Annotated in this window: 54 protein-coding genes (2 of these 54 cut by a window edge); 35 read left to right on the top strand and 19 right to left on the bottom strand. The window is 62.1% G+C overall.

What is annotated here, in order from left to right; translation table 11 throughout:
* Together Q0859_RS11450 and Q0859_RS11445 are read left to right on the top strand one after the other, a co-directional pair.
* Positions 1-931: the 3' portion of an AsmA family protein gene (locus Q0859_RS11450; protein ID WP_299151226.1), read on the top strand. 1,085 nt of this gene lie to the left of the window's left edge; the window shows 931 of its 2,016 coding nt (coding positions 1,086-2,016); its start codon lies beyond the left edge, outside the window; the stop codon is at positions 929-931.
* Positions 932-1,183: 252 nt separating this feature from the next.
* Positions 1,184-2,041, top strand: coding sequence for a delta-class carbonic anhydrase (locus Q0859_RS11445; protein WP_299151219.1), 858 nt, complete (start codon positions 1,184-1,186; stop codon positions 2,039-2,041).
* Positions 2,042-2,117: 76 nt separating this feature from the next.
* Here Q0859_RS11445 and Q0859_RS11440 read toward each other — a convergent pair whose 3' ends face one another.
* The 6 genes from Q0859_RS11440 to Q0859_RS11415 form a co-directional block, all read right to left on the bottom strand.
* Positions 2,118-3,614: a phosphomannomutase/phosphoglucomutase gene (locus tag Q0859_RS11440; protein WP_299151215.1), complete on the bottom strand. Its 1,497-nt coding sequence runs from the start codon at positions 3,612-3,614 to the stop codon at positions 2,118-2,120.
* Positions 3,615-3,625: 11 nt separating this feature from the next.
* Entirely contained in the window at positions 3,626-4,459 is an 834-nt protein-coding gene (kdsA, locus tag Q0859_RS11435) for a 3-deoxy-8-phosphooctulonate synthase (RefSeq protein ID WP_299151212.1), read from the bottom strand.
* Between the two features lies 1 nt (position 4,460).
* Positions 4,461-6,167, bottom strand: coding sequence for a capsule biosynthesis protein (locus Q0859_RS11430; protein ID WP_299151210.1), 1,707 nt, complete (start codon positions 6,165-6,167; stop codon positions 4,461-4,463).
* Positions 6,145-6,804 carry an ATP-binding cassette domain-containing protein gene (locus tag Q0859_RS11425; protein ID WP_299151209.1) on the bottom strand — a complete coding sequence of 220 codons (660 nt, stop codon included), beginning with the start codon at positions 6,802-6,804 and terminating at the stop codon, positions 6,145-6,147. The genes Q0859_RS11430 and Q0859_RS11425 overlap by 23 nt, the downstream gene beginning before the upstream one ends.
* A 276-nt stretch (positions 6,805-7,080) precedes the next feature.
* A complete protein-coding gene (locus Q0859_RS11420; protein ID WP_299151207.1) occupies positions 7,081-8,109 on the bottom strand; it encodes a permease in 1,029 nt (342 codons plus the stop codon).
* A complete protein-coding gene (locus Q0859_RS11415; protein WP_299151205.1) occupies positions 8,102-8,446 on the bottom strand; it encodes a metalloregulator ArsR/SmtB family transcription factor in 345 nt (114 codons plus the stop codon). The genes Q0859_RS11420 and Q0859_RS11415 overlap by 8 nt, the downstream gene beginning before the upstream one ends.
* Positions 8,447-8,544: 98 nt before the next feature.
* Here Q0859_RS11415 and Q0859_RS11410 point away from each other — a divergent pair, with 98 nt between their 5' ends.
* The 5 genes from Q0859_RS11410 to Q0859_RS11390 all read left to right on the top strand — a co-directional run bounded on the left by Q0859_RS11410 (position 8,545) and on the right by Q0859_RS11390 (position 11,933).
* Complete coding sequence (locus Q0859_RS11410) at positions 8,545-9,126, top strand: uracil-DNA glycosylase family protein (RefSeq protein ID WP_299151202.1); 582 nt, start codon at positions 8,545-8,547, stop codon at positions 9,124-9,126.
* Positions 9,123-9,911, top strand: a complete 789-nt coding sequence (locus Q0859_RS11405; RefSeq protein WP_299151200.1) for an SseB family protein — start codon at positions 9,123-9,125, stop codon at positions 9,909-9,911. Before Q0859_RS11410 ends, Q0859_RS11405 begins: the two co-directional genes overlap by 4 nt.
* Positions 9,912-10,064: 153 nt before the next feature.
* Positions 10,065-10,589, top strand: coding sequence for a YHS domain-containing (seleno)protein (locus tag Q0859_RS11400; protein ID WP_299151198.1), 525 nt, complete (start codon positions 10,065-10,067; stop codon positions 10,587-10,589).
* Position 10,590: 1 nt separating this feature from the next.
* The gene (locus tag Q0859_RS11395) at positions 10,591-11,091 is read left to right on the top strand and encodes a rhodanese-like domain-containing protein (protein ID WP_299151196.1); all 501 of its coding nucleotides are present in this window, start codon (positions 10,591-10,593) and stop codon (positions 11,089-11,091) included.
* Positions 11,088-11,933: an alpha/beta fold hydrolase gene (locus tag Q0859_RS11390; protein WP_299151194.1), complete on the top strand. Its 846-nt coding sequence runs from the start codon at positions 11,088-11,090 to the stop codon at positions 11,931-11,933. Before Q0859_RS11395 ends, Q0859_RS11390 begins: the two co-directional genes overlap by 4 nt.
* A 7-nt stretch (positions 11,934-11,940) precedes the next feature.
* On the opposite strand, the gene mdoH is transcribed toward Q0859_RS11390, so the two are convergent.
* From mdoH to Q0859_RS11360, 6 genes are all read right to left on the bottom strand, one after another.
* Positions 11,941-13,767 (bottom strand): glucans biosynthesis glucosyltransferase MdoH, encoded by a 1,827-nt coding sequence (gene mdoH / locus Q0859_RS11385; protein ID WP_299151192.1) that lies wholly within the window; start codon positions 13,765-13,767, stop codon positions 11,941-11,943.
* Positions 13,768-13,781: 14 nt separating this feature from the next.
* The gene (locus tag Q0859_RS11380; RefSeq protein ID WP_299151188.1) at positions 13,782-15,311 is read right to left on the bottom strand and encodes a glucan biosynthesis protein G; all 1,530 of its coding nucleotides are present in this window, start codon (positions 15,309-15,311) and stop codon (positions 13,782-13,784) included.
* Entirely contained in the window at positions 15,311-16,564 is a 1,254-nt protein-coding gene (locus Q0859_RS11375) for an OpgC domain-containing protein (protein WP_299151186.1), read from the bottom strand. The genes Q0859_RS11380 and Q0859_RS11375 overlap by 1 nt, the downstream gene beginning before the upstream one ends.
* Positions 16,565-16,613: 49 nt before the next feature.
* Positions 16,614-17,960, bottom strand: coding sequence for a tetratricopeptide repeat protein (locus Q0859_RS11370; RefSeq protein ID WP_299151184.1), 1,347 nt, complete (start codon positions 17,958-17,960; stop codon positions 16,614-16,616).
* Positions 17,961-18,143: 183 nt separating this feature from the next.
* Positions 18,144-19,349, bottom strand: a complete 1,206-nt coding sequence (locus Q0859_RS11365; protein WP_299151182.1) for a CoA transferase — start codon at positions 19,347-19,349, stop codon at positions 18,144-18,146.
* The gene (locus Q0859_RS11360) at positions 19,333-20,982 is read right to left on the bottom strand and encodes a thiamine pyrophosphate-binding protein (protein WP_299151180.1); all 1,650 of its coding nucleotides are present in this window, start codon (positions 20,980-20,982) and stop codon (positions 19,333-19,335) included. Before Q0859_RS11360 ends, Q0859_RS11365 begins: the two co-directional genes overlap by 17 nt.
* Before the next feature lie 139 nt (positions 20,983-21,121).
* On the opposite strand from Q0859_RS11360, the gene Q0859_RS11355 reads away from it, so the two are divergent.
* Positions 21,122-23,503: a copper-translocating P-type ATPase gene (locus Q0859_RS11355; protein WP_299151178.1), complete on the top strand. Its 2,382-nt coding sequence runs from the start codon at positions 21,122-21,124 to the stop codon at positions 23,501-23,503.
* A 108-nt stretch (positions 23,504-23,611) separates the two neighbouring features.
* Here Q0859_RS11355 and Q0859_RS11350 read toward each other — a convergent pair whose 3' ends face one another.
* Positions 23,612-24,178 carry a GcrA family cell cycle regulator gene (locus tag Q0859_RS11350; RefSeq protein WP_299151175.1) on the bottom strand — a complete coding sequence of 189 codons (567 nt, stop codon included), beginning with the start codon at positions 24,176-24,178 and terminating at the stop codon, positions 23,612-23,614.
* Between the two features lie 89 nt (positions 24,179-24,267).
* Positions 24,268-25,173, bottom strand: coding sequence for a DMT family transporter (locus Q0859_RS11345; protein ID WP_299151173.1), 906 nt, complete (start codon positions 25,171-25,173; stop codon positions 24,268-24,270).
* Positions 25,174-25,428: 255 nt separating this feature from the next.
* On the opposite strand from Q0859_RS11345, the gene Q0859_RS11340 reads away from it, so the two are divergent.
* The 4 genes from Q0859_RS11340 (at position 25,429) to gndA (ending at position 30,078) form a co-directional block, all read left to right on the top strand.
* Positions 25,429-26,601, top strand: a complete 1,173-nt coding sequence (locus Q0859_RS11340) for an aspartate aminotransferase family protein (protein WP_299151170.1) — start codon at positions 25,429-25,431, stop codon at positions 26,599-26,601.
* Positions 26,602-26,716: 115 nt separating this feature from the next.
* Complete coding sequence (gene argF / locus Q0859_RS11335; protein WP_299151167.1) at positions 26,717-27,622, top strand: ornithine carbamoyltransferase; 906 nt, start codon at positions 26,717-26,719, stop codon at positions 27,620-27,622.
* Position 27,623: 1 nt separating this feature from the next.
* Complete coding sequence (locus Q0859_RS11330; RefSeq protein WP_299151165.1) at positions 27,624-28,616, top strand: 2-dehydropantoate 2-reductase; 993 nt, start codon at positions 27,624-27,626, stop codon at positions 28,614-28,616.
* A gap of 64 nt (positions 28,617-28,680) precedes the next feature.
* The gene (gndA, locus tag Q0859_RS11325) at positions 28,681-30,078 is read left to right on the top strand and encodes an NADP-dependent phosphogluconate dehydrogenase (RefSeq protein ID WP_299151163.1); all 1,398 of its coding nucleotides are present in this window, start codon (positions 28,681-28,683) and stop codon (positions 30,076-30,078) included.
* 102 nt (positions 30,079-30,180) lie between these two features.
* On the opposite strand, the gene hrpB is transcribed toward gndA, so the two are convergent.
* The gene (hrpB, locus tag Q0859_RS11320; protein WP_299151160.1) at positions 30,181-32,592 is read right to left on the bottom strand and encodes an ATP-dependent helicase HrpB; all 2,412 of its coding nucleotides are present in this window, start codon (positions 32,590-32,592) and stop codon (positions 30,181-30,183) included.
* A gap of 91 nt (positions 32,593-32,683) precedes the next feature.
* Here hrpB and meaB point away from each other — a divergent pair, with 91 nt between their 5' ends.
* From meaB to Q0859_RS11290, 6 genes are all read left to right on the top strand, one after another.
* A complete protein-coding gene (gene meaB / locus Q0859_RS11315; RefSeq protein ID WP_299151158.1) occupies positions 32,684-33,658 on the top strand; it encodes a methylmalonyl Co-A mutase-associated GTPase MeaB in 975 nt (324 codons plus the stop codon).
* Positions 33,659-33,735: 77 nt separating this feature from the next.
* Positions 33,736-33,939 carry a hypothetical protein gene (locus tag Q0859_RS11310; RefSeq protein ID WP_299151157.1) on the top strand — a complete coding sequence of 68 codons (204 nt, stop codon included), beginning with the start codon at positions 33,736-33,738 and terminating at the stop codon, positions 33,937-33,939.
* A gap of 135 nt (positions 33,940-34,074) precedes the next feature.
* Positions 34,075-34,347 carry a hypothetical protein gene (locus Q0859_RS11305; protein ID WP_299151154.1) on the top strand — a complete coding sequence of 91 codons (273 nt, stop codon included), beginning with the start codon at positions 34,075-34,077 and terminating at the stop codon, positions 34,345-34,347.
* 120 nt (positions 34,348-34,467) lie between these two features.
* Entirely contained in the window at positions 34,468-34,758 is a 291-nt protein-coding gene (gene rpmB, locus Q0859_RS11300; RefSeq protein WP_299151152.1) for a 50S ribosomal protein L28, read from the top strand.
* A gap of 117 nt (positions 34,759-34,875) precedes the next feature.
* Positions 34,876-35,217 (top strand): hypothetical protein, encoded by a 342-nt coding sequence (locus Q0859_RS11295; protein WP_299151149.1) that lies wholly within the window; start codon positions 34,876-34,878, stop codon positions 35,215-35,217.
* A 52-nt stretch (positions 35,218-35,269) separates the two neighbouring features.
* A complete protein-coding gene (locus tag Q0859_RS11290) occupies positions 35,270-35,761 on the top strand; it encodes a copper chaperone PCu(A)C (protein WP_299151146.1) in 492 nt (163 codons plus the stop codon).
* Between the two features lie 84 nt (positions 35,762-35,845).
* Here the strand turns inward: Q0859_RS11290 and Q0859_RS11285 are convergent, their stop codons facing one another.
* The 3 genes from Q0859_RS11285 to Q0859_RS11275 all read right to left on the bottom strand — a co-directional run bounded on the left by Q0859_RS11285 (position 35,846) and on the right by Q0859_RS11275 (position 38,014).
* Entirely contained in the window at positions 35,846-36,412 is a 567-nt protein-coding gene (locus Q0859_RS11285; protein ID WP_299151143.1) for a flavodoxin family protein, read from the bottom strand.
* A gap of 254 nt (positions 36,413-36,666) precedes the next feature.
* Entirely contained in the window at positions 36,667-37,029 is a 363-nt protein-coding gene (locus Q0859_RS11280; RefSeq protein ID WP_299151140.1) for a hypothetical protein, read from the bottom strand.
* Between the two features lie 97 nt (positions 37,030-37,126).
* The gene (locus tag Q0859_RS11275) at positions 37,127-38,014 is read right to left on the bottom strand and encodes a LysR substrate-binding domain-containing protein (protein ID WP_299151138.1); all 888 of its coding nucleotides are present in this window, start codon (positions 38,012-38,014) and stop codon (positions 37,127-37,129) included.
* Between the two features lie 100 nt (positions 38,015-38,114).
* Between Q0859_RS11275 and Q0859_RS11270 the strand changes: the two genes are divergently transcribed.
* The gene (locus Q0859_RS11270; protein WP_299151135.1) at positions 38,115-39,338 is read left to right on the top strand and encodes an acyl-CoA dehydrogenase; all 1,224 of its coding nucleotides are present in this window, start codon (positions 38,115-38,117) and stop codon (positions 39,336-39,338) included.
* Between the two features lie 138 nt (positions 39,339-39,476).
* Positions 39,477-41,627: a thiamine pyrophosphate-dependent enzyme gene (locus tag Q0859_RS11265; RefSeq protein ID WP_299151133.1), complete on the top strand. Its 2,151-nt coding sequence runs from the start codon at positions 39,477-39,479 to the stop codon at positions 41,625-41,627.
* On the opposite strand, the gene Q0859_RS11260 is transcribed toward Q0859_RS11265, so the two are convergent.
* Positions 41,610-42,596 (bottom strand): ester cyclase, encoded by a 987-nt coding sequence (locus tag Q0859_RS11260; protein WP_299151130.1) that lies wholly within the window; start codon positions 42,594-42,596, stop codon positions 41,610-41,612. The genes Q0859_RS11265 and Q0859_RS11260 overlap by 18 nt on opposite strands.
* A gap of 99 nt (positions 42,597-42,695) precedes the next feature.
* On the opposite strand from Q0859_RS11260, the gene Q0859_RS11255 reads away from it, so the two are divergent.
* From Q0859_RS11255 to Q0859_RS11185, 15 genes are all read left to right on the top strand, one after another.
* Entirely contained in the window at positions 42,696-43,742 is a 1,047-nt protein-coding gene (locus Q0859_RS11255; protein WP_299151127.1) for an ABC transporter ATP-binding protein, read from the top strand.
* Between the two features lie 96 nt (positions 43,743-43,838).
* A complete protein-coding gene (locus Q0859_RS11250; protein WP_299151124.1) occupies positions 43,839-45,059 on the top strand; it encodes an extracellular solute-binding protein in 1,221 nt (406 codons plus the stop codon).
* Between the two features lie 60 nt (positions 45,060-45,119).
* Complete coding sequence (locus Q0859_RS11245) at positions 45,120-46,631, top strand: GMC family oxidoreductase N-terminal domain-containing protein (RefSeq protein ID WP_299151121.1); 1,512 nt, start codon at positions 45,120-45,122, stop codon at positions 46,629-46,631.
* On the top strand, positions 46,628-47,656 hold the full coding sequence (locus tag Q0859_RS11240) for a sugar ABC transporter permease (protein ID WP_299151118.1): 1,029 nt from the start codon (positions 46,628-46,630) through the stop codon (positions 47,654-47,656). The genes Q0859_RS11245 and Q0859_RS11240 overlap by 4 nt, the downstream gene beginning before the upstream one ends.
* A complete protein-coding gene (locus tag Q0859_RS11235) occupies positions 47,656-48,807 on the top strand; it encodes a carbohydrate ABC transporter permease (protein WP_299151116.1) in 1,152 nt (383 codons plus the stop codon). The genes Q0859_RS11240 and Q0859_RS11235 overlap by 1 nt, the downstream gene beginning before the upstream one ends.
* A gap of 49 nt (positions 48,808-48,856) precedes the next feature.
* Positions 48,857-49,393, top strand: a complete 537-nt coding sequence (locus Q0859_RS11230) for an ester cyclase (protein ID WP_299151113.1) — start codon at positions 48,857-48,859, stop codon at positions 49,391-49,393.
* Between the two features lie 4 nt (positions 49,394-49,397).
* On the top strand, positions 49,398-50,726 hold the full coding sequence (hisD, locus tag Q0859_RS11225; protein WP_299151111.1) for a histidinol dehydrogenase: 1,329 nt from the start codon (positions 49,398-49,400) through the stop codon (positions 50,724-50,726).
* Between the two features lie 48 nt (positions 50,727-50,774).
* A complete protein-coding gene (locus Q0859_RS11220; RefSeq protein ID WP_299151109.1) occupies positions 50,775-51,785 on the top strand; it encodes an ester cyclase in 1,011 nt (336 codons plus the stop codon).
* Positions 51,782-52,831: an ester cyclase gene (locus Q0859_RS11215; RefSeq protein ID WP_299151107.1), complete on the top strand. Its 1,050-nt coding sequence runs from the start codon at positions 51,782-51,784 to the stop codon at positions 52,829-52,831. Before Q0859_RS11220 ends, Q0859_RS11215 begins: the two co-directional genes overlap by 4 nt.
* A complete protein-coding gene (locus tag Q0859_RS11210; protein WP_299151105.1) occupies positions 52,828-53,589 on the top strand; it encodes an SDR family oxidoreductase in 762 nt (253 codons plus the stop codon). Before Q0859_RS11215 ends, Q0859_RS11210 begins: the two co-directional genes overlap by 4 nt.
* Positions 53,586-54,608 carry a LacI family DNA-binding transcriptional regulator gene (locus tag Q0859_RS11205; protein WP_299151476.1) on the top strand — a complete coding sequence of 341 codons (1,023 nt, stop codon included), beginning with the start codon at positions 53,586-53,588 and terminating at the stop codon, positions 54,606-54,608. The genes Q0859_RS11210 and Q0859_RS11205 overlap by 4 nt, the downstream gene beginning before the upstream one ends.
* Complete coding sequence (locus Q0859_RS11200) at positions 54,605-55,573, top strand: ester cyclase (protein WP_299151102.1); 969 nt, start codon at positions 54,605-54,607, stop codon at positions 55,571-55,573. Before Q0859_RS11205 ends, Q0859_RS11200 begins: the two co-directional genes overlap by 4 nt.
* A 43-nt stretch (positions 55,574-55,616) precedes the next feature.
* On the top strand, positions 55,617-56,231 hold the full coding sequence (locus tag Q0859_RS11195; RefSeq protein ID WP_299151100.1) for a pyridoxamine 5'-phosphate oxidase family protein: 615 nt from the start codon (positions 55,617-55,619) through the stop codon (positions 56,229-56,231).
* Positions 56,228-56,764, top strand: coding sequence for a DUF6653 family protein (locus Q0859_RS11190; protein ID WP_299151098.1), 537 nt, complete (start codon positions 56,228-56,230; stop codon positions 56,762-56,764). Before Q0859_RS11195 ends, Q0859_RS11190 begins: the two co-directional genes overlap by 4 nt.
* On the top strand, positions 56,761-57,671 hold the 5' portion of the coding sequence (locus tag Q0859_RS11185) for a cupin domain-containing protein (RefSeq protein ID WP_299151096.1). Its footprint extends 58 nt past the window's final position; 911 of the gene's 969 nt are visible here — the first part of the coding sequence; it begins with the start codon at positions 56,761-56,763; its stop codon lies beyond the right edge, outside the window. Before Q0859_RS11190 ends, Q0859_RS11185 begins: the two co-directional genes overlap by 4 nt.

The following is a 57,671-nucleotide window of genomic DNA, read 5'->3' as shown; positions in this document are numbered from 1 at the left end:
GTCCTCTTCTGGTGATGCGGACGCAGACAGTGGCTGGCCAAAAGACCGGATTGATGCGAGCGGATTGGCCGCCTTTAACGGGGAAATCGCGCTCAGCGCATCGTCTATTGATCTGGGCCAGTTCAAGCTGGGCCCGACGCGGACATTATTGCGCAACGATCGTTCGCGGATGGTGTTCGAGTTGCGCGATGTGGTGGCTTACGGCGGTAATGTCACGGGTCAGTTCGTGATGAACAACCGATCGGGATTGTCGGTGGGTGGGCAATTGGATGCGAGTTCGATCGACATCCAGTCTTTCCTGCGCGATGCAGCCGAGGTCGAGCGGCTGACTGGCACGGCCAATGCCAGCGTTTCGTTCTTGGGCGTGGGGCAAAGCGTGGATGCGATTGTGAAATCCCTATCCGGGGACGGGCAGGTCAAGTTTGGCAAAGGCACCATTCTGGGCATCGATCTGGATCGCCTGATGCGGTCGGGTCAGACCGGGGGTGGCACAACCGTCTTTGACAGCCTGACTGCGACATGGACGATGAATGCGGGCGTGATGGATAATCGCGATCTGCTGCTCAAGCTCAAGAATTACGAAGCGCGTGGCGAAGGGCGGGTGGGCCTTGGTGCGCAAACCATTGATTATACGTTTACCCCCGTGGCGTTGCGCGCCAACGAAGGCAACGGCATTGCCATCCCGGTGCGCATTCGTGGGCCGTGGGCCAGCCCCTCTATCCGCCCCGATCTGGATGCGGCTATCGATCTGAACCTCGACAAGAAGATCGAAGAGGAAAAGGCCAGGGCGCAGGCCAAGGCGAAGGCGGCTGTACGTGAAAAGGTGACCGAAGAATTGGGTGTTGCAGATCAAGGGCAGGATCTGGAAGAGGCGGCCAAGGACAAGTTGGAAGGCGAGTTGAAAAAGAGCCTGCGCAGCCTGTTTGACTGACCGCGGCGTACAGGAAAAAGACACCCCATCCCGGTCCAGCCCGATTGATGTGATCTCAAAACCTTGATGTCTGATCAGGTTGACGGGGTGCCTTGCCGGATGGTTTTCTGCCGAAAGTGGTATCGGATCGGTTTGCACCTGCCTTTACCTGCAAGAACGCGCCACGTTCCAGGCTTGGGACGATGCGCAATTTGTTCTGGTGCGCGGCCTTCGGGTGATGTGCGACGGGTAGTTTAAGAGAAAGAGAACCACATGATGCTGACCAAACCATTTTTTTACGCACTTGCCATCACCACATTCGGCACGGGCGCGACCCTCGCGAAAGACGGCGCCCAGGTTGGTGACGATGTGATCGCCGCTCAGCGTGCCGCGTTGGCGCAAAGCACGGACGGCGAAGGGTTCGGGCCACAAGCCCCGCGCGATCTGGGCACGGTTGAGGGTGCAAATGCACGTGTTTTTGGTGCGGCCCCCGCGGCCGGGCTGATGAACCTGTGCAACATTCATTTCCACAAGAATGCGGAACATAAGGGCGGCGAATTCACGACATATGCGGGCAATGGCAACGGCAAGGGGATCAACACCGGCTTTCGCTATGATGGGGAGTTGAGCGAGGCCGAACTTGCGCCGCTCGGGCGCGATGTGGGAACCGGTACATACGGCAACCTTGCCCCCGGCGACACAATCGAGGTGCATTACGTGCACACCACAGCGCAAGTGACGCCCGGTCCGACGCTTGGGGCTTGTCTGGACGACTCCATCGGCAACCCCCAATTGCGGGTCGAGGCGCAGGTGTTCGTACTGGTCAATGACACAGAGGCGGCGGATTTCGTCGCCTTCAATGCGGTCGAAGAGGTCGATGGGCTGTATCAGGCTTCGGGACGGCCAACCGACACAGGCAAACCGATTGAATACAGCGGCTCGACAACAGGACCGAGTTATAACAGCGTCGGGTCGCCTTTTCAGGTGACCTGGAGCGTGCGTCCCGAAGTTCTGAAGGTGTCGATCACCAGCGTCGAAACATGGCTGGCGGATAATATTTTCAAAGAAGATCACGCACATGGGGTGCGCAATCTGGTGATTAACCCCGCGCTGATTTCACCGATCAACTGAGTTGGAGGCGGGCGACACGCCCGCCTTATCCTACAAGCCGAGTGGCGTAAGGCGGGCGTGCCGCCCGCCTGCGTCTTCAGATGGTCTGGTCGTAGTCGCCGACCGACGGCTCGGTGCGTATCACCGCGTCAATATCGGCAAAGATCGCACGCATCTCGGCCTCGGACTCCGGGCTTTCACACACCACCACCAGATTGGGCGTGTTGGACGAGGCGCGCACCAGCCCCCAGCCTCCGTTGTTCAGGATCACGCGCGCGCCGTTGACGGTCACGATCTCTTTGATGGTCTGGCCTGCGATCTGTTCGCCGGCGTCGCGCATTGCAACCAATCTGCCAACGATGCGTTCGAGTGCCTCGTATTTCTTAATATCTGGGCAATAGGGTGACATGGTCGGGGTGGCGTAGGTCGTGGGCAGGGCCTTGCGCAGATCGGACATTTGCATATCCGGGTTTCGATCCATCAACTTGCAGATTTCGACAGCCACCCGCATGCCGCAATCATATCCGCGCCCGATGGGTTCGGCCAGAAAGTAGTGCCCCGACTTTTCAAACCCCGCCAGCGCGCCAAGCTCCTTAACCCGCCGTTTCATGTGGCTGTGCCCGGTTTTCCAGAAATCCGCCCTGGCCCCGTGTTTTTGCAACTCGGGGTCTGATACAAACAGCCCTGTCGATTTCACGTCAGCCACAAAGGTGGCGTTGGGGTGCAGTCTGGCCAGATCGCGGGCCAGAATGACCCCGACCTTGTCTGCGAAAATCTCTTCGCCCTCATCATCGACCACGCCGCAGCGGTCCCCGTCGCCGTCAAACCCAAGCGCGAAATCCGCACCAGACGTCTGCACGGCATCCGCCATGTCGTGCAGCATTTCCAGTGCTTCGGGGTTCGGGTTGTAGTGGGGGAAGGTGTAGTCGAGGCTGTTGTGGCTATCGACCACCTCCACCCCAAGTCGGCGAAACAGATCCGGCGCGAAAGCGGACGCGGTACCGTTGCCCGTGGCGCACACAACCTTCAGCTTGCGCGTCATTTTGAAATCGCCCACGAGGTCGTCCAGATACGCCTCCCGTACCCCCGGAACAAACTCATAGCCGCCGCCCGCGCGCGCAACACCCTCACCGTTCAACACGATATCGCGCAATTCGCGCATCTCGTCGGGGCCGTGGGTGAGGGGCCGTTCAAAGCCCATTTTGACGCCTGTCCAACCATTTGGATTGTGGCTGGCGGTGACCATGGCCACCGCAGGTGCATCAAGGTGAAACTGGCTGAAATAGGCCATGGGCGACAGGGCCGGGCCGATGTCACGCACCTGAATACCGGCCTGCATCAGCCCCAACATCAGCGCGTTCTTGATCGACAGCGAATAGTCGCGATAATCGTTGCCCACTGCGATTTCAGGCTTGATCCCGCGCCGATATATCTGGGTCCCAAGACCCAGACCAAGAGCGGTGATACCGGGCAGGTTGATATCGTCGGGGTATTTCCAGCGGGCATCATATTCGCGAAACCCCGTCGGCGCGATCATCGGGTCGCGCAGAAACGCCCACGTGTTCTGCGTCACGGTGGGTGCGGGTTTCATCATGTCGGGGCCATTCACAATGTGATCGGATGGGCCTTTGCGAGCGCATCAAGCTGCATCAGCATCTCGATCAGCACAGGCATGTCGCGCAGATAGATCATGTTGGGCCCGTCGCAGGGGGCGGTGTCAGGATCCTGATGCGTTTCCATAAAGATACCTGCAACCCCGATAGCCGCCGCGGCGCGTGCCATGACGGGGGCCAACTCGCGCTGCCCGCCCGATGATCCGCCCAATCCCCCCGGTTGCTGCACTGAATGGGTGGCGTCCATGATCACGGGGTATCCGGTTTGCGCCATCTGCGGTAGGCTGCGCATGTCCGTCACGAGGGTGTTGTAACCAAAGGATGCGCCGCGTTCGGTCAGCATGATCTTGTCATTGCCCGTACTTGCGATTTTGGCAGCCACGTTGGCCATATCCCAGGGTGCCAGGAACTGGCCCTTTTTCACGTTGATTGCGGCACCGGACTCTCCGGCGGCGATCAGCAGATCGGTTTGGCGACACAGGTAGGCCGGGATTTGCAGCACATCGACCGCGGCGGCGGCGGGGGCGCATTGGCTTTCCTTGTGGATGTCGGTCAGTACGGGCACGCCTATCGTCTTGCGCAGATCGGCCAACACGGCGAGGCCCTTGTCCATACCCAGCCCGCGCGATGCGTCCGCTGACGTGCGGTTGGCCTTGTCAAAGGAGGCCTTGAAAATATACTGCGCCCCGGCAGCCGCACACGCCTCTTTCATGGTGCCTGCGATCATCTGGGCATGATCGGCAGATTCCAGTTGGCACGGCCCCGCAATCACTGTGAGAGGCTGATCATTGCCAACCACAAGGTTGCCGATTGAGATGTGTTTCATACTAGCTGGTGACCTGTTCTCTGAGGATCGACGCGGTGATCGAGATCATCAGATAGATGCCTGCAAAGACAAGGAATGCCAAGATCGTGTTTTCGAACGAGCGGGGGAAAGAGGGTTCCTGGCTGGCAATGGGTTCGACCGCGACCGTCAGATAGCGGACCTGACGCGTGGCCTCGACACGGGCCTGTTCCATCTGTTGCAACGCGGATTGCATCATCATATCGCGCGCCGCCAGGTCGGCTTGGGCAATCTGAATCCGTGCGGCCAGTTCAGCCAGCGAATTTTCACCCTTGCTCACATCCGTCATCTTGTCGTTCAGGATGTCCAACTGGGTGTTGAGGATGTCGAGTGTCCCACGTGCCCCGTCGACCCGGCTTTGATTGGGGCGTGCGTTGTTCAAAAGGCTCGCCAGTTCGATCTCTTTCTCGATGATCTGGGTTTCGATATTCGAGATCTGAGTGCGATAGCTGGCGATGACGTTTTCAGGATCAAGGGTGGAGCCGTCGATCTGTAACCTCACCAGCGCCTCCTGCGCGCTGCGCCGTTCCTCGTCCGCGCGCTCAAACCCTTCGCGCGCGTCCTTCATCTGGTCTTCGCGCTTTTGCTGGCTGAGATTGTTGACCCGCTCTTCGGCATAGGAAATCAACTGCCGCGAAAAGTCCGCAGCGACTTCGGGATCGGCAGCGGCGACTTCCATGCGGATCATGCCCTCGGTCGGGTCATATCCGATTTTGATGTTCTTTTTGAATGTCTTGTAGGCTTCTTCGTTCGTCGGATCGGGGCTGAGGCGTTGGATCGGGTCGATCCAGTCCTGTATGAAATGGGATTTGAAGCCCACGTCACGATCCAGGCGCAACATTGCGTCCTTGGACTGCAAGAAGCCCTGCACCGCGATACTGTCAGAATTGGTTGCGAACTGTGTCGGCAACAGGCCACCCAAGGGCCCCGTGCCGCCTGACCCTTCGTTCTGGATGATCAGAAACTCGGATTTCGTGGCGTACATGGGCGTCGCGATCACATAGAAATAGTACCCTGCAAAGAAGGTCGGCAGCATCACAAAGAACGCAAGCCGGACCAGCAGCAGACCCATCTTTTTGCGTCGCCTGCGCCGGATATCCATCTGCATGTTCTGAATTTCGGTCGCGCGCCGATCCGCGGGGCTGATCTCGGTCGAAGGCAACTGCTGTCGCCTGACCGGGACGGTTTGTGGCAATTGGACCTTTTCGCCGGCGTCTCTTGATCCGGCCCCGGCACCGCCGGGCGCGGCGGCCAGACCCGCAAACGCGTCGGGTGCGCCACCTTCGTGGGGTTCGGCACCGGCCTGTGGCACCACAAGTTCCAGCATGTTGGAGCGTTGGAACGGATCGATCCCCTGGGCGCGCAGCAACCGCACCGCATCAAAGTCCGAGGTCGGTGCAAGGTTGTGCCGTTGGGCGACCCGGCGGGCCATGCGCAACTGGCGCCCGGTCAACCCTTCCTGACGGATGGCGTCAATCGAGTTCTCGCTGTCGACCTGACGGGGGGTGGCAACATCCCCCTGACCTGCGCTTGGGGGCACGGGCACTGCACGCCGCGATGTGGAGGAGGCAGGTTGCGCGCCGTCTTGCTCGGACGGTTCCACAGCTTCGGGGCGGCGTGCCTGCCCTGAACCCAACGCCGGAGGCGTCCGTTTTATGCGAAATTTTCTAGCCTTGGGTTTCGTAGTCATAGAGCCGTTTCGCTTCTTCGAGTGTGTCGAACATGTGCAGTTTGCCGTCCAGCAGGACCGCCGCAGAGCGTGCGAATTTTTCGAGCGTCGCGGCCTGATGCGACACGATGATGATGGTGGTCGTGCGCAGCCGTTCCTGCAACACTTCGCCCGCTTTGCGGTTGAATTCAACGTCGGTGGAGGCGGGCATCCCTTCGTCGATCAGATAGATATCAAAGTCGAGCGCAAGCATCAGCGCGAACGAAAACCGCGCCCGCATGCCGGACGAGTAAGTCCCGATGGGCTGGTCAAAATATTCGCCCAGGTTGCACAGCCAGCGGCAGAAACTTTCGACATAGTCCGGATCAAGCGTATAGAGCCGCGCGATGTAGCGCGCATTTTCCATGGCCGACACCTTGGCCACGACCCCGCCCATGAACCCAAGCGGAAAGGACACGTTGCAGGTGCGCCGAATTTCCCCTTCGTCCGGTTTTTCAAGGCCCGCCATCATGTTGATCAGCGTCGTCTTGCCTGTCCCGTTCGGGGCCAAGACCCCAAAGGACTGACCCAATTCCACTCGGAAAGACACACGGTCAAGGATCACCTTGCGCTGTGTGCCTGTCCAAAAGGACTTCGATACGTTTTCGAACTCAAGCATCCCGGTGCTCCGCCGTGTGCTGCTGCGTCCCCCTCATTATGTGGGAGACCTCGACCCTCCTTACCAGAGGTGTGTTAACGATGTAGTCACCGATTTAGGCGACATTATGTCGTTATTACCAACAAATCTAGAGGATTGCACCGGCACTGTTGCGTCAATCGCGACAACGCACACGGGCCGATTTGGCGTCCGTGACCGGCGTTTGGGCCTGTTTTTATGGGCTTTGGCGCGGATCGGCCTGCGGGGCCTGTCACGCGTGCTTCAAGGTTTTGTGCGCTAGCCCGTGATCTGCCACACCATCCCGGCCAGCACCGATCCACTCAGCGCAAAGCCGAGATAGGCCGCGAAGACCCGTGGTTTGACCAGCGCCCACACGGCGATGGCAGCAGGGATGGAGCTGACGCCGCCTGCGATCATAAACGACATGGCGGCCCCGTTTGACATCCCCTGATCCAGAAGTTCGGCGACCAGGGGGGCTGCTGCATACCCGTTCAGGTAGGCTGGCATACCCACCACCGCACCCAGAATGACCGTTCCCAACCCATTCCCGCCCAGCACGTTCGCAATCAGGTTGGCCGGGATGTAGTTCACCATCAGCGCCTCGACCACATAGGCCAATGTGAGCCATTTCAGCAGGAACACCCCGTTTTCCAGTGCTGTCGATTTGAAGGTCGCGATGCGTACGGGGTCTTGCCAGAACGTCCAGACCGGCCTGGCCGAGAAAGGCTGTTTGACGCCGCAACACCCGCCCACCTGTGGCTTGTCCCGCAACGGGTTGGCGAAGACGGGCGTGTTGGCCAGCAACAAGGTCCCAAACCCGCCAAACATGCCCAAACCCACGGCGGCAACCGTCTTGGCCAGCGCGAATTCCGGGCTGATTGCGCCTGTGGTGATCGCAAACATCGCCGGATCCATCAGCGGCGAGGCCAGCCAAAACGCCATCACGGCCCCCAACGGCGCGCCGACTGCCAGCAAGGCGGCGATGAAGGGAATGACCTCGCATGAACAAAAAGGCGACAGCCCGCCAAGCAATGCCGCCATCACGATCATCCGCGCCGGGTTGCCCTCGAACGCGCGGGCCAGCAGGTTTTCCGCCCCCGTCGCCTTGAGATAGGCAACCGCAAACACCGCAAACAGGATGAAAGGGGCAGTGCCTGCCAGTGCCTTGGCTGCAAAAGATAATGTGGGGATCAACTGGCCCCGGTCAAACAGCGCAACGAGTACGACCAAGCTGACTGAAAAGAGCCATGCTCCATCGATCCGGTTGCGCCATGTGGGGATCGCCTGAGTGGTTGTGTCAGCCATGGTGGTGATCCTCGGCAGGGGCGGCGCCGTCAGCGCAACATTCGGTCAGCAAGAAACGCGACAGGCTCTCGACCTCATCAAAGGCAACGGCGGCACAGATGATCGAACGCCCCTGACGGGCTTGGGTGACAAGCCCCGCCGTTGACAGGATTTTGACGTGATGGGTCAGGGTGGAGCCGGTGATGCCGGTGCGATCCGCAAGCGCGCCGATGCTCAGCCCTTCGGGCCCGGCGCGCACGAGGGTGCGCAATACCGACAGACGTTGTTCCGATCCAAGGGCGGCAAAGGCGCTGGCAGCGCGGGTCAGATCGAGCGGGATGGGTGATTCCATTTTCATGTTTCTAGAATTATAGAAATATTTGTAACGCGCCAAGACATATTTCGAAGAATATCGAAATGATTGCGCTTTGCAGGGCAACGCTTTAGCTGGACGTTATGCCCGTGGCCTCTGATATCCGTGCCTGCACCATCTGCGCTGATCGCTTTGCGGCGACGGAAACCGGGCATGCGCCACGGCCCGTTGTCTGGTTCAAGGAAGGCGCACGCATTCTTGTGGCAGGGCAGGCCCCCGGCGCGCGGGTCCATGAAAGCGGACAGCCGTTCACCGATCCCTCCGGGGACCGGTTGCGCGACTGGATGGGCGTGGATGAGGCCACATTCTATGACCGCGACAAGCTTGCCATCGTGCCCATGGCATTCTGTTTTCCGGGCTATGACGCCAAGGGGTCCGACCGACCGCCGCCGCGCATTTGTGCGCAGACATGGCGCGCGGCAGCGATGGAGGAGGTGGGCGATGTCCCTCTTGTCCTGCTGATCGGAGGCTATGCGCAAAGCTGGCATTTGGGCACCAAGACAAATGTGACCGACACAGTGGCGGCATGGCGTGACCATGCGCCCCGCGCCTTTCCCTTGCCTCATCCCTCGTGGCGCAATACCGGTTGGATCAGAAAAAATCCGTGGTTCGAAGCCGAGGTGCTGCCCGCCCTGCGCGCCCGCGTCAAAGAGGTTCTCGCATGACAGACACCCCGCTTGATCTTGCGCATGCCGCCATGCAGGCCGCGCCAGAGGATAACACCGCACGTCTGCGGTTCTTTGAGCGGCTTGCCGATGCGGAGTTGTTCCTGCTGCTTGAGGTCGAGGCGGAGGGGGATCAGATCACCCCGCAGGTCTTTGATCCCGGTACCGGTGCGATGGTTCTGGCCTTTGATCGCGAGGAACGGTTGGCGGCCTTTGTGGGTGGGCCTGCCCCCTATGCCGCGCTGTCGGGTCGGGTGACTGCGGAGTTGTTGAGCGCGCAAGGCATCGGACTGGGTCTGAACCTTGATGTGGCCCCGTCTTCGTTCCTGCTGGATGCGGACGGCGTGCGCTGGCTGGCGGCCACATTGGGCCATGGACCCGATGAGGTCGAGGCGCGCCTGGCCGAAGTCTCTGCCCCTGCGGGACTGCCCGCTGCGTTGATCTCGGCGCTTGATACGAAACTTGCCACTGCAACGGGGCTGGCCCAGATGGCCTATCTTGTGGGCACCACAGATGGGGATGGCAAACGGGGGCATCTGCTGGCGGTGGTGGGGGCCGCACCGGGGGCGGAAACGGCGCTTGCGCGGGCCGCATCCGAAGCGCTGACATTCTCGGGGATTGAGGCGGGGGCGATGGATGTGGGGTTCTTCGATGCGCGTGACCCGGTGACAGAACGGTTTGCGCGGGTGGGTTTGCGCTTTGATCTGCCCCAACCGGCACCCGTGCGTGCGCCCGACACCGCAGCACCCGGATCAGACCCCGACCGCCCCCCGCGTCTGCGTTGATCCTGCGCGGATTGATCACGGCAACATTGCGCGCAGTCACAACGGCGCGAGGGTGCCTGCAATGATAGACACACACCCCTTATTGTCTCATCATCACCAAGGCAGGACACGCCTTGCGCCCAATAATGAGCTGCCAATAGGACGATCCTGATGATGAACCGTTTCACCCTGACCATAGCCGCTGCCGTCAGCGCGCTGACCCTTGCCACAGCCGCATTTGCCGGGGATCAGTACATCGATGAGACCGGATTTGCGGTGTCAGGCTATGATGTGGTGGCCTATTTCAGCCTTGATCAGGCCCCTGTGGGTCAATCCCAACCGACCGCTGTGCCCGGCAAGGCGGACATCACGGCCGAATACAACGGCTCGACCTTCGCGTTCTCGACCAAGGAAAACCGTGATCTGTTCGTCGCAGACCCGGCCAGATACGCGCCCCAATATGACGGTCACTGCGCCTATGGCGTCGCCCAGGGTGGCAAGGTGCCGGCCAACCCGGAACTGTGGCGCATCGTGGATGGCAAGCTGTACCTGAACATCACGCAGAACGTGGCGGGCTTCTGGGAGGCGGACATTCCCGGTAACCTCGACAAGTCCGAAGGCAACTGGGTGTCGCTTGAACCCGGCCCCGCCTCCGACCGGACCGTACCCCAGTTCACAAGCGAGGCACCCAGGTCCTGATATGACGGCTGAGCACAACACCCCCGATGGTCAAGGGGCCGGGCGCATAACGCGCCGGGCCTTCGGACTTGGCGTGGGCGCGATGATCGTGGGCGGCGCCGTGTTTGCCTCGCGTTGGTACAACATCTCGGCCCAGGCCGGGGTAGAAGGCACGCTGAGCACGCCGGACGCCCATAGCGCGGCGGTGTCGGGCGATGTTGTACTGATCGACATCCGCCGCCCTGACGAATGGCAAACCACTGGCGTGGGCGAGGGGGCTATCCCCATCGATATGCGCCGCGATGATTTCACCGATGTGCTGCTTGTGCATACGGCGGGGCGCACAGATACGCCTGTGGCACTGATTTGCGCCCGTGGGGTGCGGTCCCGCCGCATGTCGCGCCAGCTCAGCGAGGCGGGGTTCACAACGATCATTGACGTGCCGGAAGGGATGCTTGGCTCGGGTGCTGGTCCCGGCTGGCTGAAACGTGGCCTGCCCACTGTGACTTGGGTCGCTGAATGATCCGTGCGGGTGTTGCGGGCGCAGTGTTTGCGGCCAGCGCCACGATGGCTGCGGCCGATTGTGGTCCAGAGCCGGGTGCGTGTGAAATCGAGGGCGGCACCTATCACATCGCCTTGCCCGAGAGCCCGCCTACGGGCGCGATCATGTTCATCCATGGCTTTGGGGGCAGCGGCGCGGGCAGCTTGCGCAGCGCGTGGGTGGCTGACGCGCTGGAGGCTGGCTATGCGGTCATCGCGCCTGACGGGATGCCGCGAGAGGGCGCGAACGGTCGACGTTGGTCCTTCCATCCCGATTGGCCCCCACAACGCGATGAAATCCCTTTTCTGACAGCGGTGCGCGATGATGCTGCCGCCCGCTTTAGCCTTGATGCCGAGGCAATGGTGCTGGGCGGGTTTTCGATTGGCGGCTCCATGACCCACTATCTGGCCTGTGCCGCGCCCGAGGCTTTTGCGGCCTATGTGCCTGTGGCGGGCGCGCTATGGCGGCCACACCCTGAAACCTGCGCAGGCCCCGTGCGGATGCTGCACACCCATGGCTGGCGGGATACGACGGTCCCGCTTGAGGGCCGCGTGGTGCGCGGGCAAGACGTGAACGATCCTGACGCATGGGTGCAGGGGGACGTGTTCTATGCCATGTCGCTGTGGCGCGAGATGAATGACTGCGTGCAGCTGCGGGGCGATCGCTTTGATGTGTCGAATGCGTTCTGGGTCCGATCCTGGGATCGGTGCGCACCCGGCACGGCACTGGAACTGGCGCTTTATCCCGGGGGGCACACGATGCCGGACGGTTGGGCGGCGCTGATGCTCAGCTGGTTGGACGGATTGCAGCCGCTCCCGAATTAGGCGCAGATCATTCGGCAGGCACGTTCGCGGCCTCGATCCGGGCGCGCATGTCGGCGCGGGCCGCACGTGCGTTGCCCACGATGGTGGGTTCGCGTAAGGTCAGCGGATTGTCGAGGCGCAGGGGCAGACCCGCCACGCTGCGTGCGCTGAGTGCAGAAAGGGGCACGGCCAGCACGAGGCTCGCCATGATCGGGACAAGCCACCACGACACAAGGCCCGCGACCAGACCGGCCAGTAACAATAGCCCAACAATCGTTTCAACCCAGTGAAAGGCCAGCAACGCGCGCAGCGGATAGGCCCGCCCACCCCGTTGTTGCGGCTGCCATCCCGTGCCATGTCCGAAGATGGCGCGCAGAACAGCCCGCGTCTGCTGAATCATCATAATTGGCGCGTAGGCGATGGACAGGGCCAGTTCAAGCAGGACCGCGCCTGCAAAGGCGCGCCGCCCACCAAAGAGTTTCACTGCCTTTGCATGGGTCGCAATCACGATCCCGCTTGTCAGCTTTGGCGTCAGCAACATCACATACATCACCACCAGAAAGATGGCGCTGTCGATATGGGTCATGGCCGGGGGCCAGTTTGGGAACAACGGGTTTGCTTCGTTGAAATACGAGATAACGTTGGTGTTTTCATCGCGCCCAAGCAACGCCCAGAACACCAGTAGCACAAACCACGCAGGCGACATCAGGTACGCCGCTGCCCCCTGAAACAGGTGGAACCGACTGACCGGGTGCAGCCCGCGTGTGGTCAGCAGGCGCAGGTGTTGCAGGTTGCCCCGGCACCAGCGCTGGTCACGCACCACATAGTCGATGAGGGTGCCCGGCGTTTCCTCGAAACTACCTGCCATGCGCGGCAGGAAACGCACCCGCCACCCCGAGCGCCGCAGCAGCGAGGCTTCGATAAAATCATGGCTCAGGATCAGATCAGAGCGCCCGGTAAGGCTGCGCAGATGGGGCAATCCGGCCGAGGACGCAAAGGCGCGGGTGCGGATGATCGCGTTGTGGCCCCAATAGTTGCCCTCGGTGCGCGCCCAATGCGCCAACCCCTCGGCCAGTAGCCAGCCATAGGCGACGTTTGAAAACTGCTGCATGCGCGCAAACAGGGTGTCAGCGCCGATAAGCTGCGGAAAGCTCTGGATCAGGCCCGCCTTGGGGTCGGCGGCCAATTCACAGGCCAGTCGATCAATGGCGCGGCCCGTCATCAGGCTGTCGGCGTCCAGCACCAGCATCGCCTCGTAATCCGCCCCCCACCCGGTGATCCAGTCGAGCAGATTGCCGACCTTTTTGTCTGTATTTTCGGCGCGACGGCGGTAATGGACGGTGATGGGCGCGCTGGCCTGCAGACTGGTGAAAGCCTGCCATTCCTGCATCGCAATCTCGTCATCCTGCGTGTCGCTCAGCACGAACAGCGTATAGCGGTGCCCGCCGCGCTGGCGCGTCAGATCCTGCAACATGGCGGCGGCATTGCCGAATACATCCCACGGGGTCTCGTTGTAGATCGGGACCAAAAGCGCCACGTCGAGCGGTTCGGCCTCGGGCAGCTTTTTCACAGTATCAAAACGCCCCGCCAGGCCCACACCCACAGTGGATACGGCCAGCGTGACCCAGACAAAGGTCATGCCGATCAGCGTCAGAAGCACATATTCGAGCGTGGTCATGCCTGCCGTTGCAAACAACCCGTGCAGCGCCCAGATCATCAGGCCCGTCAGGATCAGCGCGGGCAGGAACACCGCGATCCGCCAGATCGGGTCAGGGGCTTCGGTGCCGGGCATGTCCACTGCGGGGGCCGTGCCGAAATCCTGTGCAGGCATGGCCAGTGGCGCACGCGGGGGCATGGCATGGGGCTGGTTCACGACTTGGTCCACCGATAGAGCCAGACTTCGCTCAGCGCTTCGCCGTCAAGACGCAGTTGCGCCCGGAATTCAGCCCATGTGGCCTCGCCCGGCATGAAGGTGAAAGCCAGGCGCGGGCCACCCGTGGCCGGATTGCGCTGGATGATGCCCTCGGTCACTTCGCCCGCCGAGCTGCGCACAAGCCGGTCCAGCCGCGACAGGTCCTCTGGTACGTGATCGGCGTTTTCAAAGTCGATGGCAAAGATGCGCCCGCCTTCGGGGCGCCCGCCTGCGGCCGTGTTGGTGACACGCAGGGGCATGGCGGTGCGTGGTGCCGGGTCTTCGCCCCAATCAAGGCGATAGGTCATGCGGCGTGACTGGCCTGCCTCGATATCCGCCGAGGGACGCCAGTAAGCGACGATGTTGTCGTAAATTTCGAGGTCGGCCGGGATCTCGACCAGCTGCACATTGCCGCGCCCCCAGCCTTCACCGGGTGTGACCCACAGACCGGGACGGCGGTGATAAAGCGCCTCAAGGTCGTTGAAATGTTCGAAACTGCGCGCCCGCTGCATAAGGCCAAAGCCGCGTGGGTCGGTGTCACCGAAGGCGCTGATCTGCAATGTCAGCGGGTTGGCAAGCGGGCGCCAGATCACCTCGCCCGCGCCGTTGTGGATCATCAGCCCGTCGCTGTCATAAACGGCGGGGCGGAAGTCATCAAAGCGCTGTCGATCCGTGTCATCGAACAGGAACATCGAGGTCAGCGGCGCAATCCCCACATGGGTCAGGGTCGTGCGCGCAAAAATCTCGGCCTCGACCTGCATGGTGAGTGGTTGGCCGGGCGTGATCTCGAACCGGTAAGCACCCGTGCAGGATGGGCTGTCGAGCAACGCGTGCAGAACGATTGTGGTTGCCCCATCGTCGGGGCGTTCCAGCCAGAAGCGGGTGAAATCGGGGAACTCCTCCCCCATCGGATCACCTGTCTTGAGCGCGAGGCCACGGGCCGACAGCCCATAGATATCGCCGGTGCCGATGCCGCGGAAATAGCTTGCGCCCTGAAACACCGCGTATTCTTCGTAAATGCCGGGCTGGCGCAATTCAGCGCGCAGGCGCAGGCCACTATAACCAAGCGTGTCATCGATAGGCACGTCCGGGAACTTGTCGGTCGTGTCAAAGACGTTCAGGTCGAACAGCATGGGGCGGGCCTGACCGTCCTCGACCACATAGGTTTTGATCGCTTGCGGAAAATACAGACCCGGCGGGAACACATCGACCCGTTGCGGGGCGTCCGACCCCTCCCACAGCGCATTGCGGGAATCGAACCAGATCTTGCGATACTGATCATAGGTCAGGTTGCGCCACTCTTCGGGGATGAGAGGGCGAGGTTCGTAGTCGCGCGTTGCCATCTCGCGCGCCATATCCGCCACATCAGTGGCGCTGAACGGGGTGCGGGCCCCCAGTTGCAGACCCGGCTCAGCTGTTTGGGCCCACGACGCACGCGGGGCGGCGGCAAGAGCCGCAAGGCTGGCAAGAAATTCTCGGCGCAACATCAGGCAGGCACCTTTTTCCACGGATTGCTTTTGAACCACCCTGCTAGGTAGGCTGTTGCGATCAACACACAAGCGCCCGCAAGGTTCACCAGCAAGACTGTGCCAGTCTCGCGACCCATCACGTCCATGGCAAATCCCATCAGGCGGGCAGTGAACATCGACACCACAAAGACGGCGAGTGATTGCTGGCCAACCTTGAGGATGATCTGCAATAGCCGACCCCATGCACGGCCAAGCGCGGAGGTGCCTGCGCGGATGCGGTTTCCCTTGTCGCCTGCCAGCACCCACATGAGATAGGCAAGTGCGAGGAACTGAACAAAGCGCAGGATGCCGAAATCGGATTTGGTGATCCATGCGCGGTTCTCGATCCGCCATTCGCGCGCCCAGTCAAAGCCGAACTCGCGCACGCCGATATTGGAGAGCGGCACATTGGCCAGTACGATCACCAGCGCGATCCCGATCAGCAGGGGGGTGACGGGTGGCTTGGGAATCCAGCCGCGCATGAAGGCGAACCCGGTAAAAAAGACCAGTTGCCACCCAAAGGGGTTGAAGAACCACTCGCGTTGGCTGCCATCGTCTTTCACCCACGGCTCGGCGATAAAGTTGAAATGGGACAGGCCCAGCATGTCCGTCAGCGCCTGCTGACCCATCAGCCAGACGATTCCAATAAAGCCCGCCACAAGCCCGAGGTGGATGCGCGACAACCCCATGATGATAGGCATCATCAGCAGGATCACCATGTACATCGGCAGAATGTCGAAATAGTTCGGCACGTATTGCAGGGTCACAAAGCTGAACCAGATGTCCGCATTGGCCCACCGTTCGCTTTCGACAAACAAGGGCCAAAGGTTCAACTGACCCCAGTAGTTGCGGGTACCCAGCTCGGAATCGGTGAGGAACACAACCAGCGCGACTGTGGCCATGAACAGCCCCACATGCGCCCAATAGACCTGCCAGACCCGAAACCCGACGCGGGCCGCGCCCATGCGCCAGCCTGCGCGGTCAAAGGTGGTGCCGAAGGCGATGGCGCTGGCCATGCCCGAACAGAACACAAAGATTTCCGTCGCATCGGAAAAACCCCACCGCGCCGGAATCCACGACGTCAGGAAGTTGCCGGGGGTGTGTGCGATGAGGATGATGAACATCGCAATCCCGCGGAAGAAATCCAGACGAATATCACGCACCCGCGCCGGATTGGCAGGTGTCGCAGCCGCGGGGGGCGCGCTCGTTTGGATGGGGTCGGCAAATGTCATGGCCGCTCTCTCGTCTTCTTTACCCGATAGGTCGAGGGGTCGCCTGCGCTTATTGTGCGGGGATGCGCCGCTCTTCGCTGATGGTGGCAAGGCGGGTTGCGGCAAAGCGGTCGACTGCGCCATCACGGCGTGCGATGCGATCCTCGATCAGGGCTTCGGTTGCATCGACCATGCCTGCACGCAGGCCCGCGTCAATTGTCATACGCTCAAACACGTCACGTTGGGCGTGGCTGCCGCCGATGGTCTGCATCGTGGGACGTGCCGCGACGAGGTTCTGGAAGGCGGCGTCATAGCGCCCTTCGGCAAAGGCGTTGAGGCCCGCAAGCGCGGCCTTGCCCGGATCGGCAACACGGGCCGGCATTTCGCCCTGTCGCGTGGCATCCAGCGCAAAGCGGGTGGCCAGCGCGGATTGCGCATCATCGCGACCCGCCGCGCCAAGCGCCAGTTGATAATGTAGATCCGCAAACACGACACATCCGTCATCGGTGCGGTGTTGCGCGAAATCAGCCAGTTCAGTCCAGCGCGCGCCCACATCTGTGCCCTCAAGCTCAAGCCGCATCAGCAGCGAGGTTGCATTGGCGATGTCACGGTAGTCGTCAGTCTTTTCGGCCCGGATCTTGTGGTCATAAAGCGCCAGAACGATCTCGTTCTCGCCCCGGTCAAGATGCAGCAGCGCCTTGTGCCACCACACGTGGTAGCGGAAATTGTTACAGTGATCCCAGGCGGATACGTTGTTCTCGATCAATGCGATCCCGTGATCGGGGCGCGCGGTCATATCATAGACGTGGGCAACCGCATGCAGCCCCCAAGCATCATCGCCGGCCAGTTGCAGGCCGCGCAGGCCCGTCGCCTCGGCGGCGGCATAATCGCCCGTCTCTTCCAGTGTGAAGGCGTGACAGCCCAGTACGTAGCCTTCCAACTCGTGGCCTTTATGGGCCTCCAGTACGTTTTCGATCGAGGCGCGCATGCCCACGCCGTCGCCCAGAATAAAACGGATCGCATGGCTCACCTTGGCCGACAGCGTATCGGTCGGGTGGTCGGCCAAAACACGCTCCATCGCGGCAATCGCGCCAGATGGACGGCCCGCGAGCCATTCCCCGAGGGCGCGGACCCATAGACGTTCGCGTGTGGTGCCACCGGCGACTGCCAGCGCAGCCACGGCGGCTTGTCCGGCCTCATGTGCGACGGCATTCAATTCCTTGCGCCCCATCATCAGCGAAAACAGCCCCTTGGCGGCATGTCCCATCGCAAATTGCGGCGCTCCCGACAAAACGGCACCCAAATGGGTTGGAGTCGCTGTCCCATGCGCCAGAAACGCACGGATCAGTCCGTTCCACTCGGCCACGAGGGCGGGGTCATCCAGACTGACCGGGGCTTGGCAAATATCATGCATCATGGGTGCGGTACCTCTTACCGTATGCGTGTCGTGTTGGGTTTAAAGTAACTTATGCGCCAATGGCATCGATTGCGGGGGGAAAACACGTAACCGTGAAGCGTATATGAAGCCCCGTGAGTAAAATGTCAGCAGCGCCCTCGATTTACGGCGGAATCCGGCCAAAGCGCTTGGGATTACGGAGTTTTATTGCTTTTTCGCAATCTTCAATGTTGCAAGAATCGCATCTGTATCCTGCCCGAACCGAGGTGGGGGCCGACGATACTGCACAGGGGTTGCTGAAAATTTGAGCGGATTCGCCAGCAGCCGAACGTGCCCGTCTGCGACATCGCCGCGGGCCACATTCACCACCGTACCGCGGGCCTGCGCCTGATCTGACCCAAGCGCCTCTGCAACGTCATGGATCGGACCGCCGGGCACTTTGGCCGCGCGCAGGCGGTTCAGCACATCGTCCTTGCTTAGCGTCTTCAGCACTTGAGACAACGCATCGGTCAATGCCACGCGATGTTCGATCCGCAGCAGGTTTGTGGTAAATCGCGCATCCTGACCAAGCTTTGGGGCATCAATGGCGTCACAGAACCGCACGAATTGCGCATCATTGCCCACCGCGATCAGGATATGCCCGTCGCTGCATGCAAACGCGTCATAGGGTACGATGTTGGGGTGCGCATTGCCGCGTCGTTCCGGCACCTGCCCGCTGGTCAGGAAATTGCCCCCTTCATTGATCAGCCACGCCATTTGCGCATCCACCAGCGACAGGTCGATATGCTGGCCTTGCCCGGTCGCATCGCGGTGACGCAGGGCCGCCAGAATGCCGATGGTCGCATACATCCCGCACATCACGTCCGCGATGCCCACACCCACCTTCATGGGCGCGCCGTCCGGTTCTCCGGTCAGGGACATGATCCCGCCATAGCCTTGGGCCATCAGATCATAACCGGGCTGCGCGCGGTTCGGCCCGGTCTGGCCAAAGCCCGAGATCGAGCAATAGACAAGCCCTGGATGCGCCTTGAGCAGCGTTTCGTGATCCAGCCCGTATTTGACCAGACCGTCGGGTTTGTAGTTCTCGATCACCACATCCGCACGGGCAGCCAGCTGGCGCACAATGTCCTGGCCTTCGGGGGTTGAGATATCGACCGCGATGGATTGCTTGTTGCGATTGGCCGACATGAAATAGGCCGACAGGTCGGTGGCGTTACCCTCGGCATCACGGGCATAGTTCGGCCCCCATCCGCGCGTGTCATCCCCGCCCGTCTTGGGGTTTTCGACCTTGATCACGGTCGCGCCCAGATCGCCCAGCATTTGCGTGGCGGTCGGTCCGGCCAGAATACGGCTCAGATCAAGGACATAAAGCCCGTCCAGTGCGCCCGGCGTCTCAGATACGTCCGTCATAGGCCCCTCGTTCGATCACGGCTGCGATAACCGTAAAGGTATCGCCGTTTTGGGCGGCATCCAGTGCGGCTTTCAACGCGGTGCGCGAGGTGACCGTATGGCCCGCCCCGCCAAAGGCTTTGCCCATCGCCGCAAAGTCGTGCTTGGCAAAGTCCACGCCCGCATTGGTCAGTTGCCGCTGGCGTTGTTTCAACTCGATCAGCGACAGGGAGGCATCGACAAAGACGACAAAGATCGTGCGCAGGCCCAATTCGGCAGCCGTCGACAACTCGCCCGCCACCATCAGGAACCCGGCATCGCCTGAAAAGCTGACGACGGGGCGGTCGGGTTCAACCACTTGCGCGCCCATGGCAAGCGGGATGGCGCAGCCCATCGTACACAGGGCCGAGGACTGCATGAGGCCGCGCGGCTCATAGCATTCCCACATGTGGCTCAGCAGAATGCGGTGCGCGCCACTGTCGGCGGTGGCCAATGTGTTGCGTGGCAGGACAGTGCGGCAAGTGTCGATAACGGCGGCTGGCCCCCACGTATCGTCACGTGGGAAGGTGTCGGCAAGGTTGCCTTTGGCGGCCGCAATCTCGCCGCTGGTCCACGTGTCGCGCGGTGCGACCCCGTCGGACATGGCGATCAGCGTGGCCGCGCAGTCGCCCACGATGTTGGTTGTGGCCTGATGCATGTAGTGGTGGTTCGGCTCGGCAGTGATGTCGATCATCTCCTGAATGCCGGGGAAGTAGAAATCACGCCAGCCCGTGCGCATCTCGATCGGATCATAGCCAAGGCCGATGATCAAATCGGCCCGTTGCACCATCGGCAGCAACACCTGATCCGCCTTGGGCGAGAGGCCCGCACCACCAAGGGCAAGCGGGTGATCCTCGGGCAGCAACCCCTTGGCTTTGTAGGTGGTGATGACCGGTACGTTGAACGTCTCGACAAAGTCGCGCAACGTGTCGGCCATATCTGTACGGCGCGTATCAAATCCCTGGTTCAGCGCATCAACGCCCACAATCAGGATGGGCCGTTCCGCGCGCGCAAGGCTCGCGCGCATGGCTTCAAGCGTGGTCGGATCTGGGGTCAAAGGCGCAGCAAGGGCCCGCCGTGACGGGATTTCGGGGGTCACGGGCGTGACAGCCACCGTGATGGGAACGTCAATGTGCACCGGTCCGGGGCGCCCCTCAAGCGCGATGCCGACGGCCTTGTCCGCAATCACATGGGCCGCCCCCGTATTGAGGGTGAATGTGGCCTTGGTGATCGGACGAAACACCTGGGTCTGATCCAGCACCTGATGGGTATAGGTCTGGGCCTCGTCCGCATCAACGCAGCCAGACAGGACGATCAGCGGCACTCGGTCCTGATGGGCGTTGGCTACAGCGTTCACACCATTGAGCGCGCCGGGGCCGACGGTGGCCACAAGAATACCGGGCGCGCCAGTGCGATGCCATGCGCCTTCGGCCATGAAGGCGGCTGCATTCTCGTGTTTGCACAGGATGAACCGGATGCCCGCGCGCTCAAGTGCGTCCACCAGTGTCAGCACCTCGCCCCCCGGCATCCCAAAGGCCAGACGACAGCCCGCATCATACAAACGTGCCGCCAAGACATCGGCAGCGCGCGGCGGGGAAGGGGGCAAGTCTCTCATTTGGCGGTCTTTCTCAACAGTATCAGCGCGTCGCGCCTTCCTGTCATGGGTCGACCTCGCGTACAACTCACACCTGCGTTGTGCATTGTTTCAGCGCCCTCTTGACCTCAGCGGCCTGCGCCGCCTTATGTGAAGGATCATGGGCAACAGCACACTCCGTTTCGATATCACAGGTTTGCACTGCGCATCTTGCGTGGGCCGCGCAGAGGGGGCGCTGGCCGCAGTGCCCGGTGCGCGTGATGTGCAGGTCAATCTGGCTGATCACAGCGCGCGCGTCACCGGCGGCGATCCGCATGCAGTGCTCAGTGCATTGTCCGGCGCGGGGTATGAGGGGCGGGTGATCACCACACAGCTCGCCATTCCGGCCATGTCGTGTGCGTCTTGCGTGGCCCGGGTCGAGGCGGCGGCTAAGGCGGTGCCGGGGGTGCTGACGGTCAGCGCACAACTGCCGACCCAAAGCCTTTTGGTCGAGGTGTTGGGCGATCTTGAGCCCGTAAAGAATGCCCTGGCCGCAGCAGGATATCCCGCATCCGCGCCTCAGATGGACACACCATCCGATACGACCCGACCGCTCTTGCAACGCTTTGTCGTGGCGGCTGTGCTGACTCTTCCGGTGTTTGTGCTCGAGATGGGTAGTCATGCCATCCCGGCCATGCATCACTGGATCATGCGCACCATCGGTCTCGACACCAGCCATCTGATCCAACTGTCTTTGACCACCCTTGTGCTGATGGGGCCGGGGGCCGGGTTCTTTCGGCGTGGCATCCCCGGCTTGCTGCGCGCACGGCCCGATATGGACGCGCTTGTGGCCTTGGGGGCGGGGGCGGCCTTTGGGTTTTCGGCACTTGCGGTGTTGCTGCCCGTGCTGTTGCCCCCCTCGGGTGTCTATTTCGAGGCGGCGGCGGTCATTGTCACTCTGATCCTGCTGGGCCGCTGGCTTGAGGCGCGGGCCAAGGGGCGCACGGGCGATGCGGTGCGGCGGTTGCTGGAGTTGCGCCCCGACACAGCCGAAGTCGAACGCCATGGCAGCTTTGCCCATGTTCCGTTTGATGATGTGCAGGTTGGGGAGGTGGTGCGGGTGCGCCCGGGGGGGCGGATCGCAGTGGACGGCGTGGTGGTGTCCGGAACCACCTATGTGGACGAGGCGATGCTGACGGGCGAGCCGATCCCCGTTCTGAAGCGCGAAGGCGACGAGCTGAGTGCCGGAACACTGACGACAACCGGCACCCTCACATATCGCGCAACCCGCGTGGGGCGCGATACGGTGCTCGCGCGGATCACTGCGCTTACGCAAGCGGCCCAGGCCGCGCGGCTGCCGGTCGAGGCGCTGGTCAATCGGATCACCGCGTGGTTCGTGCCGGTTGTGCTGCTGATCGCGGCGGTCACTTTTGCGATCTGGTGGGGGGTGGTGGGCCTTGGCCCTGCTGTCGTGGCCGGGGTGTCGGTGCTGATCATCGCCTGTCCCTGCGCCATGGGGCTGGCCACGCCCATGTCGATCATGGTTGGCACAGGCCGCGCGGCCGAACAGGGCGTTTTGTTCCACAAAGGGGCTGCGCTTCAACATTTGCAGGACGCGCGTGTGATTGCCTTCGACAAGACCGGGACGCTGACGGTTGGGGCGCCCGTGGTGACAGATGTGGCAGGCAGCGTTGATCGGGACATCCTGCTGGTACGCGCCGCCGCGGTCGAAAGCCACTCCGAACACCCGCTTGGCCGCGCCATCGTGGCAGCAGCACCCGAGGTGGCGCAGGAGGTCAGCGATTTCAACGCCGCGCCGGGGCAGGGCGCAAGCGCGCAGGCGGGTGGTGAACACGTGATCGTGGGCAATCGGGATATGCTGAGCGCCCATCAGATCACCCCCGAAGCCGCTTGGGTTGCCCAAGCAACTGCATGGGCACGCCAGGGGATGACGTCGGTGCACGTCGCCATCAATGGGGCACATCTCGGAGTGATCGCCATCAGCGATCAAATACGCGATGGCAGCGCCGAGGTGGTGGCGGACCTGCATGCCACGGGACGGACCGTCGCGATGATCTCGGGCGACAATGAGGCGACCGCGCAGCATGTGGGCGCGGCCTTGGGGATCCGGCATATCGTGGCGGGCGTGCGACCGGATGGGAAAGTCGCAGCCATCGCCGAGCTGCGCGCGGCGCACGGGGCGGTTGCCTTTGTCGGCGATGGGATCAACGACGCGCCTGCACTGGCCGCCGCCGAGGTCGGGCTTGCGGTAAATGGGGCAAGCGACGTGGCGATTGAAGCAGCGGATGTGGTGCTGATGTCGCCCGAACCAGGAGCCGTCCTGCGTGCGGTGCGCATCAGCACGGCAACATTGCGCAACATCAAACAAAACCTCGCCTGGGCCTTTGGCTACAATATGCTGCTGATCCCGGTGGCGGCAGGGGTGCTTGTGCCCTTCGGGGGGCCACAACTCTCCCCCGCACTGGCGGCGCTGGCCATGGCACTCTCGTCCGTCTTTGTCGTCACGAATGCACTCAGACTGCGCAGAGTGGGCACCCCCTAGCCTCTTCCTTTCGCCAGAAATACCTTGGGGGAGACGCGAACAGCGTCGGGGGCAAAGCCCCCTGAATATCGCGTGGCGCAGCCCCCTTCAGATCAAGGGACGGTTCTGCTAGCGGCGACGATCCCGCCGCGATGACATTGGCTGAAACGCCACACCCACATGGGCCTCGCAATAGGGCTTGCCCTGCTGCACCGGTAAACCACAAAACCAGAAATTGTCGGTGGCAGGGTCGCCCACGGGCCACTTGCAGGTCCGTTCGGTCAACTCCATCAGGCCGATCTTCTTGGCCTTCTTCTCGATCTCGTTGACCTTGGCGAGGGCCTCTGGGCTGATCTCATTGGCCGACGGTTGGGGGGGCAACGGCTGACCAGCGGGAATGATCTGCTTGCGGGCGGGCAGGTTGGGCTTGGTACCCGGGGGCACGGGCTTGATCGCGGGTTCGGTCTTGGGTTGAGGTTTGGGCTCGACCTTGGCCTTGGGCGCAGGCTTGGCCTTGGCCTCTGTCTTGGGGGCCGCCGCCCCGCTGCCTGCACGGTTGGACAGGCCAAGGCGATGCACCTTGCCAATGACCGCATTGCGGGTCACGCCGCCAAGCTCCTTGGCGATCTGGCTGGCCGACTGGCCCTCGCCCCACATCTTTTTCAGCAGTTCAACGCGTTCGTCGGTCCATGACATGGGCAGGCTTTCCAAGCTAAAAGGCGGCCCGCGCGCGCGGCCGCCCTGAATTTCGTCTTAGCGCCCTATACTAATGGGCCAAGCCAAAGTTACAAGGGACGACTGTCAGGCAGCCTGCGCGCACGCCGTCCTTCGCGCCAGGCCAGCAGCAAAGCCCCCGCAATGATGATCCCGGCCCCCAGAATTGTGACCCCATCCGGGATCACATCGTAAAATACGATATCATAAATCGCGGCAAAGATCAGGGTTCCATAGCTGAAAGGAGCCACAAAACTCGCATCCGCGCGCGCCATCGCATTCACGAAACAGGTCTGGGCCACCGCCATCGCACAGCCAATGGCGGCCATCAAACCCCATTGGGCGAGGGTCGGGGATTGCCAGACCCAGACAACGGCAAGCGTGGCAACACCCACACCAATCGCATTGTTCACGATCAAAATGGAAAACGGGCTTTCGCGCCGGGTCAGACGTTTGATGATGTTCAACTCAAAGCCAAGGATGACAGCCGCCGCGAAGGCCAACAGGGCGGCAGGCTGAAAACTCTCCGGTGTCGGGCGCAGCAAAACCACTGCACCGATCAATGCAATGACCGCCGCCAGCCACCGCCACTTGCCCACTCTCTCGCCCAACAAGGGAATCGCAAACATCATCCCGAAGACCGGGTTCAGAAAGGATATGGCGGTGGCATCCGCCAAGGGGATGTAGGCAACGGAGGCGAACATCAAAACCAGCCCCGCCCAGCCTCCAACGGTGCGGGTGAGGTGCAGACCCAGATGCGGGCGCTGCAATTCAGGGCGCAGGATCAGGGCGGCAACACCAATGCACATGAACGCAAACAGGAATCGGCCAAACACGATCTGAAACGGGTGCATCGGCGGGCCAAACTGATCGGTGCCCAAGGCTTTGGCAAACAGGGTGGTCGCGGCGATAAACGCACAGGCCAAACAGATCAGTGTCGCGGCCAGCGCGGGGTTGTGAGCCTTGGCAGTATACATACGTGATCAGTGCGCCCGCCTGATCCCAAGCGCAAGCGGATTTCATCTGGCATCCACGCGGCGACTGCGCTAGGAGGGCAACATGATCACCGACACGCGCCTCCGACGACCCTTGCGCCGCAGCTAAGGCTGCCACTGATCCCGCGTGCCTGATCGCAAGGCACGACCCTTCCACATCTTCAAATCTGTTGACCCCGTCATGCGGCTCATGCACCAACGCAAGTGCCCTCATGGCTTTTCCAAAGGATGATCCCGATGATCGCTTCCGTTCTTCCGACCTATTCGCGTGCCCCTATGACGTTCGTCAAAGGCGAAGGCTCCTGGCTGATCGAGGCGGATGGGCGACGCTTTCTGGATCTGGGCGCAGGGATCGCGGTCAACGCACTCGGGCACGCACATCCAGGACTGACCAAGGCGCTGACGGATCAGGCGGGCACGCTCTGGCACACCTCGAACCTTTACCACATCCCCCAGCAACAGGCGCTGGCAGACAAGCTGGTCGATGCGACATTCGCCGACACGGTCTTTTTCACCAATTCGGGCACCGAGGCGTGCGAATTGGCCGTCAAGATGGCGCGCAAGTCCTTTTACGACAAAGGCCTGCCCGACAAGGTCGATATCATCACCTTCTCGGGCAGCTTCCATGGCCGGTCCTCGGCGGGCATCGCCGCTGCGGGGTCCGAAAAAATGACCAAGGGCTTTGGTCCGCTGCTGCCCGGTTTTACCCATCTGACATTTGGCGATCACGACTCCATCGCGCCTGCAATCACGGACACCACAGCCGCCATCCTGATCGAACCCGTACAGGGCGAGGGCGGGATCATCCCGGTGCCCGACCAATGCCTCAAGGGCCTGCGCGATCTGTGCGACGAAAAAGGCATCCTGCTGATTCTCGACGAAGTACAATGCGGGGTGGGCCGGACAGGCAAGCTGTTTGCGCATGAATGGGCAGGGATCGAACCTGACATTATGATGGTTGCCAAAGGCATCGGGGGAGGCTTCCCTCTTGGTGCGGTATTGGCAACCGAACAGGCGGCGAGCGGGATGACCGCAGGCACGCATGGGTCCACCTATGGCGGCAACCCACTGGGCTGCGCCGTGGGCTGCGCGGTTATGGACATCGTGAGCGATCCCGATTTTCTGGCCGAGGTGAACCGCAAGGCAAGCCTGCTGCGCCAAAAACTGGAGGGGCTGGTGGCAAGCCACCCCGACGTCTTCGACTTCGTGCGCGGGGCGGGGCTGATGATGGGGATCAAATGCAAGGCACCCAACGCCGATATCGTGAACGCTGGCTATGCGAACGAGGTGATCACGGTTCCGGCGGCGGACAACACAATCCGTCTGCTGCCGCCGCTCACGATCACGGATGGCGAAATCGACACCGCCATTGCCCGTCTTGATGCAGCCGCCGCAACGATCACCGCCTGACCTCCCGCTTCATCTTGCGAAATAAACTCCGGGGGATTGTCCATTTTTCGCCATTGGTTCAAGAACAATGGACGATGGGCTGGCCTCCGGCGCTCTGCACCAAAGAGATATTGATATGACCCACTTTCTCGACATCCATACGACTGCACCAGACGACTTGCGCCAGATCATCGACGCGGCTCAAACCATGAAGCAGGCGCGGGCCGGACGACCCAAAGGGACACCCGATGACGATCAGCCGCTCGCCGGGCATATGGTGGCGCTGATCTTTGAAAAGCCCTCGACCCGGACACGTGTGTCGTTCGACGTGGGCGTGCGCCAGATGGGGGGGCAAACCATGGTGCTGTCGGGCAGCGACATGCAGCTTGGCCATGGCGAGACAATTGCAGATACGGCCCGCGTGCTCAGCCGTTATGTCGATCTGATTATGATCCGCACATTCGAAGAGGCGACGCTGCTTGAAATGGCGGAATATGCCACTGTGCCCGTGATAAACGGGCTGACAAACCGCACGCATCCCTGCCAGATCATGGCGGACATTATGACTTTTGAAGAACATCGCGGGCCGATCAAAGGCAAAAAGGTTGTCTGGTCGGGGGACGGCAATAACGTGTTTGCGAGTTTTGCGCACGCGGCCAAGCAGTTCGGGTTTGAACTGGTGTTCACAGGGCCCGAACCGCTTGATCCGGAACGGGCGCTGGATGGGCTTTACAAGACGCAGCGCAACCCACAGACGGCCGTTGAAGGCGCGGATCTGGTGGTGACGGACACATGGGTGTCGATGCACGACCCTCAATCCGCGCGCGAGCGGCGCCACAACCAGTTGCGCGGCTATCAGGTCAACGATGCGCTGATGTCCTTGGCCAAACCTGACAGCCTGTTCATGCACTGCCTGCCGGCCCATCGCGATGACGAAGCCACGTCCGCTGTGATGGACGGCCCCCATTCGGTGATCTTTGACGAGGCGGAAAACCGTCTGCATGCGCAAAAGTCGATCATGCGCTGGTGTCTGGGCGTCTAGGATGGTCAAGCGCCCCTCCATTGCAATTGCGGGGGCGGGCAGCATCGGCTGCTTTGTGGGCGGGGTGTTGGCGGATGCGGGGCACGATGTGCGCTTTCTGGCGCGCGCCGGCATGGTCGCGGCCTGCGCGGAACATGGGCTGCGTCTGACGGATTACACCGGCTTTGATATCCATCTGACAGATCTGGTGATGAACGATGATCCCGCAGTCGCATTTGGCGGTGCGGGCCTGATCCTTGTTTGTGTCAAGGTCGGAGACACGCAGGATATGGCGCGCCATATTGCGCGACATGCGCCCGAGGCGCAGGTGGTCAGCCTGCAAAACGGCGTCGGTAACGCACCTGCGTTGCGGGCTGTCCTGACGGGGGCGGATGTGCGGGCGGGCATGGTACCCTTCAACGTGGTCACCGAGGGGCCTTGCCATATGCACCGCGCCTCTTCGGGCGATATTCTGGTTGAGGCCGGACCGATCCCCGACCTGAGCGCGGATCCTTTGCAATGGCTGTCCGTCGACAATATCGAGGCGGTGCAATGGGGCAAGTTGCTGATCAATCTGGGCAATGCGATCAATGCGCTGTCTGACATGCCGCTACTTGATCAGCTTCACGACCGGGCGTGGCGTGCGCTGATGGCGGACCAGATGGCCGAAGCGCTGAAGGTGCTGAAAGTGGCCGGAATCCGGCCCGCGAAACCCACTGCGGTCTCACCGCGCCTGATCCCTGCGATTCTGCGCCTGCCCACACCGCTGTTTCGCCGGGTGGCCGCACAGATGCTGACGATTGATGCGCACGCCCGTTCGTCCATGTGGGACGATCTGAAACGGGGGCGCAAGACCGAGATCGACGCGCTTCAGGGCGCGATCCTGCACCTTGCAGAGCACCATGGGCGTCAGGCACCGCTCAACGCCCGGATGCGGACCCTGATCCGCGCAGCCGAGGCTGAGGGGTACGGTCCGCCCGGCCTGAGCGTGTCCCAAATCCGCCAATTGGCGTGATGGCCTTGTGCACCCATCTGATGGCTCTATGGTTCGAGCGAACGAGCAATCAAAGGGGGCACACATGCGTGCAGATATCGGTGTTTACGGGTTGGGGACGATGGGGTCGGCGCTGGCGCTGAACATGATCGACAACGGGTTCATCGTGGCCGTGTCGAACCGGAGCGAGGACAAGATCGCCCCTTTCCTCAAAGAGGCGGAAGGCCTGTCGGGATCTGCTGAAGGTTACCCTGATCTGGGTGCCTTAGTTGCGGCCCTCAAGACCCCGCGCACTGTGCTGTTGATGGTCCCCTCGGGCAAGGCGACCGATGCGACGATTGACGCCTTGCGCCCGCTGCTGAGTGATGGGGATACGATCATTGATGGCGGTAATGCGGATTTCAACGACACCCGCGCGCGCCATGCAGCAATGGACGGCACGGGCGTGCATTTTGTTGGCATGGGCGTGTCGGGCGGCGAAGAGGGCGCGCGGCGCGGGCCATCGATGATGGTGGGGGGCTCAGCCCATTCCTGGACCCAGTTCCGCCCCATGGCCGAGGCGATTGCCGCTGATTTTCAGGGTGCGCCATGTGTGGCCCATGTGGGTCCGGACGGGGCGGGGCATTTCGTCAAGACGGTGCATAACGGGATCGAATATGCCGATATGCAGATGATCGCGGAAATCTATGGTATTCAGCGCGACATGGCCAAACGCCCCGTGGCCGAGATTGGCGTGATGTTTGCGCGCTGGAGGGATGGCCCGCTGAGCTCATACCTCATTGAAAGTGCCGCTGATGTTCTCGCCGCCACCGACAGTCAGACCGGCAAGCCGATGATCGAGGTCATTCGCGACAGTGCGGGTCAAAAGGGCACAGGCCGCTGGACGGTGATCGAGGCGCTGAAGCTGGGTCAATCGGCGTCGGCTATCGAGGCTGCGGTGGGTGCGCGGGGCTGGTCGTCCGAAAAGGCGGCGCGCATGGCTGGGCAGGGCACGCTTGCCCTTGGTGCACAGGCCTTTGAAACACCGGGTGAGGCTGATCTGGAGGCGGCGATGCTGGCGGGTCGCATTCTGGCCCATGCGCAGGGGTTTCGGGTGCTGGCGGTGGCATCCGAGGCGTTTGAGTGGTCGCTGGATATGGCACAGATCGCCGAAATCTGGCGCGCGGGCTGTATCATCCGCTCGGCTCTGCTGGATGTGTTTGCCGACGCGTTTCGTGGCACCTTGCCCCATGACCATATGATCCTCGCGCCTGCCATGGTGTCGCGTCTGGCTGGGACGTTACCGGGTCTGCGCCGTGTGGTTGTTGCGGCCAATCTGGCGGGCCAGCCTGTTCCGGCCCTGTCGGCGGCCTTGGCCTGGCATGACAGTATGGCGGCGGCGCGTGGGACGGCGGATATGATCCAGGGGTTGCGTGATTATTTTGGCGCACACGGGTTTGAGCGCATCGATGCTGATGGTGCCCATCACGGCGATTGGGGCTGATCCAAAGGACGCTGACGCGACACGATGTTTCAGGGGGCGCTGCCCCCATCGCTTGCGCGATTCCCCCGCGGTATTTTTGGTCAAAAGAAGATGCGGGTCCTGTCAGCGTCTTGGTTTGGCGCGCAGCGTCGGGTCGGCTTGGGTGGGGTCTTCGGGCCAGGGGTGTTTGGGGTATTGGCCGCGCATGTCCTTGCGCACATCGGCATAGGAGGTTGCCCAGAACCCCGGCAGGTCTGATGTCACCTGTACCGGGCGCTGTGCGGGCGAGAGCAGCGTGATTTGCAGCGGGGTATGTCCGACCATCGGGTGCTGCGTGACTCCGAACATTTCTTGCAGCCGGACTTTGATGCCTGGAGTTGCCTCGTCATAGTCGATTGCGATTTTGCGCCCCAGTGGCGTTTGGAAGTGGCCCGGCACCGCGCGGTCGAGCCGGTTTTGAGCGTCCCAGCCCAGATGCGCTTGCAGGGCAGGCAGGATATCGAACGCTTTCCAGTCGGCAGCACTGCGCAGGCCACCGATATGTCCGAGCAGCCAGTTCTCGGCGTGATCGAGCAGGTGATCTTCGCTGAGGTCTGGGAAGTCATTTCCCATCAGTGCGGCGCGTGCCATCAGCCGTCGCGCCCCTTTGGAGGGTTTCAGTCCGAGTGTCCGGATGCCGTCGAGCATGGCGCGCGCGATCTGGTCCTCGGGCGCGTCGTGCCAGGGCTTGTCCTCCAGCACCAGCGCGCCAAAGCGGCGCTGGACGCGCGCCTCGACTGCGCGGTCGCGTCTGGACCATGCGCAGACATGCGCCTTGGTGATCTGATCGCCATAGAGTGCTTCGAGCGCGTCTTGCGACAGTGTAACGGCCTGGCGGATGCGGGCCTCGCGCGGGTCGCCGTCAAGGTCTGTGGCCACGATCAGCCGGTGCCCTGCAAGCCCGTCCCCGAGGGGCAGCAGCGCCCCTTTGCCCCCTGACAACACATAGCGGGGCGCGTCCCCTGTCCGCCGCAACCCGATCCGGTCGGGGTAGGCGAGTGCGGCCATTTCTCCGGTGTCGAGGGCGGGGCCCTTGGTTTCGCCACGTCTCAGCCGTTTGGCTTCGTCCCTGACCCGCGCGATGGCACCGCGATGGGCGTCGGGAAAGGCGTTCGAGTCCTGAATGGCGCGCAGGCGCAGGGTCAGGTCGGTGCCACGGTTTCGCAGCGGGTCGCGTTCAGCCAGCAGGGCGGCGAGCGTGGCGGCCTGTGGTCCTGCGCTGACCAGCATGTGCGCAAGGCGGGGATGCAGGGGGCGTTTGGCCAGTGCCCGCCCGTGCGGTGTGATGCGGTGATCCGCGTCCAGCGCGCCCAGCATGTGCAGCAGCGCGCGCGCTTCGGCCAGTCGCCCTGCGTGGGGCGGGGTCACAAAGCGCAACGTGTCCTCGCCCCCGCCCCACAGGCTGAGTTCGAGAGCAAAGGCGGCGAGGTCTCCGGCCTCGATCTCGGGTGGGGGGAACTGGGCAAGCGCGCCGTCTTCTCCTCGCGTCCACAGCTTGTAGGCGACCCCCGGTGCGACCCGGCCTGCGCGTCCTGCCCGTTGAGTGGCTTCGGCCCGTGTCACCCGTTCCGTTACCAGCCGCGACATCCCCGATGATGGATCAAACCGTGCCCGCCGCGATTTGCCGCCATCGACCACGATCCGAATGTCCGGAATCGTGAGCGAGGTTTCCGCAATCGAGGTAGCCAGTACGACCTTGCGTGTGTCCGAGGGCGTTATGGCGGCTCGCTGCGCCTTGAAGTCCATCGCGCCGAACAAAGGGTGGATGGCGATCCCTTGGGGGGCTTGGCGTTCCAGCAGGGCCTGAGTGCGGCGGATTTCGCCCTCGCCCGGCAGGAAGGTCAGAAGGGAGCCGGGGGCGCTGCCAAGGGCATGCAGGATTAGATCGCTTATCTGCGTCTCGAACCGCTGATCCTTGGGCAGGGGTTTGGGCAGCCAGTGCCGCGTGACCTCAAAACTGCGCCCCTCAGAGGTGAGGATGGGTGCGCGCATCACATCCGCCACGGGGGCGGCGTCAAGCGTGGCCGACATTGCCAGCAGGATCAGGTCAGCGCGCAGCGCCTCGGCCACCTCAAGGCACAGTGCAAGCCCAAGGTCCGCATTGAGCGAGCGTTCGTGAAATTCATCAAAGATCACCGCGCCGATCCCCGGCAGGTCGGGGGCGTCCTGCAACATGCGCGTCAGGATGCCTTCGGTGACGACTTCGATGCGGGTGTCAGGGCCGATAGCGGCGTCGCCCCGGATCCGGTAGCCGACGGTCTGGCCGGTTCTCTCGCCCAATGTCGCGGCCATGCGATCCGCAGCGGCACGCGCGGCCAGGCGGCGGGGTTCCAGCATCAGGATTTTGCCCGGCGCCAACCCGGCCTCAAGCATGGCTAAAGGCACCCGCGTCGTCTTGCCAGCGCCGGGGGGCGCTTGCAGCACGGCCCGCCCGGCGCGCCGCAACGCGTCGATCAGGTCTGGCAGGATGGCGTCAATGGGCAAGGCTTCGGTCATGGGCCGCCTTATGGCCCAAGCAGCCGCGCGCGCCAACTCTGGACATTTGGGGGCGGGTTGCGGACAAACGGGCAGATTTACGGAGCAGCCCATGGACACCACCGATCTGGCCCACCGCATCGCCGCTGCCGAGCGTCGCGCGCTGGCCCGTGGCATCACGCTGGTGGAAAGCGCGCGGCCCGATCACCGCGCACAGGCGCTTGAGGTGTTGGCCGCCTTGCCGCGCGACCGCCAAGCCTTGCGCATCGGATTGTCGGGCACGCCCGGGGTGGGCAAATCGACATTTATCGAGGCATTTGGGATGATGCTGGTGCGCTTGGGGCTGCGGGTGGCGGTGCTGGCGATCGATCCGTCCTCGGCCCGGTCGGGCGGGTCGATCCTGGGGGACAAGACCCGGATGGATCTGCTCAGCCGTGAGCCGAACGCTTTTATCCGTCCCTCGCCCAGTCAGACCCATCTGGGTGGTGTCGCCCGGCGCACCCGCGAGGCCGTGGCGTTGTGCGAGGGGGCCGGATTCGATGTGGTGCTGATTGAAACGGTCGGGGTGGGGCAGTCCGAAACGGTTGTGGCCCAAATGGCCGATCTGTTCCTGCTGTTGCTCGCCCCGGCGGGCGGGGATGAATTGCAGGGGGTCAAACGCGGCATCATGGAAATGGCGGACATGATCCTGATCAACAAGGCGGATGGTGATCTGAAACCGGCGGCGACACGCACCTGTGCCGACTATGCGGGTGCCCTTCGCCTCTTGCGCAAACGCCCGCAGGACCCTGCCGGGTATCCCCGTGCGATGATGGTGTCTGCACTGCACGAGGAGGGGCTGGAGGCCGCGTGGGCCGACATGCAAACCCTTGCAGATTGGCGCAGGCAGGCTGGGTTTTTTGATGGGACGCGTGCTGCGCAGGCCCGTTACTGGTTCGAGGAGGAAGTCCGGTCCGCACTGTTGGCGCAACTCAAGGCGGATCCGGTGCGTGCGGCAATGGATGCGCTGGCCGGGCAGGTCGAGGCCGGAGAGATCAGCCCCGGCGATGCAGCGCGGGATCTGATTTCGCATCATCTGAGCCGCTAGATGGACGCGCCGCTGTCGATCTTTGTCGGGGATCGGCTGCGGGTCGATTTGTTCACCCCACAGGGCGACGGTTGCGGGTGACGTTTCGTCACCGGGTGCACACGGATGGCAGCTTTGACGCGCCGCGCGCCAGTCAGGGCTATGTCGAGGCGGGCCATGTCCAACTGCATATCCAGGCGCGGCTGAACGACTGGTACATCAATGATGAGACGACCGCGTTGGAAGGCGTGCTGGCGCAGGCGACCTCGGGCTATGGATGGCGTGTCGCCTTTGGCTTTTGATGGGCGGCTACGGCGCGCTGCGGTTTTCGTCCGCGTCGGATTTACGGCACGTGGTGTTGGTCACACCGTAGTTTTCGATCCATCCGCAAGTGGTGCCGTTTGACAAACGGTTTCGCACTTGCGCGGGCGAATTTGGTGCAGTGCCATGTCCGGCGGCTCAGTGTGGCGCGCACGCCCGGAGCCGGGCATCAGGCGGTACAGGTTTTGAAGCCCGGAGGCAATTTCGGGCACTTTCAACGGGCCTTGCTGGACCTGCGGGTGCGCGCGTGCGACGTGATTGCGTGGTACAAGGCCGGGCGGCGGGGCTTGGGCGATGCGGCGCAGAAACACGGGCATGTCGCACTGGCGGACACAGCGCACAGCCGGGCGGCCTCTTTGATCGGTTCCAAGGCACCATCTGGGGGTTGACGCGCCGGAGCCTTGGGCCTAATCACGCCCAAACCAGATTCCCGGGGTCCGCCGCGGCGGAGCCCTTTTATATTTGCCGAAGGCCAGCCTTTTGCAATCTCACTAGACGAGGATGACCCCATGTCGCGCGTATGCGAATTGACCGGTAAGGGCCCCATGGTTGGCAACAATGTCAGCCACGCGAAAAACAGAACCCGTCGGCGGTTTTTGCCGAACCTGAACGATGTGACCTTGCAGTCCGAAACACTGGGCCGCGGTATCAAGCTGCGCATTTCGGCAGCGGCGTTGCGGTCGGTCGACCACCGTGGCGGGCTTGACGCGTATCTGGCCAAAGCCAAGGACACAGAGCTGTCGGCCACCGCGATGAAGGTCAAGAAAGAGATCGCCAAGGCGCAAGCTGCGTTGGCCTGATCTGACCACTGTCCCTTGGGGGATCGAGAAATTTAACCCCGCCTGCGATCGCGCAGGCGGGGTTGTTTCGTTTTGACGTGGTTGAGTGTCGGGGCTTGTGGGGCTAAAACTGAGCCTATGATACGCGCGCTCCTCTCTATCCTGTTCAGCCTGATGCTGGTGGCGACAAGCCACGCGATGGGGGCGGCGCGCCACAGCACGATGGCTGTGGACAGCATGGTGATCTGTGCGGGCGACACAACCTATGTGGTCTATGTCGACGGGCAGGGTGATCCGACCATGGCCCCGCATATGTGTCCGGACTGCGCGCTGTATGTCAGTGGCGCGCTTGGGCCGCCCCTGTTTTTGGTTGAGCGCCCCCTGACGCGTGCGGCCAACACGCGCCTGTCGCATGCGGTGGCCGGGAATGCCGATACATTCGCCAATGCGCGCGCGCGTGCCCCACCGATCCGGGGCTGAGGTCTTTTCCCTTCGTTTCACCACCACACATCACTCAAAAAAGGGGGCTTTCATGTCCTTTCGTTCGTTTGTCGCGGCCAGCTTGGCTGCAACTCTTTTGGCCGTGCCCGCATGGGCTGACGGCATTATGATTATGGACCCATATGCGCGCGCGGCCAGCCCGGCCGCGAAATCCGGTGCGGCGTTCATGGTGATCCACAACACCTCGGACCAAGATGATCGGCTGATTGCGGCCCGTACAGACGTGGCCAAGCGGGTTGAGTTGCACACTCATATCGAGACCGGCGACGGGGTCATGCAGATGACCGAGATCGAGGGCGGCATCGACCTGCCCGCCGGGGCGACGCACCACATGATGCGCGGTGCGGATCACGTGATGCTGATGGGCCTGAACGGGTCGCTGGAGCAGGACGCCGAAATCGAGGTCACGCTGGTGTTTGAAAAGGCCGGCGACGTTGTTGTAACCATCCCGGTCGACAATGCGCGCAAGCCCGAAGCCGGGGCGCATGGGGGGCATGCCGATCACTCCAACCATTCAAACTGATCAGCCCTCGGGCGCAGGACACCTGCGCCTTACAGGCCAATCCTGCGGGGCCTTGCATCTATCGCGATGCGGGGCCCCCTTTTTCTATCGGGACATCCGCGTGCAAAGGCGGGCGACACGTGCGCCAAATCGCTGGCCGGTATCCAGATCGCCGGGCCGCACTGCGCCGCGTGGTGTGCTAATACTGCTTCCCATCAGGCCGAGCCATCCACCATCGGCATTGATCCCGGCCTCTGCCGGAAAGACAGGTGCGCCGATGTCATTTGGCCCCACCCAGATCATCCCCATCTGTGCTGCGAACACCGACAGCCGCTGCAAGGTTGCCAGTTTGTCACCCGATCCAAAGGTCGCGACGGTGAAGCCGCCAGCGACCTTGTCGGCCCACGTCTGGTCCATCCAGCGCCCCCCGGCCTCTTCCAGGAAGGCAGCATAGGCAGCAGCAACCGACCCCATATAGGTCGGCGCGCCGAACAGGATCGCATCCGCGCGGTCCAGGTTGGCCCAGTCCCGCGCCGTGATCTGTTCGATATCAATGATATGGGAGGTCGCGCCTTGCCGATCTGCGCCTTTGGCGATGGCCGTGGCAATCTGGGCGGTGTGACCCGCGCCCGAGTAGTAGGGCAAGGCAATGATGCAGGCTGATTTGGACATGGTGCGCACCTTGCCGTTTGGTGCATCTCTGTGCAAGCGCGGGCGTGTTTACGCGGATGGTACGGTCCGGAGGCAAGTGACCCCGACCCATGACCACGCCTGATCACGCGCAAAGGGCAATCAGACTGCGCGCGTGTTGCGCGCCGCCCGATTGCCGCTGTGCGATGTCACGAAGTGGAGACGAAACGCGTTTTGGGATTGGGTCGCGGGTTTTACCCGGTCAGCCCAACAAAATCCAAGGCGCAGTGGGTTCCTTAGTCGTTGTCAGACTCATCGGCGCTTGGCGGGTTGAAATCAACCATGCCTGCGATGATGAGGTCGCCGTCGTCATCCGTGACGAGTTTGCTGTAGAACTCGCGGGGTTTGTCTTCATCAAAGACAACTACAACGATGTCGTCAGCCTCAATAGGGTCGGTCGCCCATTCGTCGCCAGCCGATCCGATTGTGTGAGTGATACCGGATACGTTTTCGAACCGGACGCTGTCACCTTCGTTCATATAGGTGATTTGCGGAAAGAATTCGCCGTCCAGAATCATAACATCATGGACTTCGCCCACAGCCGTTGTGGCGGTGGTCAGGGTGGCTACGGTTGCCACAAGGGTAATCATGCGCTTCATGCCAGCATTCCTTGTCAAGTCTCGGCCCCACCCGGTCAACAGAATCATATGGCGTAGTGATCCCGCAAAATTGGGGCGGAAATACGGCAGGCTTGCGTCAGGGATTGGGCAGTTGTGTCGATACCCATGTTTGAAAGGCTTGCAATGACGGGGGCACGGGGCGCTCGGCAGGCCAGACCAGATAATAGTCGCCCACGCTTTGTTCGGCATTGGGGGATACGGCACGCAGCGCGCCGCTGTCCAGATGCACCTGTGCCACAAAGGTCGGCAACAAGGCCACGCCAAGCCCGTGGATTGCCCCCTGCGCCATGGTTGAAAACTGATCAAACATCATGCCAGAGGCGTCCGGGGCAGGCAGGTCCTGTGCTGCAAACCACCGCGCCCAAGCGCGGGGACGGGTTTCAAGGTGTAACAGCGGCAGGGTGCGCAAACTGGCCGCGTCGCTGGCCTTTGCAGCCATGTCGGGTGCGGCAACCGCAACAACGGTTTCGGGCATCAGAGGCAGATAATCAGCCCCCGGCCAGTCCCGCCGCCCGAAATGGATCGCCGCGTCAAAGGGCTGTGTGCGAAAGTCGAACGGGGCCAGCCGGGTCGACAGGTTCACCGTGACCTGCGGGTGGGCGTGCGCGAAATCCGCCAAACGGGGGGCCAACCAATGCATCCCGAATGCGGGCAATATCGCAAGGTTCAGCGCGCCACCTTCGGCGTTGGCCCCCGCCGCGACCGAAGCGGAGCCAAGACGGTTGAGTACATCGCGCACCTGCGCGACATAGCTGCGCCCGGCGGGTGTCAGAACAAGCGCGCGGCCCTGGCGGGCCAGCAACTCAGCGCCGATTTGCGCCTCGAGGGTCTTCAATTGGCGACTGATCGCGCTTTGGGTCACAGACAAATCCTGAGCCGCGGCGGTGGCTGATCCCAGTCGGGCCACTGCCTCAAAGGCCAGTAAGGCCGGGATTGACGGCAGGAAGCGGCGATGCATCAACATATGCGTTTTTCTCATGGGTTGCAGAACAAGGCATCGTTAGATGTTGCGTCGTTTTCCTGCAATACTGGGATGACCCCGCGCGCAGCCAAGGAGAGACGAGATGAACGCCCCAAGCAAAATCCTGAAGGCCAAGGATGCCCCCGATCTGGGCACGTTCGATTGGGCCGATCCGTTTCGACTGTCCGCCCAACTGAGCGAGGATGAACGGATGATCCAATCCTCTGCTGCCGCATATGCCCAGGAAAAACTGGCCCCGCGTGTGGTCCAGGCCTTTGAGAATGAGACCTCCGCGCCCGAGATCTTTACCGAAATGGGTGAGATGGGATTGCTGGGTGTGACGCTGCCCGAAGAGTATGGGGGGCTGGGGGGATCCTACGTGTCCTATGGCCTCGTCGCGCGCGAAGTGGAGCGGATCGATTCGGGGTACCGGTCGATGATGTCGGTGCAGTCGAGCCTCGTGATGTACCCGATCTATGCCTATGGCTCAGAAGAACAGCGGCGCAAATACCTGCCGAAACTGGCAAGTGGGGAATATATCGGCTGCTTCGGCCTCACCGAACCGGATGCCGGATCGGACCCGGCGGGGATGAAGACGACAGCGAAAAAGGTCGATGGCGGCTACGTGCTGAATGGGGCCAAGATGTGGATTTCCAACGCGCCAATCGCCGATGTGTTCGTGGTCTGGGCCAAGTCCGATGCCCATGACGGCAAAATCCGCGGCTTTGTGTTGGAAAAAGGGGCCAAGGGGCTTTCGGCCCCCAAGATCCAGAACAAGCTGTCACTGCGCGCCTCGATCACGGGTGAGATCGTGATGGACGGCGTTGAGGTTGGCGAGGACGCACTATTGCCGGATGTGCAGGGCCTCAAGGGGCCGTTCGGGTGTCTGAATCGCGCCCGCTATGGAATCTCGTGGGGTGCCATGGGCGCGGCCGAGTTCTGCTGGCATGCGGCGCGCCAATATGGGCTGGATCGCAAGCAGTTCGGCAAACCGCTGGCCCAGACCCAATTGTTCCAGAAGAAGCTGGCCGATATGCAGACCGAGATTGCGCTGGGTCTGCAAGGGGCACTGCAAGTGGGTCGGTTGATGGATGCCGCTCAGGCCGCGCCCGAAATGGTGTCAATCGTCAAACGCAACAACTGCGGCAAGGCGCTTGATATCGCGCGCCATGCCCGTGACATGCACGGTGGCAACGGGATTTCGGGTGAGTTTCAGGTCATGCGACACATGATGAACCTTGAGACGGTGAACACATATGAGGGCACCCATGACGTCCATGCACTCATTCTGGGGCGCGCCCAAACCGGCCTGCAGGCCTTTTTCTGAGGACAGGACCGTGGGGCTGTCTGCCCCCCGGACCCCCCGACGGTATTTCTGGTCAAAAGAAGGGGCGGGCACCCTGTTTCTTTTGACCGAAAATACCGCCGCCGGAGGCACTTAAATCCCCTTTTTAACGGATGTTTCATGGACCGCGTTTCGATTGTTCACGACAATTTTCTCTCTCGCCTGGCTGCGGGTGATCTGCCGCATGTTGAGGTGGGGGGGCTTGGCCTGCCTGCGTCAAAGGGGCTGTTTGACCACCAGTGTCTGACCCGCGCCCTCGATATCGTCAGTCGCGAGATGCAGAAGGCGGGCCGTGGATTTTATACCATTGGGTCGTCGGGGCACGAAGGCATGGCTGCGGTGGCTCATGCGCTGCGCGTTGACGATATCGCGTTCCTGCATTACCGCGATGCGGCCTTTCAGATCGCCCGGGGCGCGCAGGTTGGCCATGAGATGTGCCGCGATATGCTGCTGTCCTTTGCCTGTGCGGCGGATGATCCGACCAGCGGTGGGCGTCACAAGGTCTTGGGCAGCCGGGATCTGTTCATTCCGCCGCAAACTTCGACCATTGCCAGCCATCTGCCCAAGGCGCTTGGTGCGGCCTATGGCCTGGGTCTCGCCCGCCGTGCGCGCCCCGAGCGCGCCATCCTGCCCCGTGACGGTATTGCAGTTGCCAGTTTCGGGGACGCATCCCTGAACCACTCGACGGCACAGGGGACCATCAATGCGACCGGGTGGACGTCCGTTCAGGGTGTCCCCTTGCCGTTGCTGTTGATTTGTGAGGATAACGGCATTGGCATTTCGACCAAAACGCCCAGGGGCTGGGTTCGTGCCAGCCTCGAGCATCGCCCCGGCCTCGTTTACTTTTCGGGTGATGGCCTGGATCTGTGGGATACCTATCGTGCTGCGGCCGAGGCGGCGGCCTATGTGCGCACCCATCGCAAGCCGGCGGTCCTCCATTTGCGCACAGTCCGCCTTTATGGCCATGCGGGTGCGGATGTCGCCACCAGCTATTTGCCGCGCGCCGAGGTTGAGGCGGACGAGGCGAACGACCCACTGTTGCGCAGTGCGGCGGGGCTGATTGCGCTTGGCCTGCCCGCGCAGGACGTGCTTGCCACCTATACCGATGCCCTTGCGCGCACCCGCACGGAGGCTGCGCGCATCTCGGATGCCCCCGCGCTTGAGGACGCCGAGGCGGTGATGTCCGCGATTGTTCCACCCGCCAGCGGTGCCCCCGTTCCAAACGGCCCGAGTGCGCAGGCGCGCGCCGAGATCTTCGGCTCGGATCTGGCGTTGATGGCGCAGCCGCAGCCCATGTCCCGCCTGATCAACTGGGCACTGAGCGATCTGATGCTGACCCATGGCGAAACCGTCGTCATGGGCGAGGATGTGGGGCGCAAGGGTGGGGTTTACGGTGTCACCCGCAAGCTCCACAGCCGCTTTGGGCCCTCGCGGGTCATTGACACGCTGCTCGATGAACAATCTATTCTCGGGCTTGCCATCGGTATGGCCCATAACGGGTTCGTGCCCATGCCCGAAATCCAGTTTCTGGCCTATTTGCACAATGCCGAGGATCAGTTGCGCGGCGAGGCGGCTACGTTGCCGTTTTTCTCGAACGGGCAATGGGCAAACCCGATGGTGCTGCGCATCGCGGGGCTGGGGTATCAAAAGGGGTTCGGCGGCCACTTTCACAACGACAATGCGCTGGCTGTGTTGCGCGACATTCCGGGGCTGATTGTAGCCTGCCCGTCCGATGGGGCGGAGGCAGCGATGATGTTGCGTGAGTGCCACCGTCTTGCGCGCGAGGAAAACCGGGTTTGCGTCTTTGTGGAGCCGATTGCGCTTTATAACACTGCGGATGTTCATGCGGGCGATGGCGCATGGTTGCGGGCCTATCCCGCCCCTGATCGGCGCATCGCATTGGGCGAGGTCGGTGTCCATGGCACCGGCGATCTTGGAATTGTGACCTTTGGCAATGGGCGTTATCTGGCCGAACAGGCGGGAGTTGCAAACGCCCGCATCGTTGATCTGCGCTGGATCTCGCCCCTGCCGGGTGGGGCGATGTTGGAGGCTCTCAATGGGTGCAGCCACGTTTTGGTCGTCGATGAAACGCGTCGCTCGGGCGGGGTGGCCGAGGCGGTGATGACCGCCCTGTATGAGGCGGGTCATCGCCATATTGCGCGCTATACGGCGCAGGACAGCTTTATCGCGACGGGCCGCGCCTATGCCGCCACCTTGCCGTCGGCGCAGGGTATTGCAGATGCCGCACAGGCGCTACGGAACGGCGTTTGAACGCGCGATCAGGTCCACGCCCATTTGCGCCATCAGATCCATATAGTCGAGGCAGACCCAGTTTTCGGCAATCTGCCCATCCGCGCAACGGTAGAAGTCCATCACGCGCAAGGTGAGTGCTTTGCCCGTTGCGGGCACGCCCAGATAGGGCCCTGCATGGGTCATGGTCATCGACGGCCAACCCGAGATTGCGGCGTAGTTGCCCTGACCGATACGGGCATAGTGATTGCCGCCCTTGCGGTCAGGGAAGGCCGCCAGAAACGGCGTGCGGTGGTCGCGGGTGAACCCATCCCACCGGTGGTTCGATCCGATCCCGCCGGGGCCATACCACAGCATATCGTCCGCCCAATATCCGCCCACGCCCGTCTGCCCCTTGGAGGTGCCTGTGTCGGGATCATAGACGTGCAGATCGCCCAGCATTGCCTCGATCAGATCAAGACTGGCGGTGCCATCGCCGCCGGGCAGAATACCGTCATGGGTGGCCGGGCCGGGAAACAGCATTTCGGTGCCCAAGAGTCCTCCAAACGGGTCGCGTCCCGCCTGCCGCATCAGGTCGGGCAGGTCCAGGATGATGCGGGTTTCCACAATGTGATCACCTTCGATCCGGTAGAATTCGCCAGAACGCAGAAAGGCGAGGCGATTCGACGCGGCGATCCCCCAAAGCGGTCCCGCAAAGGTGCCGACGTAATGCGTGAGGGCCGCAATCCATGTGCCACCCACGCTGCGCCGGTTCGGACCGGCGACAAAGACCTCATCCCGGCGGCGGGCGTGCCGCAGCGCGGCGCGCAGCGGGAGATAGACCGCCTCCCACGCCCCCTCCCGACCTGCAATATCGTTCACGGGATGCGAGAAATGAAAGGCGCAGTCCGCCGCAAAGACTGCATCAAACGCTTGCCGCGCCGCAGCAATATCGTCTCCCCACAACGCCTCCAATTTCGACTTGATGCCCAGTTCTCTTTCGGTGCTCATGGCTTTGCCTCCAGTTTTTGCACACGTGTGCAAAAAACAGTTGCCAATGTGTGAACCAGTTGTCTAGCCTCAATCAACTTGCCGGGACGGGGGACTCCGATGGCTGAAATCCAATTGCGCAACATCAACAAGCGGTGGGGCTCCTTTGTGGGGGTCGACAATTTTGATCTCACCATCGCCGATCAGGAGTTTCTGGTGCTTCTGGGGCCGTCGGGCTGTGGCAAGACCACGACGATGCGTATGATTGCCGGGCTTGAGGACGCGACCGAGGGGGACATCATCATCGACGGCAATCGGGTCAACGATCTGGACCCCAAGGACCGCGATGTGGCGATGGTGTTCCAGTCCTATGGGCTGTACCCGCACCTCAATGTCTATGAGAACATCCGCTTTCCGCTGAAGGTGCGCAAGGCTGACCCCGCGACCCATGATGAACGGGTGCGCCGCGCCAGCGCAATGGTCGAGTTGGATGAGTTTTTGCATCGCAAGCCTGCGGAGCTGTCGGGCGGTCAACGCCAAAGGGTTGCCTTGGCGCGTGCCATCGTGCGTGAACCCAACGTGTTCCTGATGGATGAGCCGCTGTCGAACCTTGACGCCAAGCTGCGCGTCAGCACGCGCGCGCAGATCAAGAACCTGAGCCACGAGTTGAAAGTCACCACGGTCTACGTCACCCATGACCAGATCGAGGCAATGACACTGGCCGACCGGGTTGTGGTGATGAAACAGGGCAAGGTGCAGCAGGTCGGCACGCCCACCGAAATCTATGACAACCCGGCCAACACCTTCGTGGCCAGCTTTATCGGCTCGCCTGCGATGAACCTGATGGACGGGACGATGGCGGGGGGCACCTTCACGGGCGACAAGGTCTCTATCTCGGGGATCAGCGCGCCGGACGGCCCCGTCACACTGGGCTTTCGGGCCGAAGATGCGGCCTTGGCCGACACTGACGGACAGATCACCGCGCCAATCTATACGATCGAACTGCTTGGAGACGCGACCATGCTGACGGTCCGCGCAGGTGGCCAGCTGGTGTCTGTCAAAGCACATAAGGAATTCCGGGCCGAGATTGGTGACACTGTGTCGTTCTCGATCCCGGCGGGCATTTGTCATGCCTTCTCATCCTCGTCGGGCGAACGCATCGCCTGAGGACAACCGCCCGCGCCGGGGGCACCCGGACGGGCCATAATGGCCGGTGCAGGCTTGCAAGATGCACTGGCACCCAACGCAACAGGGAGTTTGCATATGTATTTGAAGAAACTGGCATTGGCGGGCGTCGTCTCGCTTATGGGCACATCGGCTTTCGCGGCCTGCGCCTATGAAAACGACGTGCCACTGAAATCGCTGAGCGCGGGTTTTGAAGCGTGGAAAGCTGTCACGGACGCGATGGCCGAGTGCGGCAATTTCCAGGCCGAACTGGATCAGGAATTTCGCACCAAACAACCTGCTGCCTTCGAGGCCAACCCGTCGCTTTACCACATCGGTGGCGTATCCAATGGTACGATTACGCCCCTGCTGAATGCAGGCACAATCCGTCCTCTGGACGATCTGGTTGCCAAATATGGTCAGAATCTCGCGCCCAACCAGTTGATCAAGGTCGATGGCAAGATCATGGCTGTTGCCATGATGGTGAACACCCAGCATCTGATGTACCGCGCGGATATCTTTGATGAGCTGGGCCTCGAAGTTCCCACATCATGGGACGAAGTGTTCGCAGCTGCCGCAACCATCAAGGAAGCGGGCGTTGTCGATCACGCCATTGGTGCCACAATGAAGTCCGGCTGGAATCTGGCTCAGGAATTCGTGAACATGTATCCCGGCTTTGGTGGTCAGCTCTTTAACGCTGACAACACCACGGCGGTGAACTCGGATGCGGGCATGAAGGCGCTGGAAACCATGGCGCGCACGCTGGACTACACCGATCCCGAGGTGCTGGTGAGCGACTCGACCTATGTGCAGCAGCAGTTCCAGCAGGGCAAAATCGCCATGTCGAACCTGTGGGCCAGCCGTGGTGGTGCGATGGATGATGCCGCCGAAAGCTCGGTTGTGGGCAAGGTCAAAATGGCCGCAGCGCCCCTCGCGATGGAAGGTGGTGCGCCTGCCACGACCCTGTGGTGGGACGGTATCGTGATCGCTGCCAACATCACCGACGAAGAGGCCGACGCCGCCTTCCGTCTGGCGATGGAAGGTCTGGACGAAGAGATGGTCAAAGCCAACAACGAGGCGGCGATCTGGCTGGTCAAAGGCTACGAGCCGGGCCCGCTTGCCAAAGGTGCCATCGATACTGCCACCGCATCGCCTGCAGCCCCCGCCTATCCTTCGACCACGCAGATGGGCCTGTTGCACACTGCCTTGGGCAACGAGCTGCCCGCCTTCCTGACGGGTGAGCGTGACGCCGCAGCCACATTGGTGGCGGTCGAAGAAGCCTACACGACCTCGGCCAAAGAGGCGGGCGTGCTGGAATAAGCACCATTCACGCGGCTGGCCGGGGGTACCCTTGGCCAGCCGAATTTCACCGGGGGACAAATGCAGACTGAGTTCGATCATATTGTTGTGGGCGGTGGCTCTGCTGGATGCGCGGTGGCTGCGCGTCTTGCCGAACAACCGGGCGCACGCGTCTGCGTGATCGAGGCGGGGCCATCGGACCGCAATATCCGGGTCAAGGTGCCCTTTGGGCTGGTGAATCTGCTTGGCTCCGACCGGCGCAACTGGAAGCGCAAGACCATGCCGATGGCATCGGCGGGCGGGCGGCAGGTGTCCGTTCCACGCGGTAAGATGCTTGGCGGATCGGGGTCGATCAACTCGATGGTATGGTTTCGTGGCACCCGTGCGGATTTTGACGCATGGGGTCTGCCGGGATGGGACGCCGATACGGTCTGGGCCGCCTATGACGAGATCGAGGCGCGCATGACACCTACCCGTTTGCCACATCCGCATCCGCTGTCCGAAGCCTTTGGCGCGATGTTCGCGGCCAATGATCCACATGCCCCGCCCACGCCTGAGCGTGAAAGCGCGGGCGTCTTTCACACCAATATGCGCCGTGGGGCGCGCTGGTCAGCCGCAGACGGGTTCCTGCGTCCCTCCGGGGCGACCGTCATCACGGATGCCGAAGTGGACCACGTGACCTTCGAGGGTATCCGGGCAACCGGGGTGGCCTTGCGCAGTGGGCGGCACCTTACCGCGCGTTCCGGGGTGATCCTTTCGGCGGGCAGTATCGAAAGCCCGATGATCCTGATGCGCTCGGGCATCGGGCCTGCGGATGATCTGCGTAGGGCAGGAATCGAGGTGCGCATTGATGCTCCGGGTGTGGGCGCGAACCTGCACGATCATCCCGGCTTTGGGCTGCACTTCAAGGGGCAGGGATCGGGTTATGGTTTGACGCTTGGACAACTGCCTGCATGGGCGCTGTCGCCGTTCAAATGGATGTTGGCGCGGTCGGGGCGGCTGTCGTCGAACACAGTCGAGGCGGGCGCGTTCTATGCGCTGGATGGCGACACGCCGGAAATCCAGACGCATTTCATGCCCTTCCTGATGGGCTGGCAAGGCCGCGCTATCATCTGGGGTTCGGGCTATTTCGCGGATGTGTGCCTGTGCCAGCCACGCTCGCGCGGACGCCTGCGGATCGGGGCGGATCGCTACGCTCCGCTGATCGACCTCAACCTGTTCGGGGATGAAAGCGATCTGGATCAAATGACCCAGGCGGTTGGCAAGTTGCGCAGCTTGCTTGATGCGGCTGATTTCGGCACGCGCCGCGCGCCCGAGGCTTTTCCGGGCACCCATGTGACAGGTGAGGCACTGCGCGAGGTGATCAAAACCCGTGCGGGCACCGCCTACCACCCGGTAGGGACGGTGGCCCTAGGAGGTCCACTGGATGCCACCGGGGCGCTCAAAGGTGCACAGAACCTCTGGGCGGCGGATGCCAGCGTCATGCCGCGCATCACGTCCGCCAACACCAACGCCCCCTCGATGATGATTGGCTGGCAGATCGGCGGCTTTGTCGCCCAGGCCACCTGGTCCGACCAAAGGAATATCGCATGAAGTTCAAGACCTTCTTCTGGTTCGTCGGGCCATCGCTTTTTATGATGCTGCTGTTCATCGCGGCCCCGCTGATCTCGGTGTTCATTCAATCCTTCCAGATCACCCAACCGGTCATGCAACAGATCGAGGTCGAGACCTGCACCCCCGGTTTCCTGACGCAGACCTGCACGACCGAGATCAAGACCGTGCCCATCATCGACGAAGAAACGGGCAAAACCCGGACCACCACGGCCTGGGTCGGCTTTCAAAGCTACAAGAACGTGTTGCAAATGGACAAGGTCTGGGCGGCCATCGGGTCGGGTAATGTCTCGGACATCCTGCAAATCGACTTCTGGAAGGCGCTGCGGTTCACGCTGATGTTCACGCTGGTGACGCTGCCGCTGGTGGTTGGGGTGGGCCTTGCCATCGCGCTGGCGGTGAACAATGCCGCAAAGTGGCTGCGTGGGCCGGTGATCTTTGTGTCGCTTCTGCCCTTCATCATCACACCGGTGATCGGGTCGCTATCGATCTATTGGCTGTTTGTCGGCGACGGTATCCTGACGGCCACGCTGGAACGCTGGACAGGGCAGGACATCGCGATGTTTGCCCAAGCCTGGACCATCGAGTTGCTGATGTATTTCTACCGGGTCTGGCACGTGGCCCCCTTCGCCTTCGTGATCTTCTATGCGGGTTTACAGACGGTCAACATGGACACGCTTGAGTCCGCGATCATCGACGGCGCGTCCCGGTTCGAGCGACTGCGCTATGTGATCGTGCCACACCTGATGCCGCTGATCATCTTCATCGCGCTGATCCACCTGATGGATTGCTACCGCGTCTTTGACGAGATCATTGGCTTCCGCTCTCAGGCGCATGTGATTTCGCTGCAATGGCTGACCTTCGATTTCCTGACGCCGGACGATGCGGGTAACCGGGCGATCAGCCGGGCCGCGGCCAGTGCGATGCTGACCATGATCGGGATCGTGATCCTGCTGATCCTGCCATTGCGCCGCACATGGCGTGACCACAAGGGGGGGGCGCACTGATGTCAAAAGCCACCGCACAACCGCTGTCACTCAAGATTTTTTCCGGTGCCTTCCTCGCCTTCTGGTGCCTGATTGCCGCCTTCCCCATTGTGTGGATCGCGGTGATGAGCGTGAAATCCCCGCGCGACGCCTTCGCCGCAAGTGCGTGGGATGTGATCACCGGGCCTGCCACCCGGGCGGCGGGCAATGGGCTGAGCCTCATTGACATCGTGCTGGGGCTGGCCGTGCTTTATTTTGCGATCCGGTGGGCCTTTACCCGGTTGCCGGGGATGGTGGAACAGTTCTCGCCTCCGGGCTTTATCGCATTGGGCTGGCTCGTGGGGGCCGCGGCCTATGGTCTGCTGTTCGTGCTGATCTTTTTCGGGGCACTTCCTAATGTCTCTGGCGCGCTCAACGGCATCACCGGGCCGCTTGGTGCGCCGATCCTTGGGCTGACGACCGAGCATTACGTGGCGGTCTGGGGGGAAAACCAGTTCTACCGAAACTTTATGAATTCAATGATCGTGACCGCAGGGGTCGTGACGATTTCACTGACAGTGGGCACGCTGGCAGGCTATGGGCTGGCGCGGTCCGGCTCTGATCTTGCGTTTTGGCTGCTGATCATCGCGCTGGTGTTTCGTGCGCTGCCGCATTCGGTGCTGGTGGCGGGCTATCTGCCCTGGTTCATCAACTCGGCGGAACTCCTGCGCCCGATCCTCGGCGATCTGAGCCCGACGCTCTATGGTCAACCCTGGGCAATCATCGCGGTGCTCGTGGCCATCAACCAACCCTTCACGATCTGGATGCTGCGCTCGTTCTTCCAGAACATCCCGGCCGAGCTGGACGAGGCGGCGCGGGTGGATGGATGCAGCCACTTTCAGGCGTTTCGCCGGGTGATCATGCCGGTCATGTGGCCGGGGGTCATCACGACGGGGCTGTTCAGCTTCCTTCTGGGATACAACGACTTCCTGGTGACTGCCCTGCTGCTGGATGCGCAGAACCAGACGATGGTTCCGGCCATCGCAGGCTATTTCAACCGCGAGACCACCACGACCGATCAGGTCGAGGCGGTTGCGGCGGCGGTGTCGATCACAGCACCCCTGTTCCTGCTGGTCATGGTCTTCCAACGCCAGATCGTGTCGGGTCTTACAGCCGGAGCGGTCAAAGGATGACCCTGCCTTTCATTGTTCCCAAAATATGCCCGCCGGAGGCGTCTGCCCCATGAAAGGATCACGACCCGAACAGGCAATCCTGACCCGCGACACCGACATGTCCAAGACGGACGAAACCCGCGCGGTGATCGAAGGGATGGTCGATGGCCTCAACGACCACCGGATCGATGATATCGGGCAGTTCTTTGCCCAGTCCTTTCGGTGGATGGGCAATCAAGGCTGCGGCACCAAGCACGGCTTGCAGGAGTTTCAGGACAACTGGCAGCGCCCCTTTCAGGCCGCGTTCTCGGACAAGGTCTGTGTGGATGAGGCCCGCCTGTACATGGGTGAATGGGCGGCGGCCTTCGGGCGGCAGGAGGCGACCCATTCCGGTGATTTCATGGGTGTGGCCCCGACCGGCAAGCGGATCGAAATCCGGTACATGGACTTCTGGAAGGTCGAAGATCAGCGCATCACCGACAATTACGTGATGGTCGATTTTCCGCATGTTCTGGCCCAACTGGGCGTGGATGTTTTCAACGGGGAAGGCTGGGAGGCCTTTGATCGCGGCGACAAGACCCCGCCGCGCCCCGACAACAACAGGTGACGACATGACAATTGAATATCTCAAACGCGGCAAACCCGAAACCGAACGGGATGAGGACGATGCCAAGACCCGCAAGATCGTGGAGGACACGCTGGCCGATATTGCGGCCAATGGTGACGCCGCCGTGCGCCGCCTGAGCGAAAAGTTCGACAATTACGCGCCCGAAAATTTCAGGCTGTCGCAGGTCGAGATTGACGATCTGATCGCGCAACTGACCCCGCGCGAGCTGGCCGATATCGAGTTTGCGCAGGAACAAGTGCGCAACTTTGCCCAGGCCCAACGGGACTCGATGCTGGATATCGAGGTCGAGACGATGCCGGGTGTGATCCTGGGCCACAAGAATATCCCTGTCCAATCGGTGGGCTGCTATGTGCCCGGCGGCAAGTTCCCCATGGTGGCCTCGGCACACATGTCGGTGGCCACGGCTTCGGTCGCTGGCGTGCCCCGCATCATCGCCTGCACCCCGCCCTTCAAGGGCAAGCCCAACCCGGCGGTGATTGCGGCGATGCACATGGGCGGTGCGCACGAAATCTATGTGATGGGCGGCATTCAGGCGATTGGGGCCATGGCTTTGGGGACCGAAACCATTGACCCGGTCCACATGCTTGTCGGACCGGGCAACGCCTTTGTGGCCGAGGCCAAGCGGCAACTGTTCGGCAAGGTCGGTATTGACCTGTTCGCAGGCCCGACCGAAACCATGGTGATTGCCGACGACACGGTAGATGCCGAATTGTGTGCAACCGATTTGCTCGGGCAGGCCGAACATGGGTACAACTCCCCCGCAGTCCTGCTGACCAACTCGCGCAAGCTGGCCGAGGCCACCATGAGCGAGATCGAGCGCATCCTGATGATCCTGCCCACCGCCGACACAGCCCGCACCAGTTGGCAGGACTACGGCGAGGTGATCCTGTGCGACACCTATGACGAGATGCTGGCGGTGGCCGACGACATCGCGTCAGAACACGTGCAGGTGATGACCGACCGCGATGACTGGTTTCTTGAGAACATGACCTGCTACGGCGCGTTGTTTTTGGGCGCGCGCACCAACGTGGCCAATGGTGACAAGGTGATCGGCACCAACCACACCCTGCCGACCAAGAAGGCGGGCCGCTACACGGGCGGATTGTGGGTCGGCAAGTACCTCAAGACCCATTCCTATCAGAAGGTCACCACGGACGAGGCTGCGGCTGAAATCGGAGCCTATGGCTCGCGTCTGTGCATGCTCGAAGGGTTCGTGGGACACGCTGAGCAATGCAACCTGAGGGTCCGGCGCTATGGCGGTATCAATGTGCCCTACGGCACCGGGGCACCCGCCCGCGACGCCGCTGAATAGCGGCGGCACCGCCCCCAGGATTTTTGGGAACAGGGACGAAAAACCCGTATGGGTGAGGACATCAATCAACGCAACAAGCAGACGGCACTGGCCCTTTGGGCGGTGCTGGATCGTGACCCGCGCGGAGCAAGCGAGATGTTGCGTGATGTGCAATCGTGGCACGCGCCCGCGGCAGTCGGTGTCCAGACCAGCGGCAAGGCGGTGATTGATGCCTTGTTCGCCCCACTGCACCACGGGCTGTCAGGGTTTATGCGGCAGACCCACATTCTGATGGCCGGCCAATCGCAGGCTCACGAGGGTAGGGGCCGTGATGACACCCACTGGGTGGGGGCGACAGGCTATCTGACAGGCCGGGCCAGTGCGCCGATCTTTGGTATTCCGCCCACGGATCACGACCTGCGCATCCGGTGGGGCGAATTCCTGCGCTTTGATGATGCAGGGCGCATCACCCATGCTCAGACCATCTGGGATTTTGTCGATTGGTTTGATCAGATTGATCTGCCGGTTCTGCCCCGCCCGCGCGGTGCGCGGCATGTCTATCCCGCGCCGACAGGCTATGACGGTGTGCTGGTTGATCCACAGGATCAGCAGGCCACTGCGCGCACCTTGGCCTTTGGGCGGGATTTTATCTTTGGCGGGCTCAATGGCTTTGACGAAAGCGATTTGTCGAGCATGGGCATGGCTCGTTATTTCCACCCGAACCTCAAGTGGTACGGCCCCGGCGGGATTGGGGCCTGCCTGTCTCTGTCCGAGTTCGAGACGTTCCACCAGCACCCCTGGCTGATGGCCTTTCCCGATCGCAAGGTGATGCATCTGGAAAGCCTGTTTGCCGAAGGCGAGATGCTGGCCGCGTCCGGCCCCATGGGTGTGGTGGGCACCCATAGCGGCCCCTATCTGGGCCATGCCGCCACGGGTGCGCCGATCGAGGTTTCGGGGTTGGACTTCTGGCGGCGCGAGGGGGACCGGTTCACCGAAAACTGGGTATTCGTTGATATGATCCACTTGTTTTCGCAAATGGGTGTCGACCTGTTTGCGCGGATGCGGGAGCAGGCGGGATGAGCCATGTACATGATCGCAACAAGGCCCTGATCGCGCCGTTGCGCGCAGCGATGTATGATTTTGATCTTAATGCGCTGCGCACCGTCCTGCGTGAGGTCTGCGCGCCCGATGTCGTATTCAACCTCGCGTTTCCGTTCGAGACGATATCGGGCGTGGATGCCTATCTGGACGCAACCTATGGCCCGCTGATCCGGGCCATTCCCGACCTTGAGCGGCGCGATCATATCGTGATGGCGGGGCCGACGCTGCAAGGGGGTGATTGGGTCGGCTGTGGGGGGTATTATACTGGCACCTTCACGGCCCCATGGCTGGACATTCCGCCCACAGGTCACATCGTTCACATGCGGTTTCACGAATTTTACCGCCTCCAAGAGGGCAAGATCGTCGAGATGCAGGCGCTGTGGGACATTCCAGAGGTGATGATGCAGGCGGGCGCATGGCCCATGGTGCCCAGTCTGGGCCGTGAGTGGCATGTGCCGGGGCCTGCGACGTGTGATGGGATGGTGCCCGGCCCCTATGACCCCGCGGCGGGCCAGACCACCTGCGAGCACATCATCGACATGCTCACGCACCTCAAAAAGCACCCCAGCCAGGGCGGCCCCGAGGTGATGGAGATGGCGCGGTTCTGGCATCCGAAGATGATGTGGTACGGCCCTTCGGGCATTGGATCGGGGCGCGGGATCGCGGGCTTTCGCAACTGGCACCAGATCCCGTTCCTGAACGGGATGCCGGATCGGGGTCAATATGTGGGCGAGATCGTGTATCACTTCTTTGGCGACCGGAATTACGCAGCGGTGACCGGCTGGCCCGATATGTACCAGACGATCACACATGGCGGCTGGCTGGGCCTGCCGCCAACGCATAAGAGGATCGCGATGCGCAGCCTCGACTTCTGGCGGCTTGAACATGGATTGATACGGGAGAATTGGGTGATGGTGGATTTGCTGCATATGTATGACCAGATCGGGGTCGATGTGCTGGGACGCATGCGCGAGTTCAACAAGGCGCGGGCGGGTTTTGATGCCCAGACCGGGTGTGCGCTGTGAGCGATCTGCCCCGCACTCCGTCCTTTGATCTGGCTGGCAAACGCGCACTGGTGACGGGGGCGTCCTCTGGCATCGGGCTCGGCTGCGCCGTGGCGCTGGCCGAGGCGGGCGCGCATGTTGTCTGCGCGGCGCGGCGCGCAGACGCGCTGGCCGATGTGGTCGAGGCGATGACCGCACAGGGGTGGAGCGCCGAGGCGATGCCGCTGGACCAAAGCGATATCGCGGCGGTCGATGCGGCTTTTGATACGCCATTCGATATCGTGCTGAATTCTGCCGGGTTGGCGCGCCATGGCCCGTCCATGGACACGGCACCGGATGATTTCGATGCGGTGGTCGCCATCAACCTCAAGGGCGCGTATTTCTTGTCGACGGCAGCGGCGCGCGCCCTCACGGCCGCAGGCAAGCCGGGCAGCATCATCCATATCTCGTCCCAGATGGGCCACGTGGGCGGCATTGACCGGGCCGTCTATTGCGCGACCAAACATGGGGTTGAGGGCATGGTAAAGGCCATGGCCATCGAGTGGGGCAAGGCCAATATCCGTATCAACACGATCTGCCCGACCTTCATACGCACTGCATTTACCGAAAAGTCGTTTCAGGACCCGGACCGATTTGCGTGGATCATGGACAAGATCAAGCTGCCCCGCGTTGGCGAGGTCGAGGATATCATGGGTGCGGTTCTGTTCCTGGCCTCGGATGCTTCGGCGATGGTCACCGGGACCTCGATGTTGATTGACGGAGGTTGGACAGCCGACTGATGCCCGACAAGGTGACAGCACTGGATGTGGCCGAACAGGCGGGGGTTTCCCGCTCGGCGGTGAGCCGCGTATTCACGCCCGGTGCGTCCGTGTCAAAACGCACGGCGGACAAGGTGCGCAGTGCCGCTGACGCGCTTGGCTATCGCCCCAACGTGCTGGCGCGCAGCCTGATCACCGGGCGCAGTCGGATCATCGGGCTGTTGGTTGCCTATCTGGAAAACCACTTCTACCCCGAGGCGATCGAGCGCCTGAGCCGCTCCCTGCAACAGCGCGGCTATCACGTGTTGGTCTTCATGGCCTCCAACTCGGGTGAAGAGGCTGACGAGGTGATGAAAGAGCTGCTGGATTATCAGGTGGACGGGATCATTGCGGCGTCCGTGGGCATGTCCAACGATCTGACCATGCGCTGTGAGGCGGCGGGCATTCCCATCGTTCTGTTCAACCGGGCACAGGATGATGATCGGCTGTCGTCTGTCACTTCGGACAATTATCATGGCGGTCACAAGCTGGCCGAATTTCTGATCGCGGGTGGGCACAAGCGGATCGCGCATATCGCGGGGTGGGAGGGGGCCTCGACCCAACGTGACCGGGAGGCGGGGTTTGTGGCGGGCCTTGAGAGGGCAGGCCATAACCTGTGTGCGCGCGGCGTGAGCGACTTTGACTTTGAAAAGGCCAAGGTGGCGGCGCGCGCCATGTTTGACCGGCCCGACCAACCCGATGCCGTGTTTTGCGCCAATGATCACATGGCTTTTGCGGTCATGGATGTGCTGCGTTTTGAGCTGGGGCTGTCGGTACCGGGGGACGTGTCGGTTGTGGGCTATGACGATGTGACGCTGGCCGCCTGGCCAAGCTATGATCTGACCACCGTGCGCCAGCCGGCGGGCCAGATGGCTCAAGCCACCGTCGATATTCTGCTGGATCGCCTGGCCGATCCCGAAACCAAACCCCGTCGTGTCGCACTGGATGGCCCGCTCATCCTGCGCGGCTCGGCCCGCATACCCAAAGGATACACCCCATGAAGGGCTTTTCGAACCGGTGGAAGGACTTCCCCGATTATATCATCGGCATCACCAAGGAAATCTGGGAGGATCGCGGCATCGCGACCCTGCATCACTATTACAGCCCCGATATCGTGGTGCGCTCGCCCGCCTCCGTGGTGATTGGCAATGAAAAGGTGATCGGGGCGACGATGGCCACGCTTGCCGAGTTCCCCGACCGGACGTTGCTGGGCGAGGATGTGATCTGGTCCGGTACCCCCGAAGAGGGGATGTTGTCCTCGCATCGGCTTTTGTCCACGGCGACCCATCTGGCGGACGGGATGTATGGCAAGGCGAGCGGCAAGAAGCTGACCTATCGCATCATCGCCGATTGTCACGCGATCAACGACCAGATCAATGACGAATGGCTGATCCGCGACCAGACCGCCATCGTCAACCAGATCGGGTGGGAGGCCAAGGCCTTTGCCGCCGACCTGATCGAGCGCGAAGGCGGCATGGAACGGGCGCGCATGCCGCTGACCCCCGCCACCGACAAGCCCGGCCCCTATGAGGGGCGTGGCAACGACAACGCTTGGGGTGCGAAATATGCGGATATCCTAACCCGGATCATGGGGGCTGACATGGCAGTCATTCCGGCCGAATATGATCGGGCGGTGCAGTCCGAATATCCCGGCGGCCTGACGGGTCACAGCCACGGCCCCGTCGATCGGTTCTGGATGGGGCTGCGCGCCTCGTTTCCTGATGCAAAATTCACCATCGACCATCAGATCGGGCGCGATGACGACCTGATGCCGCCCCGCGCCGCGATCCGGTGGGCGCTGCATGGCAAGCATGACGGGTGGGGGTATTTCGGCGCGCCCACGGGGGCCGAAGTCTATGTCCTTGGGATTTCCCATGCCGAGTTCGGCCCATGGGGGTTGCGCCGCGAATATGCGCTGTTTGATGAAACCGCGATCTGGAAACAGATCCTGATGCAGACGGGCTGAGTGTCGGATTTGAGTATTTTCGGAACAATGAAAGGGCAGGAATGTGCAACGATATGACGAGGTGATGTTCACCGATGCGGTCAAGGCCTTGCAAGAGGCCGAAGGTTCGGCGGATATGTACGCGCGCAGCTATGGCGCGCGCACCCATAGTCTGACCGAGGACGAGGTCGCATTCATCGCCAACCGCACGTCGTTCTACATGGCCACTGTGTCCGAAACCGGCTGGCCCTATATCCAGCATCGCGGCGGGCCGGCGGGGTTCCTGCATGTGCTCGATGACCACACGCTCGCCTTTGCAGACTACCGCGGGAACATGCAGCACATATCCGAAGGGAACCTCGCGGGTGATGATCGGGTGTCGCTGTTTCTGATGGAGTATCCGCGCAAGGCCCGGATGAAGTTGCAGGGTCATGCGACCTTTCAGGCGGCGGAGGCGGACCCCGACCTTGCTGCACGTGTCGCGGTCGAGGGGCAGGGCCGGGTCGAACGCCTCGTGACCATCAAGCTGGTGGCCTTCGACTGGAACTGCCCGCAATTCATCACCCCCCGGTTCGATGTCAGCGAGATTGCACAGCTTGTGACCCCCGAGATGGACAAGCTGACCGCGCGCATTGCCGAACTTGAAAAGGCCCTGGCCGCTGCAAAGGGGCAGGGATGAGCGACATCTACCGCGCCGCCGAACGCCTGATGGGGATGGAGGATGCCGACTGGTGCCGCCATGCCAACCCGCTCAGCGTCTGGACGCGGTTCACTTGCCTGCCTGTGTTGGTTTTGGCGATCTACGCGCGGGTCTGGATCGGCTGGTGGGCGCTGCCTGCCGTTATCGGCGCTGCGGCGTGGACATGGTTCAACCCGCGCGCCTTTCCACCCCCGAACGATTATGGTACATGGGCCGCACGTGCCACGCTTGGTGAACGGGTATTTCTGGCCCGTGACCGGCACGACATCCCCGCCCATCACATCCGTGCCGCCCATATCCTGACCGGGCTGTCGGCCCTTGGTGCTGTGCCTCTGATCTATGGAATTGCGGTGCTGAATCCATGGGCGACGGTTCTTGGAGTGATTGCCACCATCCTTCCCAAAGTCTGGTTCTGCGACCGCATGGTCTGGATCCACGCCGACCTCACCCAAACCACGCCGGGCACGCCGTTGCCCACCCCGTTTTTACCACCCGAAAGGACGACACCATGACCCCCGCCGAGATGGAGCCGCGCATCGTGCGTTATGGCGACCTGATGCCTTGCAAGACCGCATTTATCGACGCCCACACGCCCGGTTCGGACCAGAAAGAGAACTTTACCATCATCGGCGGTGGGGTTTCGGAATCTCCCGACCAGCACGTGCATATCGCGGTGCCGCACGGGTTCAATATCGGAGCAGCCGGGCAACCGCCCAAATGCCGCAATTCGCTGCACAGCCACCGCACGGCCGAGGTGTTCTTTGTCCTGTCGGGGCGCTGGCGGTTCTTTTGGGGCCGCCACGGCACCGCCGGAGAGGTCGTGCTGGAAGAGGGGGATATCATCAACATCCCCACCGGCATTTTTCGCGGGTTCGAGAATATCGGCACGGACTACGGGATGATCATGGCGATCCTTGGGGGCGACGATGCGGGGGGCGGTGTGATCTGGGCCCCACAGGTGATCGAGGATGCGCGTGATCACGGGCTGGTGCTGGGCGAGAACGGCAAGCTCTATGACAGCAAGAAGGGTGACGATCTGCCCGAGGGTGTAAGGCCCATGCCGCTGCTGAACGAAGAGGAACTGAAAACCTACCCCGAAATGACCCCGATGCAGGTCGTGGGCATGGGCGTGCGCCGCTATCACGATATGATGGCGTTGGCGCAGCATGATCCTTGCAAAGTGATCGGCGAGAGAGGGATCATCCGCGACAAGCCGGGCTTTGAGGTTGATTTCATCACCCGTGGCAGCGCGACCGACGCGATGCACGCACATGACCGGCCGTCGGTCCTGATGCCGATGCGGGGCCATTGGCGGGTCACATGGGAGGGCGGCGCGACCACGCTTGCGCCCGGCGACACCATGAGCGTGCCCGAAAATCTGGCCCACAGCGCGGTACCCTCGATGACGGGTGAGGCGTC

This window comes from uncultured Tateyamaria sp. (assembly GCF_947497045.1).
In the GTDB taxonomy this organism is placed as follows: domain Bacteria; phylum Pseudomonadota; class Alphaproteobacteria; order Rhodobacterales; family Rhodobacteraceae; genus Tateyamaria.
Note: the sequence above shows the minus strand (reverse complement) of the source record. Positions and strands in the feature narration are given on the sequence as shown.

Bases quoted from the DNA above. Each gene is read 5' to 3' on its own strand.
- Q0859_RS11445 (WP_299151219.1), top strand. From the start codon at position 1,184: ATGATGCTGACCAAACCATTTTTTTACGCACTTGCCATCACCACATTC.
- Q0859_RS11440 (WP_299151215.1), bottom strand. From the start codon at position 3,614: ATGATGAAACCCGCACCCACCGTGACGCAGAACACGTGGGCGTTTCTG.
- kdsA (WP_299151212.1), bottom strand. From the start codon at position 4,459: ATGAAACACATCTCAATCGGCAACCTTGTGGTTGGCAATGATCAGCCT.
- Q0859_RS11430 (WP_299151210.1), bottom strand. From the start codon at position 6,167: ATGACTACGAAACCCAAGGCTAGAAAATTTCGCATAAAACGGACGCCT.
- Q0859_RS11425 (WP_299151209.1), bottom strand. From the start codon at position 6,804: ATGCTTGAGTTCGAAAACGTATCGAAGTCCTTTTGGACAGGCACACAG.
- Q0859_RS11420 (WP_299151207.1), bottom strand. From the start codon at position 8,109: ATGGCTGACACAACCACTCAGGCGATCCCCACATGGCGCAACCGGATC.
- Q0859_RS11415 (WP_299151205.1), bottom strand. From the start codon at position 8,446: ATGAAAATGGAATCACCCATCCCGCTCGATCTGACCCGCGCTGCCAGC.
- Q0859_RS11410 (WP_299151202.1), top strand. From the start codon at position 8,545: ATGCCCGTGGCCTCTGATATCCGTGCCTGCACCATCTGCGCTGATCGC.
- Q0859_RS11405 (WP_299151200.1), top strand. From the start codon at position 9,123: ATGACAGACACCCCGCTTGATCTTGCGCATGCCGCCATGCAGGCCGCG.
- Q0859_RS11400 (WP_299151198.1), top strand. From the start codon at position 10,065: ATGAACCGTTTCACCCTGACCATAGCCGCTGCCGTCAGCGCGCTGACC.
- Q0859_RS11395 (WP_299151196.1), top strand. From the start codon at position 10,591: ATGACGGCTGAGCACAACACCCCCGATGGTCAAGGGGCCGGGCGCATA.
- Q0859_RS11390 (WP_299151194.1), top strand. From the start codon at position 11,088: ATGATCCGTGCGGGTGTTGCGGGCGCAGTGTTTGCGGCCAGCGCCACG.
- mdoH (WP_299151192.1), bottom strand. From the start codon at position 13,767: ATGCCCCCGCGTGCGCCACTGGCCATGCCTGCACAGGATTTCGGCACG.
- Q0859_RS11380 (WP_299151188.1), bottom strand. From the start codon at position 15,311: ATGTTGCGCCGAGAATTTCTTGCCAGCCTTGCGGCTCTTGCCGCCGCC.
- Q0859_RS11375 (WP_299151186.1), bottom strand. From the start codon at position 16,564: ATGACATTTGCCGACCCCATCCAAACGAGCGCGCCCCCCGCGGCTGCG.
- Q0859_RS11370 (WP_299151184.1), bottom strand. From the start codon at position 17,960: ATGATGCATGATATTTGCCAAGCCCCGGTCAGTCTGGATGACCCCGCC.
- Q0859_RS11365 (WP_299151182.1), bottom strand. From the start codon at position 19,349: ATGACGGACGTATCTGAGACGCCGGGCGCACTGGACGGGCTTTATGTC.
- Q0859_RS11360 (WP_299151180.1), bottom strand. From the start codon at position 20,982: ATGAGAGACTTGCCCCCTTCCCCGCCGCGCGCTGCCGATGTCTTGGCG.
- Q0859_RS11355 (WP_299151178.1), top strand. From the start codon at position 21,122: ATGGGCAACAGCACACTCCGTTTCGATATCACAGGTTTGCACTGCGCA.
- Q0859_RS11350 (WP_299151175.1), bottom strand. From the start codon at position 24,178: ATGTCATGGACCGACGAACGCGTTGAACTGCTGAAAAAGATGTGGGGC.
- Q0859_RS11345 (WP_299151173.1), bottom strand. From the start codon at position 25,173: ATGTATACTGCCAAGGCTCACAACCCCGCGCTGGCCGCGACACTGATC.
- Q0859_RS11340 (WP_299151170.1), top strand. From the start codon at position 25,429: ATGATCGCTTCCGTTCTTCCGACCTATTCGCGTGCCCCTATGACGTTC.
- argF (WP_299151167.1), top strand. From the start codon at position 26,717: ATGACCCACTTTCTCGACATCCATACGACTGCACCAGACGACTTGCGC.
- Q0859_RS11330 (WP_299151165.1), top strand. From the start codon at position 27,624: ATGGTCAAGCGCCCCTCCATTGCAATTGCGGGGGCGGGCAGCATCGGC.
- gndA (WP_299151163.1), top strand. From the start codon at position 28,681: ATGCGTGCAGATATCGGTGTTTACGGGTTGGGGACGATGGGGTCGGCG.
- hrpB (WP_299151160.1), bottom strand. From the start codon at position 32,592: ATGACCGAAGCCTTGCCCATTGACGCCATCCTGCCAGACCTGATCGAC.
- meaB (WP_299151158.1), top strand. From the start codon at position 32,684: ATGGACACCACCGATCTGGCCCACCGCATCGCCGCTGCCGAGCGTCGC.
- rpmB (WP_299151152.1), top strand. From the start codon at position 34,468: ATGTCGCGCGTATGCGAATTGACCGGTAAGGGCCCCATGGTTGGCAAC.
- Q0859_RS11295 (WP_299151149.1), top strand. From the start codon at position 34,876: ATGATACGCGCGCTCCTCTCTATCCTGTTCAGCCTGATGCTGGTGGCG.
- Q0859_RS11290 (WP_299151146.1), top strand. From the start codon at position 35,270: ATGTCCTTTCGTTCGTTTGTCGCGGCCAGCTTGGCTGCAACTCTTTTG.
- Q0859_RS11285 (WP_299151143.1), bottom strand. From the start codon at position 36,412: ATGTCCAAATCAGCCTGCATCATTGCCTTGCCCTACTACTCGGGCGCG.
- Q0859_RS11280 (WP_299151140.1), bottom strand. From the start codon at position 37,029: ATGAAGCGCATGATTACCCTTGTGGCAACCGTAGCCACCCTGACCACC.
- Q0859_RS11275 (WP_299151138.1), bottom strand. From the start codon at position 38,014: ATGTTGATGCATCGCCGCTTCCTGCCGTCAATCCCGGCCTTACTGGCC.
- Q0859_RS11270 (WP_299151135.1), top strand. From the start codon at position 38,115: ATGAACGCCCCAAGCAAAATCCTGAAGGCCAAGGATGCCCCCGATCTG.
- Q0859_RS11265 (WP_299151133.1), top strand. From the start codon at position 39,477: ATGGACCGCGTTTCGATTGTTCACGACAATTTTCTCTCTCGCCTGGCT.
- Q0859_RS11260 (WP_299151130.1), bottom strand. From the start codon at position 42,596: ATGAGCACCGAAAGAGAACTGGGCATCAAGTCGAAATTGGAGGCGTTG.
- Q0859_RS11255 (WP_299151127.1), top strand. From the start codon at position 42,696: ATGGCTGAAATCCAATTGCGCAACATCAACAAGCGGTGGGGCTCCTTT.
- Q0859_RS11250 (WP_299151124.1), top strand. From the start codon at position 43,839: ATGTATTTGAAGAAACTGGCATTGGCGGGCGTCGTCTCGCTTATGGGC.
- Q0859_RS11245 (WP_299151121.1), top strand. From the start codon at position 45,120: ATGCAGACTGAGTTCGATCATATTGTTGTGGGCGGTGGCTCTGCTGGA.
- Q0859_RS11240 (WP_299151118.1), top strand. From the start codon at position 46,628: ATGAAGTTCAAGACCTTCTTCTGGTTCGTCGGGCCATCGCTTTTTATG.
- Q0859_RS11235 (WP_299151116.1), top strand. From the start codon at position 47,656: ATGTCAAAAGCCACCGCACAACCGCTGTCACTCAAGATTTTTTCCGGT.
- Q0859_RS11230 (WP_299151113.1), top strand. From the start codon at position 48,857: ATGAAAGGATCACGACCCGAACAGGCAATCCTGACCCGCGACACCGAC.
- hisD (WP_299151111.1), top strand. From the start codon at position 49,398: ATGACAATTGAATATCTCAAACGCGGCAAACCCGAAACCGAACGGGAT.
- Q0859_RS11220 (WP_299151109.1), top strand. From the start codon at position 50,775: ATGGGTGAGGACATCAATCAACGCAACAAGCAGACGGCACTGGCCCTT.
- Q0859_RS11215 (WP_299151107.1), top strand. From the start codon at position 51,782: ATGAGCCATGTACATGATCGCAACAAGGCCCTGATCGCGCCGTTGCGC.
- Q0859_RS11200 (WP_299151102.1), top strand. From the start codon at position 54,605: ATGAAGGGCTTTTCGAACCGGTGGAAGGACTTCCCCGATTATATCATC.
- Q0859_RS11190 (WP_299151098.1), top strand. From the start codon at position 56,228: ATGAGCGACATCTACCGCGCCGCCGAACGCCTGATGGGGATGGAGGAT.